Annotated in this window: 64 protein-coding genes (1 of these 64 running past the window's edge); 53 read left to right on the top strand and 11 right to left on the bottom strand. The window is 52.5% G+C overall.

Annotated features, from left to right (window positions below; genetic code table 11):
• The 16 genes from EVJ33_RS06180 to EVJ33_RS06105 form a co-directional block, all read left to right on the top strand.
• Window positions 1-1,929: the 3' portion of an ABC transporter permease gene (locus EVJ33_RS06180; RefSeq protein ID WP_131435433.1), read on the top strand. It extends 642 nt beyond the left edge of the window; only the last 1,929 of its 2,571 coding nucleotides appear in the window; the start codon falls outside the window, past its left edge; the stop codon is at window positions 1,927-1,929.
• Between the two features lie 74 nt (window positions 1,930-2,003).
• Complete coding sequence (locus tag EVJ33_RS06175) at window positions 2,004-2,513, top strand: HEAT repeat domain-containing protein (RefSeq protein WP_131435431.1); 510 nt, start codon at window positions 2,004-2,006, stop codon at window positions 2,511-2,513.
• A gap of 137 nt (window positions 2,514-2,650) precedes the next feature.
• Window positions 2,651-3,103, top strand: a complete 453-nt coding sequence (locus EVJ33_RS06170) for an RNA polymerase sigma factor (RefSeq protein ID WP_201739675.1) — start codon at window positions 2,651-2,653, stop codon at window positions 3,101-3,103.
• Window positions 3,100-3,843, top strand: a complete 744-nt coding sequence (locus tag EVJ33_RS06165; RefSeq protein ID WP_131435429.1) for a hypothetical protein — start codon at window positions 3,100-3,102, stop codon at window positions 3,841-3,843. Before EVJ33_RS06170 ends, EVJ33_RS06165 begins: the two co-directional genes overlap by 4 nt.
• An 89-nt stretch (window positions 3,844-3,932) precedes the next feature.
• A complete protein-coding gene (locus EVJ33_RS06160) occupies window positions 3,933-5,063 on the top strand; it encodes a Fic family protein (protein WP_161566903.1) in 1,131 nt (376 codons plus the stop codon).
• 47 nt (window positions 5,064-5,110) lie between these two features.
• Window positions 5,111-5,761: an SIMPL domain-containing protein gene (locus tag EVJ33_RS06155; protein WP_131435425.1), complete on the top strand. Its 651-nt coding sequence runs from the start codon at window positions 5,111-5,113 to the stop codon at window positions 5,759-5,761.
• Complete coding sequence (locus tag EVJ33_RS06150; RefSeq protein WP_131435423.1) at window positions 5,758-6,180, top strand: hypothetical protein; 423 nt, start codon at window positions 5,758-5,760, stop codon at window positions 6,178-6,180. Before EVJ33_RS06155 ends, EVJ33_RS06150 begins: the two co-directional genes overlap by 4 nt.
• Window positions 6,177-7,085: an SWIM zinc finger family protein gene (locus EVJ33_RS06145; protein ID WP_131435421.1), complete on the top strand. Its 909-nt coding sequence runs from the start codon at window positions 6,177-6,179 to the stop codon at window positions 7,083-7,085. The genes EVJ33_RS06150 and EVJ33_RS06145 overlap by 4 nt, the downstream gene beginning before the upstream one ends.
• A gap of 78 nt (window positions 7,086-7,163) precedes the next feature.
• The gene (locus tag EVJ33_RS06140) at window positions 7,164-7,634 is read left to right on the top strand and encodes a flavodoxin family protein (RefSeq protein ID WP_131435419.1); all 471 of its coding nucleotides are present in this window, start codon (window positions 7,164-7,166) and stop codon (window positions 7,632-7,634) included.
• A 110-nt stretch (window positions 7,635-7,744) separates the two neighbouring features.
• Window positions 7,745-8,146, top strand: a complete 402-nt coding sequence (locus tag EVJ33_RS06135) for a hypothetical protein (protein ID WP_131435417.1) — start codon at window positions 7,745-7,747, stop codon at window positions 8,144-8,146.
• 88 nt (window positions 8,147-8,234) lie between these two features.
• Window positions 8,235-9,347 carry a M14 family metallopeptidase gene (locus EVJ33_RS06130; protein WP_131435415.1) on the top strand — a complete coding sequence of 371 codons (1,113 nt, stop codon included), beginning with the start codon at window positions 8,235-8,237 and terminating at the stop codon, window positions 9,345-9,347.
• Window positions 9,348-9,433: 86 nt separating this feature from the next.
• Complete coding sequence (locus tag EVJ33_RS06125; protein WP_131435413.1) at window positions 9,434-10,234, top strand: alpha/beta fold hydrolase; 801 nt, start codon at window positions 9,434-9,436, stop codon at window positions 10,232-10,234.
• A 405-nt stretch (window positions 10,235-10,639) separates the two neighbouring features.
• Entirely contained in the window at window positions 10,640-11,068 is a 429-nt protein-coding gene (locus tag EVJ33_RS06120) for a CBS domain-containing protein (protein WP_021066516.1), read from the top strand.
• A gap of 69 nt (window positions 11,069-11,137) precedes the next feature.
• Window positions 11,138-11,533 carry a DUF2251 domain-containing protein gene (locus EVJ33_RS06115; RefSeq protein WP_131435412.1) on the top strand — a complete coding sequence of 132 codons (396 nt, stop codon included), beginning with the start codon at window positions 11,138-11,140 and terminating at the stop codon, window positions 11,531-11,533.
• A gap of 276 nt (window positions 11,534-11,809) precedes the next feature.
• Window positions 11,810-12,313: a cupin domain-containing protein gene (locus tag EVJ33_RS06110; RefSeq protein WP_131435410.1), complete on the top strand. Its 504-nt coding sequence runs from the start codon at window positions 11,810-11,812 to the stop codon at window positions 12,311-12,313.
• On the top strand, window positions 12,310-13,200 hold the full coding sequence (locus EVJ33_RS06105; protein ID WP_131435407.1) for an aldo/keto reductase: 891 nt from the start codon (window positions 12,310-12,312) through the stop codon (window positions 13,198-13,200). Before EVJ33_RS06110 ends, EVJ33_RS06105 begins: the two co-directional genes overlap by 4 nt.
• Before the next feature lie 48 nt (window positions 13,201-13,248).
• On the opposite strand, the gene EVJ33_RS06100 is transcribed toward EVJ33_RS06105, so the two are convergent.
• The gene (locus EVJ33_RS06100; RefSeq protein ID WP_131435405.1) at window positions 13,249-14,943 is read right to left on the bottom strand and encodes a M3 family oligoendopeptidase; all 1,695 of its coding nucleotides are present in this window, start codon (window positions 14,941-14,943) and stop codon (window positions 13,249-13,251) included.
• A gap of 206 nt (window positions 14,944-15,149) precedes the next feature.
• On the opposite strand from EVJ33_RS06100, the gene EVJ33_RS06095 reads away from it, so the two are divergent.
• The 3 genes from EVJ33_RS06095 to EVJ33_RS06085 all read left to right on the top strand — a co-directional run bounded on the left by EVJ33_RS06095 (window position 15,150) and on the right by EVJ33_RS06085 (window position 16,874).
• Window positions 15,150-15,650 carry a PTS sugar transporter subunit IIA gene (locus EVJ33_RS06095; RefSeq protein WP_029594982.1) on the top strand — a complete coding sequence of 167 codons (501 nt, stop codon included), beginning with the start codon at window positions 15,150-15,152 and terminating at the stop codon, window positions 15,648-15,650.
• Between the two features lie 86 nt (window positions 15,651-15,736).
• Window positions 15,737-16,336 carry a helix-turn-helix domain-containing protein gene (locus EVJ33_RS06090; protein ID WP_131435403.1) on the top strand — a complete coding sequence of 200 codons (600 nt, stop codon included), beginning with the start codon at window positions 15,737-15,739 and terminating at the stop codon, window positions 16,334-16,336.
• A gap of 49 nt (window positions 16,337-16,385) precedes the next feature.
• The gene (locus EVJ33_RS06085; protein ID WP_131435401.1) at window positions 16,386-16,874 is read left to right on the top strand and encodes an SMI1/KNR4 family protein; all 489 of its coding nucleotides are present in this window, start codon (window positions 16,386-16,388) and stop codon (window positions 16,872-16,874) included.
• 38 nt (window positions 16,875-16,912) lie between these two features.
• On the opposite strand, the gene EVJ33_RS06080 is transcribed toward EVJ33_RS06085, so the two are convergent.
• The 3 genes from EVJ33_RS06080 to EVJ33_RS06070 all read right to left on the bottom strand — a co-directional run bounded on the left by EVJ33_RS06080 (window position 16,913) and on the right by EVJ33_RS06070 (window position 19,475).
• Window positions 16,913-17,338: a hypothetical protein gene (locus EVJ33_RS06080; RefSeq protein ID WP_131435399.1), complete on the bottom strand. Its 426-nt coding sequence runs from the start codon at window positions 17,336-17,338 to the stop codon at window positions 16,913-16,915.
• Between the two features lie 63 nt (window positions 17,339-17,401).
• Window positions 17,402-18,595 carry an ABC transporter permease gene (locus EVJ33_RS06075; RefSeq protein ID WP_131435398.1) on the bottom strand — a complete coding sequence of 398 codons (1,194 nt, stop codon included), beginning with the start codon at window positions 18,593-18,595 and terminating at the stop codon, window positions 17,402-17,404.
• Entirely contained in the window at window positions 18,585-19,475 is an 891-nt protein-coding gene (locus tag EVJ33_RS06070) for an ABC transporter ATP-binding protein (protein WP_131435396.1), read from the bottom strand. The genes EVJ33_RS06075 and EVJ33_RS06070 overlap by 11 nt, the downstream gene beginning before the upstream one ends.
• Window positions 19,476-19,590: 115 nt before the next feature.
• Between EVJ33_RS06070 and EVJ33_RS06065 the strand changes: the two genes are divergently transcribed.
• Both EVJ33_RS06065 and EVJ33_RS06060 read left to right on the top strand, forming a co-directional pair.
• On the top strand, window positions 19,591-20,535 hold the full coding sequence (locus EVJ33_RS06065; RefSeq protein WP_131435394.1) for a VOC family protein: 945 nt from the start codon (window positions 19,591-19,593) through the stop codon (window positions 20,533-20,535).
• Window positions 20,532-21,131, top strand: coding sequence for an alpha/beta hydrolase (locus EVJ33_RS06060; RefSeq protein WP_131435392.1), 600 nt, complete (start codon window positions 20,532-20,534; stop codon window positions 21,129-21,131). Before EVJ33_RS06065 ends, EVJ33_RS06060 begins: the two co-directional genes overlap by 4 nt.
• Here EVJ33_RS06060 and EVJ33_RS06055 read toward each other — a convergent pair.
• Window positions 21,128-21,616: a hypothetical protein gene (locus tag EVJ33_RS06055; protein WP_131435390.1), complete on the bottom strand. Its 489-nt coding sequence runs from the start codon at window positions 21,614-21,616 to the stop codon at window positions 21,128-21,130. The genes EVJ33_RS06060 and EVJ33_RS06055 overlap by 4 nt on opposite strands.
• Before the next feature lie 253 nt (window positions 21,617-21,869).
• On the opposite strand from EVJ33_RS06055, the gene EVJ33_RS06050 reads away from it, so the two are divergent.
• The 6 genes from EVJ33_RS06050 (at window position 21,870) to EVJ33_RS06025 (ending at window position 26,584) form a co-directional block, all read left to right on the top strand.
• On the top strand, window positions 21,870-22,424 hold the full coding sequence (locus tag EVJ33_RS06050; RefSeq protein WP_131435388.1) for a hypothetical protein: 555 nt from the start codon (window positions 21,870-21,872) through the stop codon (window positions 22,422-22,424).
• Between the two features lie 23 nt (window positions 22,425-22,447).
• Window positions 22,448-23,503, top strand: a complete 1,056-nt coding sequence (locus EVJ33_RS06045) for an acyltransferase family protein (RefSeq protein ID WP_131435386.1) — start codon at window positions 22,448-22,450, stop codon at window positions 23,501-23,503.
• A gap of 73 nt (window positions 23,504-23,576) precedes the next feature.
• On the top strand, window positions 23,577-23,912 hold the full coding sequence (locus EVJ33_RS06040; protein ID WP_034778659.1) for an Asp23/Gls24 family envelope stress response protein: 336 nt from the start codon (window positions 23,577-23,579) through the stop codon (window positions 23,910-23,912).
• Window positions 23,913-24,112: 200 nt separating this feature from the next.
• A complete protein-coding gene (gene pgmB, locus EVJ33_RS06035) occupies window positions 24,113-24,778 on the top strand; it encodes a beta-phosphoglucomutase (protein ID WP_131435384.1) in 666 nt (221 codons plus the stop codon).
• A 218-nt stretch (window positions 24,779-24,996) separates the two neighbouring features.
• Window positions 24,997-25,410 carry a Rok-like winged helix domain-containing protein gene (locus EVJ33_RS06030; RefSeq protein ID WP_131435382.1) on the top strand — a complete coding sequence of 138 codons (414 nt, stop codon included), beginning with the start codon at window positions 24,997-24,999 and terminating at the stop codon, window positions 25,408-25,410.
• 121 nt (window positions 25,411-25,531) lie between these two features.
• Window positions 25,532-26,584 (top strand): glycosyltransferase family 4 protein, encoded by a 1,053-nt coding sequence (locus EVJ33_RS06025; protein WP_131435380.1) that lies wholly within the window; start codon window positions 25,532-25,534, stop codon window positions 26,582-26,584.
• A gap of 52 nt (window positions 26,585-26,636) precedes the next feature.
• On the opposite strand, the gene EVJ33_RS06020 is transcribed toward EVJ33_RS06025, so the two are convergent.
• Both EVJ33_RS06020 and EVJ33_RS06015 read right to left on the bottom strand, forming a co-directional pair.
• Window positions 26,637-27,659 (bottom strand): LCP family protein, encoded by a 1,023-nt coding sequence (locus EVJ33_RS06020; protein ID WP_131435378.1) that lies wholly within the window; start codon window positions 27,657-27,659, stop codon window positions 26,637-26,639.
• Window positions 27,660-27,700: 41 nt separating this feature from the next.
• Window positions 27,701-28,342 (bottom strand): YigZ family protein, encoded by a 642-nt coding sequence (locus EVJ33_RS06015; RefSeq protein ID WP_131435376.1) that lies wholly within the window; start codon window positions 28,340-28,342, stop codon window positions 27,701-27,703.
• Between the two features lie 175 nt (window positions 28,343-28,517).
• On the opposite strand from EVJ33_RS06015, the gene EVJ33_RS06010 reads away from it, so the two are divergent.
• The 6 genes from EVJ33_RS06010 to treC all read left to right on the top strand — a co-directional run bounded on the left by EVJ33_RS06010 (window position 28,518) and on the right by treC (window position 35,432).
• Window positions 28,518-29,642 carry a sensor histidine kinase gene (locus EVJ33_RS06010; RefSeq protein ID WP_200881489.1) on the top strand — a complete coding sequence of 375 codons (1,125 nt, stop codon included), beginning with the start codon at window positions 28,518-28,520 and terminating at the stop codon, window positions 29,640-29,642.
• Between the two features lie 25 nt (window positions 29,643-29,667).
• Window positions 29,668-30,360, top strand: a complete 693-nt coding sequence (locus EVJ33_RS06005; RefSeq protein WP_131435375.1) for a response regulator transcription factor — start codon at window positions 29,668-29,670, stop codon at window positions 30,358-30,360.
• Window positions 30,361-30,454: 94 nt separating this feature from the next.
• Window positions 30,455-31,303: a DegV family protein gene (locus EVJ33_RS06000; RefSeq protein ID WP_131435373.1), complete on the top strand. Its 849-nt coding sequence runs from the start codon at window positions 30,455-30,457 to the stop codon at window positions 31,301-31,303.
• 91 nt (window positions 31,304-31,394) lie between these two features.
• Window positions 31,395-32,060 (top strand): trehalose operon repressor, encoded by a 666-nt coding sequence (gene treR, locus EVJ33_RS05995; RefSeq protein ID WP_236634559.1) that lies wholly within the window; start codon window positions 31,395-31,397, stop codon window positions 32,058-32,060.
• Window positions 32,061-32,262: 202 nt separating this feature from the next.
• Window positions 32,263-33,711, top strand: coding sequence for a PTS system trehalose-specific EIIBC component (gene treP / locus EVJ33_RS05990; RefSeq protein WP_131435369.1), 1,449 nt, complete (start codon window positions 32,263-32,265; stop codon window positions 33,709-33,711).
• A gap of 86 nt (window positions 33,712-33,797) precedes the next feature.
• The gene (gene treC, locus EVJ33_RS05985) at window positions 33,798-35,432 is read left to right on the top strand and encodes an alpha,alpha-phosphotrehalase (RefSeq protein ID WP_131435367.1); all 1,635 of its coding nucleotides are present in this window, start codon (window positions 33,798-33,800) and stop codon (window positions 35,430-35,432) included.
• 185 nt (window positions 35,433-35,617) lie between these two features.
• On the opposite strand, the gene EVJ33_RS05980 is transcribed toward treC, so the two are convergent.
• Window positions 35,618-36,361 (bottom strand): hypothetical protein, encoded by a 744-nt coding sequence (locus EVJ33_RS05980; protein ID WP_131435365.1) that lies wholly within the window; start codon window positions 36,359-36,361, stop codon window positions 35,618-35,620.
• Window positions 36,362-36,544: 183 nt separating this feature from the next.
• On the opposite strand from EVJ33_RS05980, the gene EVJ33_RS05975 reads away from it, so the two are divergent.
• From EVJ33_RS05975 to EVJ33_RS05925, 11 genes are all read left to right on the top strand, one after another.
• A complete protein-coding gene (locus EVJ33_RS05975) occupies window positions 36,545-37,702 on the top strand; it encodes a helicase-related protein (protein ID WP_131435363.1) in 1,158 nt (385 codons plus the stop codon).
• A complete protein-coding gene (locus EVJ33_RS05970) occupies window positions 37,699-38,367 on the top strand; it encodes a ComFC family protein (protein WP_131435361.1) in 669 nt (222 codons plus the stop codon). The genes EVJ33_RS05975 and EVJ33_RS05970 overlap by 4 nt, the downstream gene beginning before the upstream one ends.
• A gap of 19 nt (window positions 38,368-38,386) precedes the next feature.
• Entirely contained in the window at window positions 38,387-38,770 is a 384-nt protein-coding gene (locus tag EVJ33_RS05965; RefSeq protein ID WP_236634547.1) for a flagellar protein, read from the top strand.
• Window positions 38,771-38,794: 24 nt separating this feature from the next.
• The gene (locus EVJ33_RS05960) at window positions 38,795-39,046 is read left to right on the top strand and encodes a flagellar biosynthesis anti-sigma factor FlgM (RefSeq protein WP_131435359.1); all 252 of its coding nucleotides are present in this window, start codon (window positions 38,795-38,797) and stop codon (window positions 39,044-39,046) included.
• A 112-nt stretch (window positions 39,047-39,158) separates the two neighbouring features.
• Window positions 39,159-39,515, top strand: coding sequence for a flagellar export chaperone FlgN (flgN, locus tag EVJ33_RS05955; RefSeq protein WP_131435357.1), 357 nt, complete (start codon window positions 39,159-39,161; stop codon window positions 39,513-39,515).
• Between the two features lie 12 nt (window positions 39,516-39,527).
• Window positions 39,528-41,021: a flagellar hook-associated protein FlgK gene (gene flgK, locus EVJ33_RS05950; RefSeq protein WP_131435355.1), complete on the top strand. Its 1,494-nt coding sequence runs from the start codon at window positions 39,528-39,530 to the stop codon at window positions 41,019-41,021.
• A gap of 6 nt (window positions 41,022-41,027) precedes the next feature.
• A complete protein-coding gene (flgL, locus tag EVJ33_RS05945) occupies window positions 41,028-41,957 on the top strand; it encodes a flagellar hook-associated protein FlgL (protein ID WP_131435353.1) in 930 nt (309 codons plus the stop codon).
• 3 nt (window positions 41,958-41,960) lie between these two features.
• Window positions 41,961-42,536 (top strand): DUF6470 family protein, encoded by a 576-nt coding sequence (locus EVJ33_RS05940; protein ID WP_131435351.1) that lies wholly within the window; start codon window positions 41,961-41,963, stop codon window positions 42,534-42,536.
• 15 nt (window positions 42,537-42,551) lie between these two features.
• On the top strand, window positions 42,552-42,989 hold the full coding sequence (gene fliW, locus EVJ33_RS05935; RefSeq protein ID WP_131435349.1) for a flagellar assembly protein FliW: 438 nt from the start codon (window positions 42,552-42,554) through the stop codon (window positions 42,987-42,989).
• Window positions 42,989-43,216: a carbon storage regulator CsrA gene (csrA, locus tag EVJ33_RS05930; RefSeq protein ID WP_021066562.1), complete on the top strand. Its 228-nt coding sequence runs from the start codon at window positions 42,989-42,991 to the stop codon at window positions 43,214-43,216. The genes fliW and csrA overlap by 1 nt, the downstream gene beginning before the upstream one ends.
• A 103-nt stretch (window positions 43,217-43,319) precedes the next feature.
• Window positions 43,320-44,375 (top strand): GGDEF domain-containing protein, encoded by a 1,056-nt coding sequence (locus EVJ33_RS05925; protein WP_131435347.1) that lies wholly within the window; start codon window positions 43,320-43,322, stop codon window positions 44,373-44,375.
• A gap of 31 nt (window positions 44,376-44,406) precedes the next feature.
• Here the strand turns inward: EVJ33_RS05925 and EVJ33_RS05920 are convergent, their stop codons facing one another.
• Window positions 44,407-45,321 carry a YitT family protein gene (locus EVJ33_RS05920; RefSeq protein ID WP_201739667.1) on the bottom strand — a complete coding sequence of 305 codons (915 nt, stop codon included), beginning with the start codon at window positions 45,319-45,321 and terminating at the stop codon, window positions 44,407-44,409.
• A 163-nt stretch (window positions 45,322-45,484) separates the two neighbouring features.
• Here EVJ33_RS05920 and EVJ33_RS05915 point away from each other — a divergent pair, with 163 nt between their 5' ends.
• From EVJ33_RS05915 to EVJ33_RS05905, 3 genes are all read left to right on the top strand, one after another.
• The gene (locus tag EVJ33_RS05915) at window positions 45,485-46,345 is read left to right on the top strand and encodes a YitT family protein (protein ID WP_131435345.1); all 861 of its coding nucleotides are present in this window, start codon (window positions 45,485-45,487) and stop codon (window positions 46,343-46,345) included.
• A gap of 96 nt (window positions 46,346-46,441) precedes the next feature.
• The gene (locus EVJ33_RS05910; RefSeq protein ID WP_131435343.1) at window positions 46,442-47,395 is read left to right on the top strand and encodes a DMT family transporter; all 954 of its coding nucleotides are present in this window, start codon (window positions 46,442-46,444) and stop codon (window positions 47,393-47,395) included.
• A 2-nt stretch (window positions 47,396-47,397) separates the two neighbouring features.
• On the top strand, window positions 47,398-47,691 hold the full coding sequence (locus tag EVJ33_RS05905; protein WP_131435341.1) for a putative quinol monooxygenase: 294 nt from the start codon (window positions 47,398-47,400) through the stop codon (window positions 47,689-47,691).
• 32 nt (window positions 47,692-47,723) lie between these two features.
• Here the strand turns inward: EVJ33_RS05905 and EVJ33_RS05900 are convergent, their stop codons facing one another.
• Window positions 47,724-48,221, bottom strand: coding sequence for a hypothetical protein (locus tag EVJ33_RS05900; RefSeq protein WP_131435339.1), 498 nt, complete (start codon window positions 48,219-48,221; stop codon window positions 47,724-47,726).
• A 156-nt stretch (window positions 48,222-48,377) separates the two neighbouring features.
• Here EVJ33_RS05900 and EVJ33_RS05895 point away from each other — a divergent pair, with 156 nt between their 5' ends.
• The 6 genes from EVJ33_RS05895 (at window position 48,378) to EVJ33_RS05870 (ending at window position 53,955) form a co-directional block, all read left to right on the top strand.
• Entirely contained in the window at window positions 48,378-48,863 is a 486-nt protein-coding gene (locus EVJ33_RS05895) for a hypothetical protein (protein WP_131435337.1), read from the top strand.
• A 58-nt stretch (window positions 48,864-48,921) separates the two neighbouring features.
• The gene (locus EVJ33_RS05890; protein ID WP_131435335.1) at window positions 48,922-49,749 is read left to right on the top strand and encodes a GNAT family N-acetyltransferase; all 828 of its coding nucleotides are present in this window, start codon (window positions 48,922-48,924) and stop codon (window positions 49,747-49,749) included.
• Window positions 49,750-49,759: 10 nt separating this feature from the next.
• Window positions 49,760-50,083 (top strand): hypothetical protein, encoded by a 324-nt coding sequence (locus tag EVJ33_RS05885; protein WP_201739666.1) that lies wholly within the window; start codon window positions 49,760-49,762, stop codon window positions 50,081-50,083.
• 123 nt (window positions 50,084-50,206) lie between these two features.
• Window positions 50,207-51,499, top strand: a complete 1,293-nt coding sequence (locus EVJ33_RS05880; RefSeq protein ID WP_131435331.1) for a methyl-accepting chemotaxis protein — start codon at window positions 50,207-50,209, stop codon at window positions 51,497-51,499.
• 141 nt (window positions 51,500-51,640) lie between these two features.
• Window positions 51,641-53,020, top strand: a complete 1,380-nt coding sequence (locus tag EVJ33_RS05875; protein ID WP_131435329.1) for a coiled-coil domain-containing protein — start codon at window positions 51,641-51,643, stop codon at window positions 53,018-53,020.
• A 167-nt stretch (window positions 53,021-53,187) separates the two neighbouring features.
• Window positions 53,188-53,955 (top strand): flagellin N-terminal helical domain-containing protein, encoded by a 768-nt coding sequence (locus EVJ33_RS05870; RefSeq protein ID WP_131435327.1) that lies wholly within the window; start codon window positions 53,188-53,190, stop codon window positions 53,953-53,955.
• A 440-nt stretch (window positions 53,956-54,395) separates the two neighbouring features.
• Here EVJ33_RS05870 and EVJ33_RS05865 read toward each other — a convergent pair whose 3' ends face one another.
• Complete coding sequence (locus tag EVJ33_RS05865) at window positions 54,396-55,217, bottom strand: endonuclease (protein WP_131435325.1); 822 nt, start codon at window positions 55,215-55,217, stop codon at window positions 54,396-54,398.
• Window positions 55,218-55,349 lie beyond the last annotated feature (132 nt).

Below are 55,349 nucleotides of genomic sequence, written 5' to 3'. Positions count from 1 at the left end.
GTCGGATACATTGACGACAAAGCATTGAACGGTGCGACCGTCGATACGTTCGTCGCCTTGAACGACGTGAACGGCTCGATCTATGAGGATACGAAACAAGTGATGCGCGAACAACAGATTGAAGGCATCGCGTATAACTCATCATTGCTCCGCTATTATGGGGTGACGGATGATGATGGCTTGCGCAAGACGCTGTACGGGTTCGGTGGCATCATCATGGCGGTCATCGTCATCGGCTCGATTTCGCTCATCTATAACGCTTTTGCCATCAGTGTATCCGAGCGCTCGCGTTATCTCGGGATGCTCGCGAGTGTCGGGGCGACGAAACGGCAAAAACGAAACTCGGTCTTCTTTGAAGGATTGATTATCGGAGGAATTAGCATCCCGATTGGTATCATCGCCGGGGTGACCGGGATTGGGGTCACGTTCCTATTCATCAACGCCTTTGCTGAGAAAGCGCTCAATGTGACGGAGAAGTTTGAGGTCGTCGTCACACCGGTCACGCTCCTGTTGACGATTTTGATTTCGAGCGTAACGATTTTCATCTCGTGTTATCTGCCGGCGCGCCGCGCTTCCAAAATTTCTGCGATTGACGCGATTCGTCAAACCCAAGATGTTCGACTGACGTCGAAGAACGTCAAGACGTCAAAGCTCGTTCGACGGATCTTCGGTTTGGAAGCGGAGATCGGGCTGAAAAATACGAAACGCAACCGGAAACGGTATTTGGCGACGGTGTTCTCGCTCGTCATCAGTATCGTGCTGTTTTTAGTCGTCAGCTACTTCACAGACCGGCTCGGACAGTCTCTCGAGATGTCACAAGGCACGTACGCGTTCGACATTCTCGTGAACGGGTCGAATCTCAGTAAAGATGACTTACGTCGCTATGAGACGTTGGATAATGTGACGGGCGGGACGTACTTCGAGAACACGACCGTCCAGACGATGGTCGACGAAGCACGGTTACCGAGCGCAGTCACCGAGAACGAAGACTTGGCATTCAACTTCGGTGATGGGAAATTCATGTATTACGTCTCCCTCTATCAATTGGATGACGCCAGTTTCGATGCGTACTTGAAGCAAATCGGGGCAGACGCTAGCAACTTTGAAGACGGAGAGATGCCCGGTGCCGTCTTGATTGATGAAATTTCATATCAAGACGTCGACAAGAAGAAATTTGTGAACTCGAAGACGATTGAGACCAAAATCGGTGATACGCTCGAACTCCAAAACGAGAACGCAACGGACGGCACGACACCGCTCAAAACAATCAAAATCGGCGCCATGACCGACGTCGCCCCGACTGGTGTGATGACAAGTTCACTCGGGTGGCTCGATGTGATTGTTCGAGAAGGGACGTTTGAAGACGATGCGATTGGTAAATTGATGCAACAATCGAGCCCGTCGATCGCCTTGAACACAAGCAATCCTGATGCAACGCAACAAGTGATTGAGGCGGAACAGAACATGGACCAATACATCTTCAACGTGTCGGAGCAACGTGAACAGCAAGAGCAAATGTTGTTGCTGTTGTCGATTTTCGTCTACGGGTTCATCGTCTTGATCTCGCTCATCTCAGTGGCAAACATCTTCAACACGATCTCGACGAGCGTCTCGCTACGGCGCCGCGAATTCGCGATGCTCCGTTCGGTCGGGATGACACCGAAAGGGTTCAACAAGATGGTGTACTATGAGAGCATCTTCTACGGCGTGAAAGCATTGGCGTATGGAATCCCGGTCAGTATTCTCATCATGTACCTCATTTACCGGGCACAGATCAACACGTTTGAAGCAGCGTTCACGTTGCCGTGGGGCGACATCTTGTTCGTCACGGTCGTAATTTTCCTGATCGTTGGTTCTTCGATGCTGTACGCGATTTCGAAAGTGAAGTCGGATAATATTATCGACCGTTTGAAGCAAGAGAATAACTAATATGCAGGCAAAGGGATTCAGTGTCTACTGAGTCCCTTTTTCTGTAAAATGAGAGAGAAGAAAGAGGTGGGAGCATGGATATCCGAGAAGTATTGAGTGGTGGGGATTTGCGCTCGGTCGGCCACGTCGATGAGGTTGTCACTTTCGTCGGGAACGACCCGGACCGATTCAGCGAATTGATGACCGGCCTAACCGATGACCGTCCCGTCGTCCGGATGCGGAGCGCAGACGCGATGGAGAAAGTGACACGCCGTCATCCAAAGTTGCTTCATGCGCATCAAGCGTCCTTGTTCCAGCAGCTACATATCATCACTCAACAAGAAGTGAGGTGGCACTTGGCGCAAGTGATGCCACGGCTGATGTGGACGGAGGACGAGGCGGCCGACATCGTTCATGTGCTCACCGATAGGATTGCCACGGAGACGAGCAACATCGTCATCGTCAATTCCCTACAGGCAGTGTTCGACTTGAGCGCCGTGCATCCACGATTCCGTGTAGAGCTGAAAGCATTGCTCGAGTCGCAGCTCGAGACAGGGAGTCCGGCCGTGAAGAGCCGCTCAAAAAAACTTTTACAGAAGTTGTGACCGATGGACTTCATTTCCGGTCTATAAAGATGTAAGTACATCGAGAGGGGGATTCGATTGGACGATCAAGCGATTATCGATTTGTATTGGAGACGTTCTGAGCGGGCGATTGAGGCGACGGCCGCTATTGTCATACGATTTCCTATAACATTTTAAACAGCCGAGAGGACGCGGACGAGTGCGTCAATGATACGTACATGAAGGCGTGGCAAGCGATTCCGCCGACACGTCCAGCGCGACTCGCCGCCTATTTGGCGAAGCTTGTTCGTAACGTCTCGCTCCATAAGTATGAGAAGGCGAACGCCAAGAAGCGCGGAGCGGGACAAGTCCCGCTCATCGTCAGTAAGCTCGAGCACTGTCTCGCCTCCTCCGTCGCGACCGATTCAGAAGTCATCGAGTTGTTGAACGACTTTTTGGCCCAGTTGCCGCAAGAGACCCGGCAGATCTTTATGGGGCGTTACTTTCACTTTCAGTCGATTAAAGACATCGCGACGATGCGCCAGGTGAGTGAGAGCAAGGTCAAGATGGTGCTGCTGCGGACCCGGAACGACTTGAAGCAAGCGCTCGAAGCGGAAGGGGTGGCACTATGAACGGAGATCGGCTCACACGTTTGATGGGGGACGTTGATGACCGTTTCGTCGAGGAATCGATGGAAGTCGAGGGAAAGAAACGAAGACATTGGCGTTGGATAGGCGGTCTTGTGGCAGCAGCGGCTGTCACACTCTTTGTCGTGACATGGGACGGTTTTAAAGAATTGATTCCGCTGTCGGACAGCTCGAGCAATATGTCGGTCGCTTATATCGATGAAGAGGACATCGATGTCGGGATGTCGTCGGCAAACCTTGTCGAGATGAGTGAGGACGAGCTGTTCTCGAAATGGGAACCTGCCGTGGTACGGGGCGTCGTGAAGCAGATTGACCACATCGAGCTCGACTTCAACGGACAAGCGGAATATCAGTCGATCGTGACGATTGGCGTGACAGACGTCTATCGAGGTGAGGTTGAGCCTGGGAGTGAGATGAAAGTACTTACCGTTGCCGGTGCCGGTTCTGAAGTGCTTCAGTCGGATGCGGACGTCATCTCTGAACTTCGCCTCGGTATGGAAGGGATTTTTATGACGAGACGGCATGATGCTTCCCACATCTGGTCACAAAACGGGGCCACGCTTCAAGTGATGGACGTGAGTGACTACGGCTTCCCGGACGGTGAGCGGTACATGTTCTTGAACACGGAAGAAGGACTCGTCTTCAGTCGAGATGCCTATCCGTCGCTACGTGGCGCTGAAACACTTGATGATATAGAGGCGTTCATGATGACTAAGTTTAAATAAGTCACATTTCATGTCTATTTGATTTTTAAAAGATGATATATTATTATTAAGTCAATATTATAATAAATATGACTTAAAGGATGAGTGTCATGGCGATACAAGGATTAACCAAATTACCTGTCAAAATAGAAATCACACAAGCCATCAAATTACTTGAACGTCTGGCGCATGTGAATACGCTACTTGGAAAACTCGATGTTGAATTGACACATTCGAAAGCAAGTAAGCAATTAATGCAACTCTTATCGCTTCAAGAATCCGTTGAATCAACGAAAATCGAAGGATCACAAGTGACGTTCACGGATATGATGGAGTCTTCGCTGAAGAAAAGTGACGATTCCGATATTATCGAAATTCAGAACTATATGAGGGCCTTGCAGTTTGGGTATGAATCTGTCGAAAATGGTTATCCGGTGACGACGCGATTGATCAAGCAGTTACATGAGATTTTGATGAAAGGAAGTCGAGGAGAAGTCAGTTCAGCCGGTGAGTTCCGTAAAATTCAAAATTTTATCGGGCCGACGAATCGATTAGAAGATGCTTCTTATATTCCGGTAGAGGCTCATTTGATTAACGAATACATGGAGAACTTAGAAAAATTTATCAATACTGATTCTTACGGACGATTGCTACCGCAGAACCACTTAAAGTCAGACGGATATATCATTAATGAACAAGCGGCTCCACTTCTTAAAACAGGAATTATGCATGCTCAATTTGAATCCATCCATCCATTTTTGGACGGGAACGGGCGTTTAGGGCGGATTCTAATTGTGCTTTATCTCCTGCAGCAAAAAGTGATTACGCACCCAATCTTCTTTGTGAGTGAAGAACTTGAGAAAGAAAAAGCCCGCTACTACGATTTGCTCAACGGCGTTCGTGGAGACCAGTCGGATTGGGGGAAATGGTTACTGTTTTTCGTTGATGCTTCAGAACGAATGGCGACAAAGTTGTTGGATCAATTGAATAAAGCCAATCGCTTGCTGTCAGAAGGTGAACAGCTAATTGAAAACGAAGCGGAACGTAAACTATGGATTACGAGCTTTGAACAACCAATCTTGACGGTGGCGAAAGGTGTCGAAATGACAGGCTATTCACCGAACACGGTTCGAAAAGCACTTCATCAACTTGTGGAAAAAGAACTTTTATACGCTTCGAACACAGAGCGGAGAAATCGTAAATATCGAAATTATGCGTTATTGCGCATTTTCGTGAACTAAAAGCAGTGTGCCGTTTTTGAATCGCCAACAATGAAGGAGGAAATCATATGGACCGCACGATCACCGTCAAAGGTACAGGGAAAGTATCGACCAAGCCCGATTTGATTGTCGTGAGAATGGATTTGTCGTCAAGAGCCGTCCGCTATGAGGAGACGATGAACGGGGCGGCACTCGTCGTCACGCGGCTGCAAAAAGCGATTGAGCAGGCGGGCTTCGCGAAGACGGATTTAAAGACGACCGACTTCTCGATTGACACGGACTATGAGAGCTACCGGGACAAACAAGGCAATTACAAGTCTCGGTTCCGAGGCTACGTCTGTCAGCAGAAGACGAAACTCGAGTTTCCGCTCGATACGAAACAGTTGTCCTCGGTCATCGAACACGTCAGCAATTCGCTAGCTGAACCGAAGCTGTCTATCTCGTTCACCATCAAAAATGCGGATGCGGTTCAAGACGAACTGCTCGCGAGTGCGGCGGCGAACGCGCGCCATCGGGCCGAACTGTTGGCAAAGGGCGCCGGGGCGACGCTCGGCGATTTGCTTCAAATCGACTATACGTGGGGCGAGCTCCATCTTTATTCGCCGACGCGTCTTACGCTTCATGACGAGGTGCTCTTCTCGGAGGCGGCGATGCCGGAACTTGAACCGGACGAGATTGACTTGAGTGACTCGGCGACGTTCGTGTGGGCGATTCGATGAGGCGCGTCATCGGATTGGTGTTGCTGCTTCTGTCTGTCTCTTTGTCGGCTCAAGCCTTATCGTGGGCGTATGCGTTCGTCGTGTTGGACGGACGAGTATATGAAGTGATGGATGTTGCCGTATTGGAGGCTGATTTGGGTGAAGTCGTCGGCGAGGTGAAGACGATGGCCGACGATATGGATGGCAGCTATTACGGGGATGCCTCGAACATGTATCCGATTGGGACGACCTATCGAGAAGTGAACGGGGAAGCGATAGAGGATGTACTCGCGGTCGAGGACGAGTCGGGATGGAAGCGGGCCGAGTATCGGCATGATGCCCCGTTCAGCATGCGTGACCATCTGGATAAGGTGGCGTATGGATTCGTCGGACTCGGCCTCGTGGTTTTCGTCATGTATCGATTTAGGAGGACAAGATGAATCTATTCGAGTTTGAAAGATATGTATCACGGCGAATCGAGGACCGTGGCTACAGTTACTATATGAGCGGGAACCTCGAATTAGTGTCACAAACTCGAAATACGTACTTGTTTGATGTAAATGGCAGTATCGTTTATCGAGTGGAGGTTACATGTGCGAATGAGTGGATGATTCAATCGTCATGCGATTGCCCTTATAATCAAGGCACGTGTAAACATGAAGTCGCAGTTTATTATTGGTTACGCGATCGGCTTACACCGGGGTCACCGTTTGATTTAGCAAAAGAACTCGGTAAGTTGAAAAAGGTCGAGCTCATCGATGTGATTTTGAAGCTGGCGCATGACTCGGATATTCACCATCGATTGGCACACGACTTCGCACCGCCATCAAGCAATCCAGAAACATTCGTTCAAGTATGTGAGCGAGAAATTGTCGGAAAGTTTTCAAATGGCACGATTCATCAACAGGAAATGAAGACCTTGAAACGTTATCTGTTTCGTAAAATAAATGTGATTCAGTCAGATGAAAATCCTATATCACGCTTATTCAATAGTATTTCATTTCTTGATATCGTCACTCCGACAATCATGAGATGTGATACGTTTATCCATCTGTTGTTCGCTGTGCGAGACGAGATCACTGATTTGATGGTGTCAGCCATTGAGGAAATCCCGAAGGCGGAACGAGACATGGTTCTTCAACGTTTCATTTTGATGTGGCATGAACTGCATCTGGCCGTTTACAATGACGTTCATGTTCAATTGTTGAAAGGGATTGTCCCCATCTATGAAGGGGATAAGACGTTTCTCATCGACCAAATCAATCGGTTCAGAAACACGCACGCCGAGGCTAGTGACTTGGAGCACCTGGACGAGTTCACGAAAGTGTTAACAGAAGAAAGTTGATAGGGTGATAATCAAGTATGGAAATAGGGAACAGACTCATGTAGGGGTCACCCAGTCTTGGAGAGAGAAGGGACAGACATGAAAATCCTCATCATCTTTGACTCGATGTACGGATGCACCGAAAAAATCGCATATGCCATCAAGGACGGGTTCAACGACTTGCACCAAGTTGACATCATGCAAATCAGCCATGTCGGGTACGGCGACCTCGCCAATCTCGATTTGTTCATCGTTGGGTCGCCGACGCACGGCGGACGCGAGACCGAGGACGTGAAGACGTTTCTCGATGGCTTATCGGACCATGCACTGCGTGGTACGCGAGCTGTAGCCTTCGATACGAGTATGGCCGAAGAAGATCAAGGCTTTTTCGTCGGGAAAATCGTCAAATGGTTCGGCCACGCCTCGACCCGGATCGAGCAGCTCTTATTGGATAAAGGAGCGGAACCGGTGCTGAAAGAATCATTCATCGTCCTTGATAAAGAAGGACCACTCAAAGACGGAGAGCTCGAGCGGGCGACCGAATGGGGTCGTCACTTGATGGACAAATAATCTGGCGCGTTCCTTACAGGACGTGTCTTTTTTGACGCGGAATTGTCCGAAGCGTTCGTAAAACGGGTAAATATAAAGGTAGCTCTTTTGCGTGGAACGGAGGGAGAACGATGAAAAAATGGGAACGTGACGTCCTCATCGGTTGGATCGTCGTCTTGTTGGTGCTCGTCGCGCACTATCTCATCACGGTGTCGCTCGGCAACACGTATTTCGCTGAGTCGACATTGAATCGGATGCTTTGGCTCAGTAGTTTCCCAGCCTTTTTAATCGCCTTTATTGCGGCCCTCTTCCAGAAAACAAATGCACTCACGTTGGCTGTTCGCCGTTCGGCCATCTGGACGGCCGAACTCGTCGTTGCTTTCTCGCTCGTCGCCTGGTTCTTTCGAGCGTTCGAGACGTTGTTTGTGAGCCCGGGTGCGTATTGGATGTTTGGGGCGGTCCTGCTCGCTCCGCTCGTCTACTTGTTCGAGTTCCGGCGTCAAAACCGCGGGACGAAAGCCGGGGCCCACTAAAGTTAGAAAACGTCTCCGTCATGGAGGCGTTTTTAGTCTGGCCAGGAATGGGAATGGGGTACAGAACACAAGAATGGAGGGAATCACCATGAGTCATTATTTTTCATCATCGTACGAGGAGTCGCGTGAAAAGTTTCTCGCCCTGCTCGACCGCGTCAAACCCTATTATCCGACGGCCCGCGTGATGTCCCACTCGATTGGCGAGGATACGATCGACTTGATCATCGGTGAACCGGCGGGGTCACGCGAGGCGGTGCTTCTCATGACAATCGGCGAGCACGGTATCGAAGGGTACGCCGGTGCCGCCGTGACGCATCAGTTCGTCGAGACGCAGCTCAAAAATCTTCGACACGAGTCGACGGGGATTTGTCTCATCCATGCGGTCAATCCGTGGGGGATGAAGCATTTCCGTCGCGTCAATGAGCATAACGTCGACTTGAACCGGAACTACGTCATCGATCGTGAATCACTCCCGCGTAACGTCAATAAAGAGTATGAAGTCATGCGTCACTTGTTCGTCCCGGACGGCGTCATCGATGACTATCACGAGGCGCGCGAACACATCTACTCGTTCCTCGGTTCTGGTATCAAGCTCGACGGGTTTGACGCGATGACCGAGGCGAAGGGGATGGGGCAATATCAGTTCCCGAAAGGCGTCTATTATGGCGGCGAGTCGGATGAGCCGTCCGCCATCTTTTTGAAAGAGGTGCAACACGATTTGCTTGAGCGCTATGACCGCGTCGTCCATATGGATTGGCACACGGCGCTCGGCCCGACGAACGAAGTGACGATGGTCATCAGTGAACGGGACGGGCGTGACGTCGACGAGTTAAAGCAGGTATATGAGTTGAAGAATATTCAGACGTACGACCCGACCGACGTCCTCGGGGACTCGACGAACCATTTCTATTATGTGCGGGACACGCATCATCCAGAGAAAAAACTCGTCTCGGCGTTGTTCGAATTCGGGACGTTCGGGACGTCGACGAAAGCGACGATTCGTGAGTTTTTGACAATCATCCTTGAGAACCGGCTCTACTTCGAAGGGACGAAAGACCCGGAAGCCAGGAACAGCATTCGAAAAGAGTTCATGGCCATGTTCTATCCGGATGATGAGTCGTGGCGGACGTCCGTGTTACGCGAAGGTGCGGGCGCGATTGAGCACGTGTTGAAAGGCGAATCGCTTTGGCGCCACAGTTGATAGGTTTCTACTTTGGTCAAACGGGAAAAAGTGGGTTGTGGGCAAACACGAACGCCGCTCAACAATCCAACTGGGGGTTTTGACCAATGGGGAACTATATTACAGCACATGATGGAACGAATATTTTTGTAGAAGATGTCGGGACAGGGGACGCCGTCGTCTTCTTGCACGGCTGGCCAGCGAACAACAACATGTTCGAGTATCAAAAGAATGCGTTGCTCGAAGCAGGCTATCGCTACGTGGGGATTGACTACCGCGGCTACGGCAAGTCGGATGCGCCGGCGACGGGTTATGACTATGCGACGATGGCGTCTGACGTGCACATGGTCGTCAACGGGCTCGGCGTCAAAGACTTCACGCTCGTCGGTTTCTCGATGGGCGGGGCAATCGCCATCCGTTACGCGGTCGACTTCCCGGATGACGGGTTGAAGAAGCTCGTCCTTTCAGGCGCCGCGGCACCGGTGTTCACGCAACGTCCGGACTATCCGTACGGGATGACACAAGCCGAGGTCGATGCGTTGATTGAAGACACATTGAACGATCGGCCGAAGATGCTCGAAGGATTCGGTGAGATTTTCTTCGAGAAAGAACATTCGAAGCCGATGCAAAACTGGTTCCATCATCTTTCGCTCGTCGCGTCGAGCCACGGGACAATCGCTTCGGCGAAAGCACTCCGTGATGAGGATCTTCGAGAGGACTTACCGAAAGTCAACGTCGAGACACTCATCATCCATGGCGTACACGACAAGATTTGTCCGTTTGAGTTCGCGCTCGAGATGGAAAAAGGGATCCCGAACTCTCGTATCGAGCGGTTTGAGGAGAGCGGTCACGGTACCGTCCTCGATGAGATGGACAAGTTCAACAAGACGTTGCTTGGATTTATCTAAACATGTGACAAGTCTAGGGATTTCCTAGGCTTGTTTTTTTGTGCCCACCCAAAATACGTTTCTTAGATTTGTGGGGCTAGAATGACTTGTACACGGGTATAGCTAAAATGAAGCATGTTGTTCGAGTTGAGATTGAACGAGTTTGCCGGATGCCGATATATCGGCATAGAGATGTTGTTGTTCGCCACACGGTCAAGGATGGCTATGGAAAAGCCGCTCGGGACCGTGCCTGTTTGTGTGTTCACACGTGATTCGATCAACTCATCTGGAAACGCTTCATAAGAAAAAAGGAATGAGCCTCTTTTTGCTAGAATGAATGATATTGACATGGTCAATTTGTGCTGACTAAACACTAATACATGGTACAATGAAGAGGTGGATTTTTAGATTGAGGAGAGATTGTACATGAATATCGCTTTCTTTTTATATCCGAAAGAAGACGTCAAATATTTAGACCCGGAATCGACAGTGCGGCAAGCGCTCGAGAAGATGAAACATCATCGTTTCACATCGGTGCCGCTCGTCTCTGAAAACGGCTTTTACGCCGGGACGATGACAGAAGGGGATTTACTTTGGGCACTCGCCGAACAGCTTCGCGGGGAAGAAGACTACGAAAAAGTGCTCCGGACACGCCTGAAAGACATTAAGCAACGCGTCCGGTATAAGCCGGTCGCCATCACGGCTCAAATCGAAGAGCTCGTCGATGCGATCACAGATCAAAACTTCGTGCCGGTCGTCGATGACGGGAAGTATTTCATCGGCATCATCCGGCGTCGCGACATCATCGAGTATTACTCGACGAAGTTGCAACAGCTCGAGAATAAAGTGAACTAAACTTGAAAGCCAAGTCGCTATGACTTGGCTTTCATATCGTTCACGTAAAAATAGAAAGGGGAACTGAACATGAATGAAGAAGAAACGTTTGTGATTGAGTCGGTCTCACCAAATGAACGCTACGTCTGTGTATTTGAGGATGATGGGGACACGGGGTACGTTTATTTTTGTCCACTGAATTCTTCAGGGGAGATGGAAGGCGTCGCGGACGCGCTTTGGATTTACGACCAAATCGCACCGCCGATTGAAGCGTGTGAAGAAGTCGGATTTGCCTGGGACGACGATTCATCTAAAGTCGCATTCATCGTGGATGGAGAATGCTGGGGGCTGTTGGACCTGAACACGAAGCGAAAACTCACCGCACCGCGTGAGCATAACGCCATCGTCTCGCTCCCGATTGAACTGTGGGAAGAAGGCATTCCGGTGTCAGAGGGTGAAGTGTTGCAGTTGAGCGTGGAGAGCTGACGTTCATGAAAAGCTTAGTAAAATATTTGGCCGTTATCATCTTGGCCATAGCGCTCTTATATGGCTACAATACGTTTGTTCCGAAAAACCTCACGACATTGATCATCGGCCTCCCGATTTATGTCGGAATCCTTCTTTGGGTCGTGAATCTCTTTGAGAAGAGGCTAGGTATGACTTGAGCATCATCTCCTCATGAATCGGTCGCACAATCTTGTGCGGCCGTTTTTTGTTGCCTCATGTCGGGTACAGTCACAAGAGACAAAGGAGGGGACAACAATGGATGTGTTGACATATCGATTTGAAGACGACGGTTCGATCCCGAACAATCCGGATTTCCCGGTGTTGTTATATCGCGGCGTGTTCGATGAGACGGACGGGATACAGACGACGTTCGAACATAACGACTGGGGGAATAGCTGGGTCAACGGCGTGTTCGATTACCACCACTACCACAGCAACACGCATGAAGTGCTCGGTGTGAAGTCAGGGCGGGCGACCGTTCAGCTTGGCGGTGCGACCGGGGACCTCGTCTTAATTCAGGCGGGGGATGTCTTGATTTTACCGGCCGGGACCGGACATCGCCGACTCGAGGCGAGTGACGACTTTGAAATTGTCGGCGCGTATCCGGAAGGACGCGACTATGACACGTTGACGGGAAAACCGGAAGAACGGCCCGACAGTGTACTGCGCATCGAACGAGTCGATAAACCGGCGACCGATCCTGTCTTTGGGACGACCGGGCCGTTACATGAACAATGGACGAAGGAGGAAACAATATGAACCGCATTCCACACACATTAATTTTGGCAGCATTGAAACAACATGTGGCTGAATTGCCGGACGGGCGTGAGATGAGGGCCCTCGGGCAAGGCACGTGGCGCATGGGAGAAGACGAATCGAAACGGGAAGCCGAAATCGAGGCGCTCCGGACGGGACTCGACTGCGGGTTGCACGTCATCGATACGGCCGAGATGTACGGAGAAGGGAAATCAGAGTCGCTCGTCGGCGAAGCGATCCAAGACCGACGAGAGGACGTGTTCCTCGTCTCGAAAGTGTATCCGCATAACGCCGGGGGCGACAAGCTCGTCCAGGCGTGTGACGCCACGCTCGAACGGCTCGGTACGGATTATCTCGACTTGTATCTCCTCCATTGGCGTGGGAACATCCCGCTCGAGGAGACGGTCGACGGGCTGGAGCAATTGAAGGCGGACGGAAAAATCCGGGCGTGGGGTGTCTCGAATTTTGACGTCGACGACATGAAAGAACTGCTCGCCTTGCCGAACGGAAAGCATTGTGCGGTCAACCAAGTGCTCTATCATCTCGGCAGCCGCGGCGTCGAATATGACTTGTTGCCGTTCTTACAGGAACACGGCATTCCGATGATGGCTTACGCTCCGCTAGCCGAAGGTAGCGACGTGAAAGAGAAAGTGTTCAATGATGAGACGTTGAACCGGATTGCTGAGGCGTACAATGCGACACCGGCCCAAATCTTACTGACGTGGACGGTGCGGAACGGAAACGTCATCGCCATCCCGAAAGCGGGACAGAAAGCACACGTCGAAGAAAATGGCGCGGCGCTTCTCCTCAACCTGACCGAGGACGACTTTAACGCGCTCGACGAAGCATTCCCACCGCCGAGCGAGAAAAAACCATTAGATGTGATTTGATGCAAAACAGGTGAGTCCCATTCGATGGGGCTCACCTGTTTCATTTGTTCAATTCGCGAGCGGATGTTTCAAGAGATAGTCTTCAATCTGTCCGATCGTCTGTTTCAACACGCCGTCCTCGAACGGCGACTTGAGTCCGGCCAGTTCGACGAGCTCGAGGAACGAGCGGCTGCCGCCGGCTTGGCAGAGCGTGAGGTAATCGCTCCACGCCGCTTCACGGTCCTCATGCATGCGCACCCAGAATTGGAAGGCACACACTTGCGCGAGCGTGTAGTCGATATAGTAGAACGGGCTCTGGAAGATGTGTCCTTGTTGGTGCCACCATGCGCCCGACTCAAGATAATCATTCGTCTCGTAGCCACGGTGCGGGAGATACACTTTCTCGAGGTCGCGCCATGCCTGCCGACGCTCTGCGACCGTCATGTTAGGGTTGCGGTAGACGACATGCTGGAACTCATCGACGAGGACGCCGTACGGCAAGAACGTGATGCTTCCTGCCAAATGGTTGAACTTGTACTTGTCGACTTGGTCACCGAAGAACAGCTCCATCCACGGCCAGCAGAAGAACTCCATCGACATCGAGTGGATCTCACATGCCTCGTACGTCGGGAACGCGTATTCCGGTGTCGTCAAATGACGGCTCTCGTATACTTGGAAGGCGTGACCGACCTCGTGCGTGAGCACGTCGATATCGCCGGCCGTCCCGTTGAAGTTGGAGAAGATGAACGGCAGACCTTCTGACGGGAGGTACGTGCAGTAGCCGCCGCCGGCCTTGCCTGGCTTCGCCGTCAAATCGAGAGCGCCGCGTTGTTGCATGAACTGGAAAAACTCGTCCGTCTCGTTCGAGAGTTCCCGGTACATCGTGTTGCCGCCTTCGATGATAAACGTCTCGTCGCCCTGTGGCGTCGCGTTGCCGTCCGGGAAGACGAACGACTCATCATAGTACGTGAGCGTATCGACGTCGATCCGTTTCGCTTGCTTCTCTTTTAACGTCGTCGCGAGTGGGACGATGACGTCACGCACTTGTTTGCGGAAGTTGTCGACGTTCGACTCGTCATAGCCGACACGTTGCATCCGGGCGTACCCGAGCTCGACGAACGAGGGGAAGCCGAGCGCGTGCGCGATGTCGGTCCGGACGCGGACGAGTTCGCCGTAGATGCGGTCGAGTTCATCCCCGTTGTCGGCGAGATATGTATAACGGGCCTCGGACGCCGCTTTTCGTACCGAACGGTCAGGAGATTGTAAATACGGTCCGAACTGGGACAAGTTGAGCGTCTTGCCATCGAATTCGATTTGGGCCGCCGACATGACTTTCTGATAAGCGGTCGCCAATCGGTTCTCTTCCTGCAGTTTCGGGATGAGCGATTCCTCGAAAGTCTTGAGCGCGCGCTCCGCGAGTTCGAACAACTGGCTGCCCCATTCCTGTTCGAGTTGGCTCCGTAAGTCGTGCTCGGTCAAAACGCGATAATATGCTTGGACCTCTTTTTCGTAAACCGGTAACGCATCGTCGAAGAACGTCTGCTCGGCCTCGTAAAACGCATCACGCGTGTCGATCGAGTGGCGAATCGCGACGAGTTGACTTTGCGTCTCAAACGCGTTCCGTTCCTGGTTGATTTGGCGAATCAATTCGTTCGCCTCTTCGAGTGTGCTTGCTTGTTGCAATTCGACTGAATAGTCCGACAATCGGCTGTTCAAAGCGTCCAAGTCGGGCCGTTCATATGACAATTTTGTGAAAGTCGTCATTGTAAGCGCCTCCATCATGTGAAATTTTTATAAAGTGTAAAAAGGGCTTGCAAAAGCGATTGCACACTCGTATTCTTACGATGTGTAAACGAATTCGCACTACCTTATTACAACTATACCGTTTCTAGGGTAGGGATTGAAGAGGAAGCTTTTCGGGTATAAAAGCTAAGACTTTGATTAACAGAACATGTTGGAGGGATTAAGCTATGGGATTCTTTAAAAAACTATTTGGTGGTAAAGAAGAACAACTTAACGCGGTTTCACCGCTTACAGGGAAGGTCATTGACATCACGAACGTTCCTGACCAAGTGTTCTCGCAAAAAATGATGGGTGACGGCATCGCCGTCGAACCAACAGACGGCAAAGTCGTCTCGCCGGTCAACGGTACAATCGCGACAGTCTTCCCGACGAAACACGCGATTGGGATCAATGCAGACAACGGTGCAGAGTACTTGATTCACATCGGTCTCGACACGGTCAATCTTAAAGGTGAAGGCTTCGAAACGCACGTGACAGAAGGACAAGCTGTCAAAGCAGGCGATACGCTCGTCACATTCGACCTCGACTTCATCAAAGCGAACGCGCCGTCGACGATCACACCGGTGATCATCACGAACCACGACAGCTTCGGTGTGAACAAACTCGTTGCTGAAGGTGACACGGTCACAGCCGGTTCTTCTGAAGTCGTCGAGTTGACGAAAAAATAAGTTGAACATTTTACTCGGAGGCATACGCTTCCGAGTATTTTTTTTTGGATTCGGGAACTATACTAAAAAGAGAGGGGGAGAGACACATGGATGGAAAAAACGCACCGTATCGGGGGTATGGGGATCGGATTCGAATTTTACGTGAGCGGGCTGGTATCTCGGTCGAGGCACTCGCCGACCGTATTGGCGTCGCGCCGTACTTTATTCGCCGCACCGAACTGAGTGAAGTCTACCCGACGATGCCTTACATAGAGGTGCTCGCCGAGGCGCTCAAGATTGACGCGAACTATTTGGCCCGCCATATTTGGACGGGCGAGTCGCTCAAAGTACTCATGAAAGGGACAGTCCCGGAGCTCGAGCAGATGAAACTCGCCTACGAAGAGGCGATGCACGGCAAGTCGACCGAGGACATGCAGCGGCAGCTCGAGGCACGCATGCGCATCTTTGACCTGATGCACGAAGAAGAACTTCGTCGCATCTTCGCCGAAGATGAAGAACCGACGTCTCATCATGCGCTCGAGGCGCTCGTCGATGCTGTGCTCGACCTCGGTCGGTCGCACGAACCGACGCATCGGATTGTCCCGTTCGCTCGCTATATCGAGCAACTCGTGCCGGATCAGTTCGTCGACAACTCGTTCCAATACACGGAGTTCGGGATTGTCGATAAATCGTATAAATTGCAGTGAAGGCCGTGGGCGACCACGGTTTTTTGCTATGGATGAAAGGAAGACAATCATGATTGCGATTCAAGCATTGAAGCGACGGTTAGTGAACAACCGGTTGGACGTCCAGTTAGAAGAAGGATATGTGAACCAATTAACGTTCTCTTTCAATCGTCCAGCTACTGTGACGGAGTTGGAGCGGTTGCCGAAAGAAATGCCGGTAGCGGTCCGTTCCTTATTAGCTGAACATAACGGAATAAAACTGTTCGAGGACCCGGAGTACGGCGGAGGGATTGAGCTATTTTCGGTCGATGAGATTCTTGACTACCGACAACTTTGGGACTGTCCTGTTTCTTTTCTACCGATAGGGGTTGGTCGTGACGGAGAATGGATTGTTTGCGAATACATAAGTGAGACGGACAATCGGGTGTGGGTTGGAGAGTTTTTGAGTTTTGATGAAGAAGACGCTAAATTGAACCGCTTGCCGTTCACCTTTTCACAATGGTTGGATTACGTGATCGTGGCACAAGGAGCCGCGTTCTGGGATTGGTTTCGTGGCTAAAAAAGAACGGCCGCCCAAATGGGTGGCCGTTCTGTCGTTCAACGCGACATGCGCGCGTCGTAACGTACTTTCGGTCGTGTCCCGGCAAGTAGGAAGCCGAGCACGATATTGAGAATCGTGAGCACCCACCCGACGTAACCGAACGTATAGGCGAGGCTTGCGAGCATCGTCTGCCAGTCGAGTAAGGACGCGGCGTCACCACGAACGGTGAAGCGGATTGCGGTGAATCCGATGAGCGTCGTCGCTGTGATCAAGATGCCGATCCACGCGCCGCCGAACCGCGACGTCTCCTGCCGTCGGCTGACCGGATACCAAAAAGCGAGCGTCCCGAGGAACGTGCTTCCCGCGTATGCGAGCAAGATTTGCCACAGCGCATCAGCGTCCAAGAAGACGGTATAACAGATGAACGTCGTGAGCGTCGTCATGAAAGTAAAGATTAAAGCCGCGAGTGATCGTGAGCGCATTGTTCGTTTCCTCCTCATTTTGCACATTCTTTAGAGTATACGAAAACGAAAATGCTGTAAACGTTATTGTCGATTCTGTAATATTTGTCGCCATTGTTTAATCGCATTGTTGCCGTAGAATAAGACACCGCCGCGATAAAATTTCGAGCCGACCCACAAAATCACACCGATTGTGGCAATCATGATGCCAATTGACAACGCGACTTCCCATACCGGCACGTCGACGAGCATGACACGAAGGAACATGAGCATCGGTGTGAAGAACGGGACGTACGACAAAATCGTGACGATCGGTGCTTCTGGGTTGTTCAAGCCGAACATGGCGGCGAGGAACCCGGCGACAAGGAGCATGATGACCGGCATCGTCATCTGTTGCGACTCTTCGACCCGGCTAACGAGCGAACCAAGCACGGCAAACATGGCCGCATAGAGCAAATACCCGAGCGTGAAGAACGTCAACAAGTAGACGACGGCCCGGACGTTGCCGGCGTTATCGATGACCGACTGGGCCATCTCGTTGCTACGGGCGCTGAAGTAACCAAAGCCGAGGAAGATTGCGATTTGGAGCAGGGCGAGCGTTCCGATGGCCGAAATTTTGGCGAGCATATGCGTCACAGGATGCGTCGTCGAGATGATCAGCTCCATGACGCGTGACGACTTCTCGGTCGTGACCTCGGTCGAGATCATCGAGCCGTACGTGATGATTGAGACGTAAAGCAACATGAGCATGACATAGACGAACGCGAACGACGAGAACAGCTCGTCCGAGTTTTCACCGCCACGTCCGAGATACGATTCATCGACCGTCACGGGCTCATTCAATGCCGCGAGGACAGTCGGATCGATGTTCGACGTCTCAATCAGTTCGGCGTTCCGGATTTCGCGGAGTGCCGTCTGGAGGACCGTCGTGAAGTCCGGTTCTGGGCGTTCCGATAGGACGCGGGCCGAATCGTTTTCGATGAAGGCGACGATCTCATAATCCCCCTTGTCGAGGCCAGTACGCGCTTCCTCCTCGTTTATGGCCGCCGATTCGATGTCTTCATAACCGAGCGACTGCATGAGTGTCGTCAGTTCATTGTTTTCGGTGACGAGGATGGCTTGCGCCTGATCGGTGTCCTCGAAGTTCGCGAGCAGACGGTCGATGTTCGTGAAACCGAGAATGAACAAGATCGTCAAAATCGTCGAGATGAGGAACGCCTTTGAGCGAAGCTTCGAACGTAACGTAAACGAGTAAAGTGGTCCGAAGTTATGAAACATGTTGGCCGACCTCCTTGATGAAGATGTCGTTTAATGAAACGGGTTGGCGCATGAACGTCTTGACGGCGGCACCATTCGTGACAAGGGCACCAAGGACCGCGTCGCTATCATCGAACGAGTCGAGCCGGACGAAATGGCCGTCTTTATAAGGTTCGACCGCCCGGACGACCGGGATGGCTTGAAGCACATCAGGACGGTCCGTTTCGATGAAGAGCACCGGTTCGGCGTAACGTGCTTTGATTGCCGGCACGTCGCCGCTCACAACCGCGCGTCCACCTTTCAAGATGCCGATATGTTGGCACAATTCCTCGACGTGTTCCATCCGGTGGCTCGAGAAGACGATCGTCGTCCCAGCGTCACGGAGGGCGAGCACTTCACGTTTTAAAATCTCGACGTTGACCGGGTCGAGCCCGCTGAACGGTTCATCAAGGATGAGCAGTTCCGGGTTGTGGAGCAGGGCGGCCACGAGTTGAATCTTCTGTTGGTTCCCTTTGGACAGTTGTTCGACGCGCATCGTCTCATACTGGGGAATCTCGAGCCGTTCGAGCCACGATTTGACGGCCCGTTTCGCCTCGGCCTGGCGCATGCCTTTTAGACTCGCGAGAAAGACGAGCTGGTCCCGGACAGGTGATTTCGGATAAAGGCCCCGTTCTTCCGGCAGATAGCCGACGATGCGGTGATCGACGTTTCGGCCGTCCCATGTAATCGTACCGGCACTCGGTTTTAAGATGTCGAGGATCATGCGGAACGTCGTCGTCTTGCCGGCCCCGTTCGCCCCGAGCAGGCCAAACATCTCACCTTTCGGGACGTGGAAGCTCAAGTCGTCAACAGCCGTGAACTCGCCGAACTGTTTTGAGACGCGATCGATGTGTAACGTCATATATGTACCTCCTTATAGGTGTCTACTACTAGCGTACGCCATATTGAGCAAAAAGTTTCACATTTCTTCGAAAATGATTTATCTTGAAATCAAGATAATAAAAGGAGGACATGACATGACGAAGCAATCAGCGGGCATCCATCACATTTCGTCGATGGTGAAAGACCCACAGCGTACACTAGACTTTTATGGGAATGTCCTTGGACTCCGGTTCGTTAAACAGACGGTCAACTTCGATGACCCTGGCACCTACCACTTTTACTTTGGGGACGAACAAGGGTCACCAGGTACGGTCATCACGTTTTTCCCGATTCCAGGAATCGGCAAAGGCAGCGTCGGTAGCGGACAGGTCGGGGTCACGGCATATCTCGTCCCGGAAGGCAGTCTCTTATTTTGGGAGAAACGATTGAACGAACATGGCATCGGCACGGTCGCGACCGAACGGTTCGGTGAGCCGTCGCTACTATTCGAAGACCCGGACGGACTCGTCGTCGAGCTCGTCGCCCGGACGAGTTCGAAACAGACGAATTGGGTCGTACCGGGCGTGACTTCACGCGAAGCGATTTCTGGTTTCGCCGGGGCGACGTTACTGTCGAAAGACCCGGAGGCGACGGTCCGCCTGTTGACGGAACTGTTTGGCTTTGAGACGGTAGGGGAAGATTCAGAATGGATTCGCCTACAAGCTTCAGCCGACTACGGCAACGTCATCGACGTGAAAAAGACCATCCTGCCGAACGGGGTACCCGGTTCGGGGACGGTCCATCATATCGCGTGGCGCATCAGTGACGGAGAGGACTACACGACGTGGCAAGACGCCATCTTCGGACTCGGTCTGCGACCGACCGAAGTAAAAGAGCGTCATTATTTCCGCTCCGTCTACTTCCATGACGGCGGCCGGATTCTCCATGAACTGGCGACCGATGCGCCCGGCTTTTTGATTGATGAGAGTTTGGAGGGCCTCGGCTCGACACTCAAACTTCCGGCCTGGTTCGAACAGGACCGTGAGGCGATCACTCGCACGTTACCAATCATTACAATCCCGAGAGGAGATATGACATGATTCATCAATTCATTAAAGGCACGACCGAGACGACACTCGTTTTATTGCACGGGACAGGGGGGACGGAGCAGGATTTGATTCCGCTCGCCCGCATCCTTTCTCCTGAGGCGAACATTTTGACGCTCCGAGGGGACGTGCTCGAGAACGGTATGTCCCGCTTCTTCCGCCGTCATGCGGAAGGCGTCCTCGACCTTGAGGACTTGAAGCAGCAGACGGAACGGTTTTTGACGTTCTTGGATGAAGCCGTCAACGAGTACGGCATCGACCGGGACAAGATGATTCCGCTCGGGTATTCGAACGGGGCCAACTTGATTGGCTCGGCGCTCTACCGGAAGCATGCGTTCCACGCATCGCTCTTGTTCCATCCGATGGTCCCGGACCGTTCGCTCACGTTGCCAGATCTCTCAGGCGCGAACGTGTTCATCTCGGCCGGCGAGCGAGACCAGATTTGCCCGAAAACAGAAACAGAAGAGCTCACATCGACGCTACGGAATGCCGGAGCGGACGTTGAACTCTTCTATCATGGAGGCGGACACGAATTGCGTATGGAAGAAGTCGAGGCGGCACAGGTCTGGTTGGCACGATTCCTCGGTTAAGCCATCTTCTTCGGTTTCGATGGTCGCGAGTAGACGACGAGCACACCGCGATCAATCAAATAGGCGGCGAACAGACGTTTCGCCTCTTCAGAACGAACGGTTCGGTCGATTTGGATATACAATCGGCCGAGCTTTTTTTGTGACGTGCGGGTCAATAACCAGATGGAGTCTAGCGTGTACTGCCAGCTGCGGAGTGTATCCGCCCCGATATACATATACCGGTTCGACGTGCGTTCAAGCAGGTAGTTGAGCCACCAGACGTCGCGCGCAAGTTTCATGGCGACGCCGACGAAGAACGAGATGAATACGAATGACAGGGCAGATAGAATCGGATGGATGGCGGTAAATCGCTCCCGGATCGGTTCGAAGGCGACGATGAGCAGTCCGACGGAAAAGGCGCCGGTGAACCACCAAAATCCGAAGTTAGAGAATGAACGTTTTGAGTCATGCACCATATGATGACGGTTACGAATGACGGAAGCCATTCTCTACACCTCCTTTTTGTTAGAATATTCTGATTATTTGATAAGACTACTATACTATACTGTACCCACTCTCGTCTATTTGAATTCGTGCTAAACCTGCTGTCGGATGAAGAATTCTTGACGTTTCGGCTTGCAACGGGTAATTCCGGGGAATGATGACAGTGACGTCATCATTTTTTTGTGGAAACGTAATTTCACCAGGTCAAAAAATCGGCTATGATGGATGAGGCAAAAATTGAAGCGAGGGAATTGGATGAAGAAGATGAAAGTAGGCGAATTGCGGGTCGAGCTCAAGCAATTCGACCAAAACGAGTTGATTGAACTAATCGTCGGGTTGTATAAACAACACGCAGACGTGAAGACGACGTTGAACCGTTATTTCAGCGAAGGCTTCGAAGCTGAAGAGATGCTTCGGCTCATCAAAGAGATTGTCCGACTAGGGGACAAGGGAACGAATCGTTTTTTGATGAACTTTAACATGTTGCGTGAAGGGGCGACCATCGTCAAAGAAGCAGAACGTTTCACGGATCCGGTGCTCACGGAACGGGTGCGCATCTTCTATCTCACTTATTTTGGCGGATATGTCGCGGAAGCTGGACAGCTGCTCGAAACGCAGGCTCCTCGCGAACTCGAGGTGTTCTTTACGCAGTTTGAAAAGATTATGCGGTGTGTTCAGGAAAACCCCGGATTGCTGTTGCCACTCGAAGACGAAGTGGGGGAGATGCTCGAGGAGTTTCCGATTGAACGGAAGAAAGAAACGATTGCCTTTTGGAATCGTCAAAAAGAATTGGCTAAACAACAATATTGATTTATAGAACTTGAGGGAATATCATGCGAAATCATTGGTACGATAATATTAAAGGCGTGCTCGTCTTGCTTGTCGTGTTCGGTCACTTGCTGACCGATGTACGCGGCGCTTATGACGACATCTTGCCGAAATGGGTGTATTTGTTCTTATATACGTTCCATATGCCGTTGTTCATTATGTTGAGCGGTTATTTCTTCCGAGAGAACCGTTATTTGCGGGTCATCCAGCTGTTCGTCGTCTACGTCATCTGGCAGATCATTCTTGGCTCATGGTTCGCCTTCACCGAGGGCATCCCGCTCTTGTCGCTCGAGAATCCTGGTCTCATCCTCTTGAAACCGTATTGGGCGCTCTGGTATTTGATGGCGATCATCATCTGGTACGTCATCACTCCCTATGTGACCCAGTTGAAAGGATACGTGCTGTACGCGCTCTTGTTCGCGCTCTTGTTCGGCTTCCAAGCTGAGTCGACCGGGTTCTTCGCGCTTCGAAAAGTCATCATGTTCTATCCGTTCTTCTTGATCGGGAACTGGATGAGTGAACGGAATACGATGAACTTCTTCGAACTGCCGAAACGGGCCGAACACCGGAACCGGTATCGGATCGGCGGCTTTGCCGTCTTCACGACGCTCACGCTCGGGCTGCTCGCCTCGATGAGTTTCCAGAGCGAAAGTGCGTTCTACCATATCGGCAACTTGTTCAAATTCCGCTTCGCCTACGAGACGGCGGTGCCGGAGGCGATCTGGAGCGGCCCGTTCGCCTTCTTGATCGTCTATACGGTATCCATCCTTATGGCGATCAGTTTCGCACTCATCATTCCTGGTCGCGAGTTGCCCGTATTCACTCGGGCCGGGAAGTACAGCCTCTACATTTATTTGGTGCACGTCTTCCTCGTCGTCGCCTGGAAGGCGTTCGTGCCGGCCGGATTCATGCCGACGTCATGGCTCCAATTGCTCGTCTTGTTCGGCGTCGCCTTCTTGATCGTCCTATTGATCATCAGTCCGCCGGTCGTCAAGCTATTGAAGCCGCTCGTCGAGATTGACGTTCGCCGTGCCCAAGATGTGAAAGATGCAAAACCGTAAACCCTTTTCTAAACGGACGTTTTCCGCTACACTTTATAAAGGGAAGCGAAACTAGAGTTAAGGAAGTGACACCATGCCATACGAAAATGGAATGCATAGCACAGAAGGAGACGTCAACGTCTCACGTCACGTCGTCGAAATGATCGCCGCAGTCGCGGTCAAAGAGACGAAACACGTGTCGTTCACGCAAGAAGATACGAAACTGTCGGAGCGTGCGCTCATGAAGCACGTCAAAGTCGACGAGTCGTCAGAAGGCGTCACGATCAACTTGTCGCTCTACATCGCTTACGGTCAGTCGATCGTCAAGACGGTGACGGCCGTACAGGAACGCATCACGCAAGACATGGACACGATGCTCGCGATGACACCGCTCTCGGTGAACGTGAAAGTTGTCGGGATCCAGTTGTAAGCAGTAGGAGAGGCGCAGGCTTCTCCTACTTTTTTATTTTTTTGCGAAAGCGGTTGCATGATGGTAGCTTTTTCATTTATAATAGAAATCGAACAAGTGCAACCGTTTGCATCAATGACCAATCGTGCAACGGGTACTTGTCAAGTTCCCTTAATGTAGTCTGACGACAGAAACATTAGAAGGAAAGGCGGAAAGCATGTATGTCGACGATTGAAGCAGTCATTTTTGATTTGGACGGTGTCATCACTGACACCGCGGAGTACCATTACCTCGCTTGGAAACAACTTGGAGAAGAGCTCGATATTCCGTTTGACCGCGAGTTCAATGAGACGCTAAAAGGCGTGAGTCGGACGGACTCGCTCGAGCGCATCCTCGCGCTCGGTGGGAGACAAGACGATTTCACACCGGATGAGAAAGCGGAACTCGCACAGAAGAAGAACGAGCATTACGTTGAACTCATTCAACACATCTCTTCAGACGATTTGTTGCCAGGCATCATTTCATTCCTCGATGAAATCAAAGAGGCTGGTCTCAAAATCGGAATGGCATCGGCTTCTAAAAACGCATTCGCGGTCGTAGACGCACTTGGTGTCCGTCATTACTTCGATCACATTGTCGATGCAGCAACTGTCGCTGAATCAAAGCCACATCCCGAAGTGTTTTTGAAGGCTGCCTCTGCCCTTGGCGTGAAACCCGAACATGCCATCGGCGTTGAAGACGCAGCCGCAGGCGTGACTGCAATCAAAGCGGCAAACATGTTTGCTGTCGCCGTCGGGGAAGAATCGATGCTTGGTCATGCAGACCTCATCGTCACTTCGACCGACGAACTCTCGCTCGCACGCATCCTCGAACGCGTCGGCGTGTAAAGACTACGCTCATCTTCCGTGAGATGGCGACTGCCCCGAACAGTCGCCATCTTTTTGTTTTGGGTCAAAAGACTTAAAATAGATAGTAGTGCCTAAAAAAAGATGACAAGTACATTACAAAACCGTTACACTTTTATGTGGGAACAAGTAATAACTGGGAATAATTGATGAAATTGGGTGATGGGGGACATCAATTATGTACAGAGGAGGAGTCGTTCATGGAATCAACGAACGTCAATGAAACTATTTATCGAGAACTGATGGAGATTGAAGAATCATATCGTCAGTTGCAACGCCGCGCGGAATATTTAATATCAGAGCTAAACCGAAATAAACACGTAGAGGACCCTCTCCTCGACCCGGCAAAACGGCTTCGCCCGCGTCGTGTCAATCAACGCTATCCGCTCGAAGTCTACGTCCATCAAGTGACAGACCTGTTGAAGGAGCGGAAGACGATGAGCGTGCGGGACATCCAGATGGAACTCGAATTGCGCTATCGGCATCATATTAGCAACATCTATCAATTGATGGTGAAAATCGAGTCAGTCAATCCTGATATTAAAAAAATTGGCCGAGGCTTGTATACATACGAGGCCACGGATGACATGACGACGCACCCGGCCCACGCCTGAATGTGACCCGACGAGCTTGTCGGGTTTTTTTGGTTGTAACATTTCTGATACGTCTCGCCTCAAGGGAAATATGCTATAATTCGCCAGAGTCTATTTTTTTATGAGAGAGGAACGTTGGCCCATGTTATGGATTGCCATGTTGGTCAGTTTTGTGATGGCCATCTTGATCACGCCGCTCGTTCGCCGATTTGCTTTTCTGATCGGAGCGGTCGATCACCCGAACGCCCGAAAAGTACATTTACGGACGATGCCACGGATTGGCGGCCTCGCCATCTTCATCGCCTTTTTCATTGGTTATGCCTTGTTGCTTCCGACGAGCCGATATAACGATGCCATCTTGATCGGAGCGGTCGTCATCCTCTTGACGGGCCTCATCGATGACCGGTTCCAGCTGACGGCCCGCGTCAAGCTAATGGGACAGATGATCGCAACGGTCGTCGTCTTGAACTCCGGTATGCGTATCGAGTTGATCAACCTTCCGTTCGACCAGCAATTGTATCTTGGGTCGTGGAGTATCCCGGTGACGGTGCTTTGGCTGATTGGAATCACGAACGCGATCAACCTGATCGATGGGCTCGATGGTCTCGCCGCAGGTGTCTCGAGCATCGCACTCGGAACGATCGCCTTGCTCGCTATCATCCAAGGGAACGTCTATTTGACGATGATGGCCTTGTTGCTCCTCGCGAGCACGCTCGGTTTTCTCGTCCATAACTTCTATCCAGCGAAGATTTTCATGGGGGACACCGGTGCGCTCTTCCTCGGCTATATGCTCGCCGTGTTCTCGCTGATTGGGTTCAAGAACGTGACGTTGTTCTCGCTCGTCGTGCCGGTCCTCTTGCTCGGACTGCCGATTTCGGACACGATTTTCGCGATTGTCCGCCGGCTCGTCCAAGGGCGTCCGCCGATGTCGCCTGATAAGTCGCATATGCATCACCAGTTGATTGATATGGGCTTCACGACGCGACAAGCTGTGTTGCTCATGTACGGGATGACGTTCTTCTTCGGCATCGCCTCGATTCTGTTCGCGAAGACGACGATGCTCGGTGCGGTCATCACGTTCGTCATCGTGCTCATCGTCATCGAGCTGATCGTCGAATCGACCGAACTAATCCACCCGAACTACAAGCCAATCATTCATACGTCGCGGCGTCTACTTGGCCGGCCGAAGGCATGATCAGACCATAGAAAAACGACCGGGGACACGAGTCCTCGGTCGTTTTTTGTAGTCAGTACGTCGTCGTCTCGCTGAGACCGTCGTCGGTATCCGTCAACCCGTCGTTCGTCTCTGGTGCGGCATCTTCCGCCGTCACCGGCAAGCCGAGTTCGCTCTTCAGGAGCGAGCGTTTCTCGCTCAAGTCAGCCGGATCAAGTTCATAGTAGTACACACCGCCGAGCGTCAAGTCGCCGCCCGCTAGCGTTTCTTGATTGAATGAGCGGAGTGACTTCGTGTACGGCTGGAGCTGTGACGCCTCGGACAAGGACATATTCGTTCGGATGTTATTGCCGACCGCATTCATAATCCGGTTGAGCTTAGTGAACGAATTGATTGTCGTTGCCTCGTTGATGATGGCTTCGAGCACTTGCTGTTGACGTTTCGCGCGTCCGACATCGCCCTCAGGGTCGTCTTTTCGCATACGCGCGTAAGCGAGCGCTTCCTTGCCATCTAGCGTCTGGACGCCTGGTGCAAGTTCGACGTTACCGGTCGCCCGGCCTGAGATTGGGATGAGCACGTCGACCTCGACGCCGCCGACAGCGTCGACGAGATCTTCGATGCCATCAAAGTTGATTGTCGCGTAGTAGTCGATCGGGATGTCGAACAGCTTCTCGACCGTCGCGATCGTCGTGTCGATGCCACCGTACGCATACGCATGGTTGATCTTGTCCTTGAACTCACTGCCATCCGTGACGATGTCGACGTACGAGTCACGCGGGATGCTGACGAGCGTCACTTGGCGCGACTCCTTGTTGAACGTCGCCACCATAAGCGAGTCGGTCCGTCCTTCTTCGAGCGAGGCGCCGCCATCGACGCCGGCGAGTAGGACGGAGAAGTGATCTTTCGTCAGGTCGACCGTCTCTTCCCGACGGTCTGACTTGTCGCCGCGTGTCAACTCGCTGTTCGTGTTCTCCGCCGTCTCGTTCGCCTTGAAGACGAAGTAGCCGAAGGCCGATCCGCCGACGAGTAGGACGAGGCCGAGTGCGAGCAGGACGATTTTCCACACGGGACGTTTCTTGCGGGAGTCTTGTTCCATGTCGTCTCCTCATTTCATTTGTTTCCTTCAGTATACGTGACCTACCGCACAAAATCACGTTCGATGATGCGTTGGTCCTGGGTCTCGAGTCCTCCTTGGCCATTCGTCAAATCGACGAGCCATGCCATCGCGGCCTCGGTCTCTTCGACCGGCACCGAGATGTGGAACGTGACGGTGTCGGCGTAGACGATGTCGTCTAAGAGGTACGACGATTGGCGGAGCTCGTTCTCGACCTTGCCGATCCAACCGTAATCGACCGTGAGCGTCAACCGTTGCATCGCGATACGTTCGACGATGCCGACCGCGTCGAGCCCTGCGCTCACCGTGCCGCCGTAAGCGCGAATCAGTCCGCCACCACCGAGCTTGATCCCGCCGAAGTAGCGGGTGACGACGACGACCGTGTCTTTCAATTCGCGTTTTCGAAGCACCTCGAGCATCGGTAGCCCGGCCGTCCCGCTCGGTTCACCGTCATCATTCGCTTTTTGGAACTCGTTCCGTGCACCGATGATATAGGCTGAACAGTTGTGATTGGCGCTCCAATGCGCTTTCTTGATGGCTTGGATGAACGTCTGCGCGTCTTCCTCGGACGTGACCCGTTTGAAGTGGGCGATAAATTTTGACTTTTGAATGACGACCTCGTATTCTCCGTCTTGTTTTATAGTATAATTTTGTTCAGCAGACATTTCTGAAAATTCTCCTTTCTATTTTTGAATATTTTTTTTAAAATTCAAGTAGGCGTCAACGCCTGATGCGGCGAATGGGTAGGAGAGCCTCCGTTTTTTTACTGTAAACGAACGTTCCGCAGTCGATAATAAGAATAGATGAAGACTTACTACCGAATTATTAGGGGATGGCATCGTGAATCATATTACCGATCGTACAGCTTTAGAACATATCATAACAAATATGATTGATACGGTGACGGAAAGTAAAGAGGAGATCGTCCGGATTACCGAGAGTTCGGCCAACGAGTATTCGTTGATTCAAAACGAACTGAAAGAGTTGACGCAAAAAATCGAGTTTTATATCGAGGAGTCGGAACGTCTCGACCTGCTCGTGAAAGCGGCGAAGAACAAACTCGTCCAAGTGAGCAAGAAGTTTCATATACATAGCGAGCAAGAGATCCGGGAGGCGTATGAACGCGCCAACCAAATGCAACTCGAGCGCTTTCTCATCCAAAAAGAAGAGATGGCCGGCCAACAGCGTCGTAACGACCTCGAACGCCGCCTGCTCGTCCTCGAGGACACGATCGAACGGGCCGACAAACTTGTCAGCCGCGTCTCCGTCGTGCTGAACTTCCTTCGGGACGACCTGCAACAAGAGTACTCCGACATGATGAAGAAGCAAGAGATGGCGATCAGTGTCTTTGAGGCGGCCGAACGTGAACGGCGCCACCTCGCTCGTGAGATGCACGACGGACCGGCGCAATCGCTTGCTCATATTTTGATTCGAGCCGATTTGATTGAGAAGACGTTCGATAAGCGTGGGAAAGACGAGGCGTTCGCCGAACTCCACGAACTCAAACGCCTCATCCGCGGTGCGCTCGTCGACGTCCGACGACTCATCTATGATCTTCGTCCGATGTCGCTTGACGACCTCGGCTTCTTGCCGACGCTCGAACGTTACCTTCATCAGACAGAGGAATATACGACCATCAAAACACGGCTCAACTACCGGGGGTCTCGGGCCAGATTGCCTGAGAAGTTGGAAATCAACGTATTCCGGCTTGTCCAAGAAGCCGTCCAAAACGCAATCAAACACTCGAAGACGGCGGAAATCATCGTCAACGTCGAGCAAGCGCATGACGCGATACATATTCATGTACGGGATCATGGTGTCGGCTTCGTGCCGAGTACGATTGGCGAAGAGTCATTCGGGATCGTTGGGATGCGGGAACGGATCGAGTTGGTGAACGGGAGCATGACCATTGATTCGGAAGTCGGCAAAGGGACGGTCGTCCGGATGTCGATTCCGATCACGTAAGACAAGAACAAGGGGGAGTATCCAGATGGAACAATTACAAACGCGCATCGCAATCGTGGATGACCATGAGCTGTTTCGAGAGGGTTTGAAACGGATTTTTGACTTAGAGGATGAATTCACGGTCGTCGCCGAAGGGCGGACCGGCACTGAGGCGATTCGAATCGCAGCCGACCACAAGCCGGAGATTTTGATTCTCGACATCAATATGCCGGAACTGAACGGGATCGAGGCGACGAAGCAATTGTCGGTGCTATCACCGGACACGCGTGTCCTCATCCTGTCGATTCACGACGACGAGTCGTATATCACGCATGCGCTCGAAGCGGGCGCCTCTGGCTTCCTGCTCAAAGAAGTGGCATCGACCGAACTCATCTCGGCCGTCCGTTCGGTCGCAAAAGACGGGGCTTACCTGCATCCGAAAGTGACGACGAACGTCTTGAAAGAGTACCGTCGTTTGCTCCAATTCAAAGGCGAACAGGCTGTTCGCAACGTTGAGAATCGGACCGATGACCCGGTGTACCAATTGTTGTCGCGCCGTGAAGTCGAAGTGTTGCATTTGCTCGCCGAAGGTCGTTCGAACCGCGACATCAGCGACATGCTCTTCATCAGCGAGAAGACGGTCAAAAATCACGTCTCTTCGGTGCTCCGCAAAATGGAAGTGAACGACCGGACGCAAGCCGTCGTCGACGCCATTCGCCGTGGATGGGTTGAGATTTGACCTCGATTGAGGCAATGCATCGTTTTTATGCTACAATATGGAATGGAATCCACATTCAATTGGAAAACGAAACGATGTAAAGTGAGGATATAGCATGGGAAACATAGCCATTTTGACCGACAGTACCGCCTATTTGCCGGCCGAATTTTGTGAGCAGCACGACGTCCACGTCGCCCCGCTCAGCGTGATTTTTGACGGAGAGTCGTTCCGCGAAGACGTCGATATCACGACCGAAGCGTTTTATGACCGGATTGAGGCAGGGAACTTGCCGACGACTTCCCAACCGAGCATCGGGGAAACAATCGAATTGATTGAACGTCTTCCGGAAGACGTGACGGACGTCATCGCGATCACACTCTCAAGCGGAATCAGCGGTACGTATCAATCGATGATCGCCCTGAACGGTATGGTCGACATCAACGTCCACGCGTTCGACTCAGAGATTTCGTGCATGCCTCAGTCGTTTCTCGTCGAAGAGGCCATTCACTTGCGTGACGCGGGCGCATCGGCGCAAGAAATTATGGCTCACCTTGAAAAGGTACGCGAGTTGATTCGGGCGTACTTCGTTGTCGATGACCTCGACCACCTCCAACGAGGCGGACGACTTAGCGCGGCGCAGGCGCTGGTCGGATCGTTCCTTCAAATCAAACCGGTGCTTCATTTCCAAGACCGGTTGATCGTCCCGTTCGAAAAGATCCGGACATACAAGAAGGCGGTTCGCCGTATCGAGGAGATGATGGAGCAGTCGATCGAGGGCGATGGTGCAGGTTATTGTATCGGCATCATCCACGCCAACTGCCCGGACCGTCAGGCCGAGGAAATCGCATCGATGAAGCAGAAGTTCCCACAGGCCCATGTCACGGGCGGTCATTTTGGACCGGTCATCGGGACACACCTTGGACCTGGTGCGATCGGTATCACGTGGTATCGTCGCGAGTGGTAAACAAAAGACGGCCATTCGGTCGTCTTTTTCGATAGAGAGGAGTGAGCCTGTGGCCAAATATCGTCAAATCTACGAGCGCCTCGCTGAGCGTATGAAGACCGGTGAGTATGCGGCGGAGTCGAAGCTGCCGTCCGAGACCGAGCTCATGCAAGAGTATGAGGCGAGCCGAGGCACCGTCCGTAAAGCGCTCGACCTGCTCCAAGAGCACGGTTACGTTCGGAAACATCATGGGAAAGGCGTCTTCGTGCTTCAGCGCGATCAAATCGAGTTCCAGTTCAACGGCATCGTCAGCTTCTCCGAAGTATACGCTTCCTTGCTCGGCCGCTCGATTCAGACGTCGGTCGCCTCGTTCGAGGAGATTGAGGCGCCGACTTGGCTCGCCGACCGGATGAACCTTGACCCCGGCACACGGATGTATCGGGTCGAACGGGTCCGGAACTTCGACGGGGAGGATGTGATCTTAGACGTGAACTATTTCGTCAAAGACCTCGTTCCGGGCTTAACGAAAGAGATCGCGGCCCGCTCAATCTATGGGTATGTCGAACATGAGCTCGGTCTCCAGATCAGTTACGCCAAACGGAAGATCGCGGCCGAGGACGTGACCGAGCTTGATCGGTTACGTCTTGACCTTCACGATTACGAGTACGTCATCGTCATCACGAACGATACGTTCCTTTACGAAGGAAGACAGTTCGAATATACAGAGTCCCGCCACCGACTCGACAAGTTCCAGTTCAGCGACGTGGCGCGCCGCTAGCACCCCTTCTTCGGAAGGGGTCTTTTTTCGTTTTGAATCGGGACAAGAGGGAACAAAAATAGTGAACGCCTGTCACAAAATCGCCACGAAAAACTTATATAGATAAGTTGTTGACAGAACTTATCTATATAAGTTAAACTTTGTTTGTACTCATAAGTAACCGTTTTCAACAAACGCTTTCAAACAAAGGAGGCCAACAAATATGAAGGCAGATTATCGTCAAATCGCCGCAGATATCCTTGAAGCCATCGGAGGCAAGGATAACGTCGACAAAGCGGCACACTGTGTCACGCGGCTCCGTCTTTCGTTGAAGGACCAGTCGCTCGTCAATGAAGCAAAAGTGAAAGAAGCCGATCTCGTCAAAGGGGCATTCGAAAACTCGGGTGTGTATCAAGTCGTCATCGGTGCAGGGGACGTCGAACGCGTCTACGCCGAGTTCATCAAACTCGCCGGGCTCGAAGCGGCGACGGTCGCCGAGGTCAAATCGGCCGGCGGCAAAAAGATGAACCCGATGCAAAAACTCGTTAAAGTGTTCTCGGACGTGTTCATGCCAATCATCCCGGCCATCATCGTCGCCGGTCTTTTGATGGGGATTAACAACTTGCTCGCGTCAGAAGGGCTGTTCGTCGAGGGTGCGACGCTGATTGAGGCGTACCCGAATCTGCAAGGACTTTGGGACCTCATCAACATGATGGCGAACACGGCGTTCGTCTTCCTCCCGGCGCTCGTCGGTTGGTCGGCGACGAAACGGTTCGGCGGCAGCGAAGTGCTCGGGATTGTCATGGGTCTCTTGCTCGTCCACCCGGATCTCTTGAACGCCTGGGGTTATGGGCAGGCGGCACTTGAAGGCGACGTCCCGACGTTCAACATTCTCGGTTTGTTCGAAATCGAGAAAGTCGGCTATCAAGGTCAAATCTTGCCGATTTTGGCCGCGGCCTTCATTTTGAGCCATATTGAAATCTTCTTGAAAAAACATGTACCAAACGCGATTCAATTGCTCGTCGTGCCGATCACGACGATCGTCGTCACCGGATTCCTCGCGCTCGCGATCGTCGGACCGGTCACACGTGGAATCGGGAACGTCATCGCGACGAGCCTCGTCAACGTGTTCGAAGTCGTCCCGGTCGTCGGTGCGCTCTTGTTCGGATTGTTCTACGCACCGCTCGTTGTCACGGGGATGCACCACTTGTTCATCGCGATCGACCTTCAGCTCATCGCGGAAACGGGCGGTACGTTCATCTGGCCGATGCTCGCCTTGTCGAACATCGCTCAAGGTTCGGCTGCGCTTGCCATGTTCTTCGTCTATAAGCACAACGCGAAACAAAAGAGTATGGCGTCGACATCAGCCATCTCGGCTTACTTCGGGATTACCGAGCCGGCCATGTTCGGGGTGAACTTGCCGAACAAGTTCCCATTCTACTCGGCAATGATTGGGTCGGCGATTGCGGCCGTCTTCATCACCTTGAACGATGTCCAAGCGATCGGGATCGGGGTCGGGGGACTACCTGGATTCCTCTCCATCTTCACCGATAAGATTTTGCTCTTCATCGTCGGGATGGTCATCGCGATCGTCGTTCCATTCGTCTTGACGTTCGTCTTGTCGAAACGCTATATGAAGAAAGGCGAAATCGAAGAAAACAAAGTCGCTTAATAAGAAGATCACTGACAAGGGGAGGGACGGAGGTTCTTCCCCTTTTCCTGTACAAATGAAAACTCTTACAAAAGGAGATTACACCTATGACACCATCAAACTGGCGCAAATCTGTCGTTTATCAAATTTATCCGAAAAGCTTCTATAGCCCAGAAGGCAATGCCACCGGCTCCATCAAAGGCGTGACGGCCAAACTCGATTATTTGGCCGAGCTCGGCATCGAATACATTTGGATGACGCCGGTGTACAAGTCACCACAAAATGATAACGGCTACGATGTCAGCGACTATTACGCGATCGACCCATCATATGGGACGATGGACGACCTCGATGAGCTCGTCCGTGAGGCCGAGGCGCGCGGCATCGGCCTCATGATGGACATCGTCGTCAACCATTCGTCGACCGAGCATGAGTGGTTCCAAAAATCGCTCGCCGGCGACGAACGCTATCGCGACTACTACATCTGGCGCGACGAACCGACGAACTGGGAGTCGAAGTTCGGGGGCAACGCCTGGAAGTATGACGAGAAGAGCGGCCAATATTATCTCCACTTGTTCGACGTGACTCAGGCCGACCTCAACTGGGAGAACGAGCAGATGCGCGAGGACGTCTATGAGATGATGCGCTTCTGGCGCGACAAGGGCATCAAAGGGTTCCGCCTTGACGTCATCAACTTGATCTCGAAACAGCAAGACTTCCCGGAGGACGACTCGGACGGCCGCAAGTTCTACACGGATGGACCGCGCATCCATGAATACTTGAAAGAGATGAACCGTGAGGTGTTCGACGGCCACGATGTCATCACGGTTGGCGAGATGTCGTCGACGACGCTCGACCACTGCGTCCGTTACTCGAGCCCGGACGAGCGCGAGCTCAGCATGACGTTCAGCTTCCATCACTTGAAAGTCGACTACCCGAACGGCGAGAAGTTCGTCGCCGCCCCGTTCGACTTCGTGCAACTGAAAGACATCATGTCGACGTGGCAGGAAGGGATGCACGGCAAAGGCTGGAACGCCATCTTCTGGTGCAACCACGACCAGCCGCGCGTCGTCAGCCGCTTCGGCAACGACACCGACTACCGCGTCGAGAGCGCGAAGATGCTCGCGACCGTGCTCCATGGCCTCCAAGGGACGCCATACATTTATCAGGGCGAGGAGATTGGGATGACGAACCCGGGCTTCGACTCGCTCGACGAGTATCGTGACATCGAGACGCTCAACGCCTATAACTTGAAGCGTGAACAGGGTGTGTCGCATGAGGACATGATGGCCGCCATCAAACAGAAGTCGCGCGACAACTCGCGGACACCGATGCAGTGGGACGCGACGCCGCACGCCGGCTTCACGAGCGGGACCCCGTGGATCAACGTGGCGCCGAACTATGCGGACGTGAACGCCGAGACGGCGCTCGACAACCCGAACTCGGTGTTCTACCACTACAAGAATTTGATCTCGCTCCGTAAAGAACTCGACGTGTTGACGGACGGGGACTACACGCTCCTCACACCGGACGCACTCGACGTCTGGGCGTACACGCGGAAGACGGCAGACGAGGAAGTGCTCGTCATCGCGAACTTCTACGGACCGGAGACGACGTATGAGATCCCGGCAGGTTTCACACAGGCCGAGGTCGTCAGCCACAATTATGACGTGCCGCAGCTCGACGGGACGACGCTGTCGCTCCGGGCGTACGAGGCGATCATGTTCTACAAACAACATTGAGTGTCAGGAGGCGTTCCATGCGGGCGCCTCCTTTTAGTTGCCGAAAGGAGGGACTCTCAAAATGGGGATAGTTCCAATAGAGGTGCCCCTCGAGCCTGTCGAGGAACATGTGGATAGGATTTACTCTACATCAACGTCTAAGGTGGGTGAGAAAAAAGATTCCTCCGGTCGTTGGAGGAATCTTTTTAGTCGTTCAAACGTTGCTTTATGCGTGCTAAAAGATGAGGGGAGTCGAGGTCGCTATATTGAATCCCTTCCGCATAACGTTCGATGCCATCTACCGTGATTTGCAGCGTGATGGCATGGAAGGGAACACTGTTCTCGTCAGCGACACGTTTCACGTCACGCAGTAAACCCATCACTTCTTCAAAGGTATAGGATTGATCTTCCGCATGGAGGAAGAGGAGACCGTAGCGCGCCCCATAAAACTCGACGTCGACGGGTTGATCGATTTGCAAGTCATTCGTATCAACCCCTAGTTCCACATCGTCGCTCCATGTTGAACGAGGGAGCTCAGCCATGAAATCGATGCGGTCTGAAAAGCTTGGTGCGATGAACTGTTGAACAGCAGCGTTATAAGCGTCACTGATCCGTTGGTGTGTGTTTTCCTTTGACACGACATCGTCTTCATAGCTGTCATCGACGACTTTTCCGCTTCGGGTGATTCGTATCACGAACTCGGTATCGGTGCTTGTACGAGAAGTCATCGTCACATAATATTTTGGGTCGTATAGCGATAAATACATGACATCCGCTACGTGAAGCGACAAGTCCGGATACGTGACGTGAACATACTCCTCTGCTGCTTCGATTGCGCGTTGCTCCGCTTTGTCGCTCCCGTCAAAGACATACCAGCACCACCATCCGAAGCAGAAGACCCCGAGCATACCTAAACCGGTCAAGATGTTGTGGATGGGTTGTTTGAACATGATTTTCTCCTCGTTTCCAATAAATGGTCTATTTTCAGTATAGTCAATCGTTTCAACTTTCACCTCGGTCTACAGCATGATATGAGTGGACATCCCATCGTTATCCGTCTCTGTTCCATCGACGAACATGACATGTAGATGTGATGGTAATATGCTAGCGTCAATAGAAAAAGGACTGATCTTATGGGCCAACTGATCGTGTCACCAAACGGAACTCCTGCCATCCGCTTCGGCGTCTGCCAGCGCTGTCTAAGTGCGGACACGCGTTCATTCACGTGCCACCACGGTGCGTGCCGCTATTGCCGGAATTGCCTCCATCTCGGTCGTGTCTGTCAATGTGACCGTCTTCAGGAAGAAGATGTCACGACACCGGTCGAATCGACGGAACTCGTTATGCCGTTCGAACTGTCGGCCGATCAAAGGCGTGTGAGCCGGCAACTGCTCGATTGGTGGGAAGCACGGACGAGCGGACTCGTTTACGCCGTCTGCGGTGCCGGGAAGACAGAGATGACGTTCCCGGTCATCGCGCGCGTCGTCAATGAAGGGAAGCGTGTCCTCATCGTCTCGCCGCGCCGTGACGTCGCCATCGAATGGACTGACCGGCTCGAGGCCGCCTTCTCTATCCCGGTCACCCGGCGCTACGGGGGCGGGGACAAAGACACGATCGGGATGATCACCGTCGCGACGGCCCCGATCCTCATGAATTTACGACATGTGTTCGATTACGTCCTCGTCGATGAGTCTGACGCGTTCCCGTTCGCCTTCGATCTCGTACTCTGGTGGACGCTCCGCCGGGCCGGCAAAGGCCTATTCTTGTTCGTGACGGCGACGCCGACCGTCTGGCAACGCCGGTTCCCGACCGTTCATCTGTCCCGGCGCTATCACGGCCACGATTTACCGGTGCCGCGACTCGTGCGTGAGACGGGGCAAGCCATCCTGGACTTCTGTCGGCAATACGAGGGGTCCCCACGTTTGCTGTTCGTGCCGACGAAACCGGACCTCGTCCGCTACGGGGAACTGCTCACGGCGAGCGGCTTCGCCTATCAGGCCGTCTCGGCCGACACGGGCGAGCGGACGGACGTGCTCGAGTGGCTCGAGGCGACGAACGGGATTGTGCTCGCGACGTCGATTTGGGAACGAGGCATGACTGTGACCGGGGTGCACGTCGCCGTCCTTGACAGCAGCCATGCCTTGTTCTCGTCCCGCGCCCTCATTCAGATGGCCGGACGGGCTGGACGCAAACCGAGCGCGCCGACCGGGGACGTCGTCTTCTTCTATCAAGAGCGCACGTTCCGACAAGACCAGGCCATTCGGGCGATCGAGGAGGCGAATCGACGATGAACTGTCTCGTCTGCCGAAAACCGTTCGTCATTCCCTGGAGTCCGGCGACACTCCTGAAACGAGACTGGGTTTGCCCGGACTGTGAAGGGAGGTTGACGCCGCTCGTCGCGGGTTGCCCGCGTTGCGGTCATCCGACCGAGGACGAAGCGACATGCGACGATTGCGTCCGTTGGCTTGCCCTCGGTCTCGATTTGACCGTCCACTCGCTATATGCATATGACGAGGCGGGTGCGAACTGGCTCCATCGCTATAAATTCGGCGGTGACGTCGTCCTGGCCAACCAGATGCGCTCGGTACTCCGACAGTTACGAGAACCAGGTGTCGTCTACGTGCCGATCCCTCTCAGCGAGGAGCGGTTGCGGACGCGGCGTTTCAATCAGTCCGAGGTGCTCGCCCGGATGATTGGGCCGACGAAACAAGTGCTCGTGAAAGCTGAGGTTTCAAGTCAGCGTGAATTTGGGAAAGAAGAAAGGCGGCACCGTACGAATCCGTTCGCTGTACAGCAGTTGCCACGCTATGGCAAAATGGTCCTCGTCGACGATGTCTATACGACCGGGACGACGTTACATCAAGCAGCACTCATCTTGCGCCGGGCCGGGGTGGAACAAGTTTCTGCCGTTTGCCTGTTCCGGACGCTAAACAAATCAAAAATGCGTCCGATATAAAGGGCAGAGGTGAATGACTGTGGAAGCAACAACTTGTCAAACGTGCGGTCGGCTGTTCATGAAACAAAGCCGCTCGCCTTACTGCCCATCCTGTGCGGAAGTCGATTTCCAAAACTTTTTGAAAGTCCGGGACTTCATCCGCGAACCCGCTAACAAACAGACGACCATCGGGGCTCTCGTCGAAGCGACGAACGTCTCCGAACTTGATATCACGCGATACATCCATGAAGGACGCCTGATCATCAAGGACAACCCGTCACTGAACATCGCCTGCATCCGTTGCGGCAATCCGACGAACCAAGGAAAGGTATGCGCGGGTTGTCAGACCGACATGCAGCAAGAACTGAAAGGGCTACAAGCCACCGCCACGAAACAAAGCGTTCGCGCTTATCGTTTGGACTAACAACTGAGAAGAGGGGGGACACGTATGCGCATCGATTCTGCAAAGTGGGTACACTTACCGAACACTTATGAGAAGAAAACGCAACCTGAGACGAAGCCCGAGCTGACACGCCAAACGGACCAACTATCGATATCGGCCGAAGCCCGCGCCCGGTTTGAAGAACCGGTGAAACACCCGGAGCGCCTGGAGAAAATCAACGCCTTGAAGGCGGAGATTAACGCCGGGACGTATACACGGGACGCGCGCGAGATCGCCAAACGCTTTCTACAAGGATGAATGAAAGCGAGGTCCGAGGGAGACCTTCGCATAAATATGATGGCACGGAAGCTGACTAAACAAGGGACACCCTTTCTTTAGTCGGCTCTTTTTTTGGACAAAGGAGAGACTTATGCTCACATTACATACACGCTTGCTCGAACTCGCTTACGAAAAAGAACGATTGCTCGTCAACGGCGACATGCCCGCTTTCAGCGCGCTCGTCAAGGAAGAGGCGACGCTCCTCCGACAAATCAAACAAAAAGAAGCGGAACGACTTCAAGGAACGTATCATTTGGACGATGAAGAGAAAGAAGCGTTACGACCGGTCGTCTTCGAGCTGAAACGGCAGAACGAATTGAACGCCGTCTTGCTCGAACAGTCGCTCCGGTATATCGAATGGCATTTAGACATGCTTTTGCCAGAGGCAGATGATTTCACATACGGTCAACAGGCGCTCGAGACGCGCTCGTTCAGCCGAGATGTATAAGGAGGAAGTTTGATGGGCTCAACATTTATGGGATTAGAGACGGCGCGCCGTAGTTTGACGACGCACCAATGGGCGCTCCAGGCGACGGGGAATAACGTCGCCAACGCCTCGAACCCGGGCTACTCGCGCCAACGCTTGTCGCTCGGCATGACCGAACAACTCAGCGTCAACTTCGGGGGAACGAAGGCCGGGCAGTTCGGGACAGGTGTCCGCGGCGAGACGCTCGCGCGGATCCGCGATTTGATGATTGACCAACAATACCGCGACGAGTCGGTGAAGAACGCCTACTATGCGACGAAAGAGGCGGCGTTCGGCCGGATGGAGGACATCGTCAACGAACCGTCAGAGACGGGCCTCGCGAAGTCGCTCGACTTGTTCTGGGCCTCGCTCCAAGACTTGTCGGTCAACCCGGATGACGCCGGCGCGCGCAGCGTCGTGCGCCAACGGGCGATGACGCTCGCGGAGACGTTCAACTACATGTCGTCCTCGCTCCAAAAAGTACAGGCTGACCTAGCCTCAGAAGGTGACGTCGTCGTCAAGAAAGTGAACGACTTGATGACAAAAATCAGTCAAGTCAATCGCCAAATCGGCGACGCAGAGCCGCTCGGCGTGCTTCCGAACGAACTGTATGACGAGCGCGACCGCTATATGGACGAACTCGCCCAATACATGGACTTCACACGCGTCCCGGTCGACTATACGAACGGCGAGTCACGCGGGAACTCACAAAAAGTTGCCGAAGGCCGCATCGACATTATTGTCTCCATCAATGGCGTCGACCATAAGCTCGTCGACGGAATCAATGGCACGGTCGGTTCGTTCGACGGTCTCGACATGACTGACGCGAGCGGGGCGGACGTGGCACTCACGCACGCAACGATGCCGAACGGAAAATGGAAAGCGCTCGTCGAAATGTACGGCACGGACACGGCGGAAACAGGCAGCGTGAACGGTGTGTACGCGACGATGTTGAAAGATTTGGACGAGATGGCCGGCAAGTTCGCTTCAGCGTTCAACACGGCCCACAGCAACAATATGGACGCCAAAGGCAACGCCGGAACAGCGAACTTCTTCGAAGGGACGGCTAGCGCCTCAACAATCAAAGTGAGCGACGCCGTCATGAACAACCTCGACTTGATTGCCGCGTCACAAGACGGCAATATCGGGGATGGCAGCGGGGCACTCGCTTTGGCGAACTTGAAGTCGGCCACGCTCAGCTTTGACGGGTCGGTCCAGACAGACACGTCGATCGGTAAATACTATCAGAACGTCATCGGGAACATGGCCGTAGCCGCCGATCAAAGCGGACGTCTCGCCAAGAGCACGTTCGCGCTCATGGCGAGCTCGGACCAGCGCCGCCAAGCGGTGAGCGCCGTGTCACTCGACGAAGAGATGACGATGATGATTCAATATCAACACGCCTATAACGCGGCGGCCCGCAACATCACGGCCGTCGATGAGATGCTCGACAAAATCATCAACGGCATGGGTGTCGTAGGGAGGTAATGCTTGATGCGAGTCACACAGACGATGCTCACACAGACAAACTTGAAACACTTATCGAGCAGTTATAACAAGCTCGCCCAAGTGCAAGAACAACTTATCAGCGGGAAACGGATCCAGAAGGCGTCCGAGGACCCGGTCGTCGCCATGCAGGGCATGCGCTACCGGACCGAGGTGCGCGAGGTCGACCAGTTCCGCCGCAACGTCAGCGAGGCGACGAGCTGGATGGACTTGACCGACTCGACCTTGAACGAAGTGACAGAAGCTGTCAAACGGATTCGCGAACTGACGACGCAGGCAGCGAACGACACGTACGAGTCATCGCAACGTCAAATCATCCAAAGTGAGGTCAATCAGTTGATTGAACACATTGGCTCGCTCGCAAACGCGAAGTCGGGCGAGAAATATATTTACAACGGCACGAAGACGGATCAGCCACTCGTCGATATGGACGCCTTGAAGGCGTTCCTTGCCGACCCGAACGGGGACGTCAACAGCATTTACCCGGACGGGGCACCGGCAGCAAGCGGGAAAGTCGCCTTTGAAGTATCGAAAGGCATCACCGTCCAAGTGAACATGCAACCGGAGACGGTGTTCGGGAGCGACGTGTTCGCCGGACTCCACGACCTCGTCTCGAAACTGGCCGACCCGAACACGACCGGGGAAGTACTCTCGAACGAGCTCGCTGACCTCGACGTCATCGCCCAAAGCTTGATCACGGAGCGGGCCGAGCTCGGGGCCCGTGCCAACCGATTAGAACTCGTCGACAACCGCCTGCAAGAACATGAGATTATCGCCAAGACGATCATGTCCGATAACGAAGACATCGATATCGAAAAAGTCATCATGGAGCTCAAGTCTCACGAGACGGTGCACCGGGCCGCATTATCGGCCGGCGCCCGTATCATCCAGCCGACGCTCCTCGACTTCCTCCGGTAAGCGATGAATATCGCCCGGCTTGAGATGCGGCAGACACAGGCCGCGATCCAAATCTCGTCGAATCGACCCCACCTCGAGATGAGGCAAGGTCGGGTCGACGTGTCGATGACGCAAGGCAAGGTCGAGATGATCCAACAGACGACAGGCGGCACGCTCGAGGTCGACTCGTCGGTCGCACGCAGTGAAAGTAACTTGAAGGCAGCGCTCGAGCTCGGTCGTCATTTCGGGCAACTCGGAGAACAGGCGGCGCGAGAAGCGACGTCCGGCACAGCCCGCGATGGGGATCGGCTCATGCGTATCGAGAACGGCAACCCGATCGCCGCGATGGCCGCCGAGAAGACGAGCTCTCCGTATCCGGTCGTCGACATGGATTTCATGCCGAAGTCGCTCGACCGCGTGAAGTTGACGTATACGCCGGCGGATGTCAAAATCGAGTGGAACCTGACGCCGGCACAGATTGATGTATCACTCACCCCGACCGATATCTCGTTCACGCCATGGACGACGGACATCTCGCTCCGTCAACAGGCGTCGCTCGAGATGTGGCCGGTCGGTGGCATGTATGATGAGACGCGTTGAAAGTGAGGACAACCCATGTTCATTGAGACAGACTATTTTGGCAAAATTGAAGTAAATGAAGAAGAAACGATTTCATTCGTCAGCGAGATTCCCGGTTTCCCGGACTCGAAGACGTTCGCCCTCATCCCTTATGGCGCCGAGCTGCCGTTCTGGTCGCTCCAGTCGCTCGAGGACCCGGCTTGCGCTTTCGTCGTGACGAACCCGTTCTGGCATAAGCCGGACTATGCGTTCGAATTGACCGACGGCGCGAAAGAGCAACTGGGCATCGATGAGGCCGAGCACGTCTCGGTATATGCCATCGTGACGCTCCGCGAACCGTTCGACGCTTCGACGCTCAACTTGAAGGCGCCGATCGTCATCGAGACGAAAGAACGCCGTGGGAAGCAAGTCATCTTGGACGACGTCTACCCGGCCCGGTTCCCGCTCGGCGGCCAGAAAGAAGAGGTGCGCTGATGCTCGTATTGAAACGAAAACAAGGTGAGGCGATTCATATCGGAGACGATGTGACGCTCACTGTGCTCGCCATCGAAGGCGACCAGGTCAAGCTTGGCATCGATGCCCCGCGCCATATCGATATCCATCGTCATGAGGTGTACGTTCAGATGCAGGCCGAGAACGAGTCTGCCCGGGACAGTGCCAACTTGATGAAACAGATGATGCAAAACAAGTCGGAGGCGTGAGCTTCCGGCTTTTTAGCTGTCCTAAAAATTGGGAAGGGTGACATACATCACTTTTTTACGATAGGATAGGGTGGGAAGAAACGACGGGAGAGGATGAGGTGACATGGGGCAAGTCGTCAATATCTTTTTTATTAATATCAGCATCATCTATTTACTCGTATCGCTCACGTTCTATTTGATGCGGCATCTCTTACCGATTCAACCGGCTTCGCCACTCGCCGTACGTGTCTGGTTCGGAATCTCAAACGGAATCATTGCCATCCTACTCACCATTAATTCATTTATGGTCGAAGCGGCACGAATTGATTTACGGGTCATTCCGCTCGCCCTCGCGGCCGCCTATGCCGGTCCGATTGGAGTCGCCGTTACAATTGTGCTGATGCTGGGCGGTCGCTTCATTCTCGATGGGATGACAGGCCAAGTTATCAGCTCGTTCGGTACGCTGGCTCTGTTCCCCATCTTAGCACTCGTGCTGAGTCGGCTATCGCTTCGGCGAGGTCATTTGTACGCGGTCTACCTTGTCTTCGGGACGGTTCTCGTCCTGTTCCGTATTGCTGGGAACGTACCGATGCATGCGTTCATGACGGTGTTCTTGCCGTATTTTGTACTCACGTTCCTCGGCGGTTGGGTGTGCTATTGGGTCGCGAAACAGATTGAGACGCATCTTCGGATGTTCCGGCTCCATACGCAACGGGCAACGATTGATGAACTGACGGGACTCCCGAACCGCTATATGACGCTCGAACGGTTGAACGAGGTCGAGATGTCGGGTCTCCCTTGGGCGCTGTTCGTCATCGACGTCGATCGATTCAAACAGTTGAATGATACATATGGACATCGGGCCGGTGATGCGGCGCTTCATCACATCGGTCAAACGTTACGGACGAACTGTCCGGTTGGGGGATTCGTCGGACGTTACGGCGGAGAGGAGTTTTTGATGGTGCTCGAGGACGTCGGAGACGTGAGGACGATTGCCGATGGAGTCGTCGCCGTCGTCCGAGACACCCCGTTCTCGTTTGAAGGGACAGAAATCCCGATGACGGTGTCACTCGGGGCCTCGCTCGCCGGGGCCGAACCGGGCACGCTCGTGTTCGAACGAGCCGACGCTGCTCTTTATCAGGCTAAGACGAGCGGGCGTGACCAAGCAAAAATCGGGTAAACAAAAAATCGGTCCCAGGGGGCCGATTTTTTTAGTGGATATTTTTCTTTTTGAACTGACCGCCTCGGACGTCATGGATATTGCCGATGGCGAGAAACGCCTTCTCGTCATAGTCGTCGAGGATGTCTTTCAGTTTTGTCTCTTCTAACCGACTGATGACGGTAAAGACGACTTTCTTGCCATCGCCCGAGTAGGCACCTTCGCCGTGTAGATACGTCACGCCGCGGCCGAGCCGGTCCATGATGGCTTGGCCGACGTCGTCCGGTGCTGACGTGATAATCCACGCCGCCTTCGACTGGTCGAGCCCCTCGAGGACGATATCGATCGTCTTGAACGCGACAAAGTAGGTGATGAGCGAATACATGGCCCGGTCCCAGCTGAAGACGAAACCCGCCGTCCCAAGGATGAAGATGTTGAAGAACATGACGATCTCGCCGACGGAGAACGGCAACCGGTCCGTGAACGACACGGCTAAAATCTCGGTCCCATCGAGCGACCCGCCGGCCCGGATGACAAGCCCGATCCCGGCGCCGAGCAGGAAACCGCCGAAAACGGTCGAGAGAAGCAAGTCGTCGGTGAACGGTTCAATCGTGTGGAGCAAGATTGTGAAGCCGGACATGAGCATGATGGCAATCAAGGTGACGACGGCGAACGTCTTTCCAATCTGGCGATAGCCGAAGTAGATGAATGGCAAGTTGAACAGGACGAGCCAAATGGCAAGTTTCGTCTCCGTCAAATACGACGTGATAATCGAGACACCGACGATGCCGCCGTCGATGATTTGGTTCGGGACGAGGAATGCCTCGAGCCCGATGGCAAAGATGAACGAGCCAATCAAGAGGAGCAGCCCCTTGGCGAGGAGTTCGGTCGGTTTGATCGGATTATGTTCACGTTTCAAGCGGAGCACTTCCTCCGGTGTCGGAGAAGGCATCGGTGGACGCTGCATCGGGGGTCACTCCCTTTTTTCTTTTTAGTATAGCAAACCTCACACAGGATGAAGCAGAAGCGGCAGACAATCTGACACAAGTTTTTATCAATATCGTATATGCTATTTTACTATTATTTTATGCTAGACTAGGAAAGTTGATTTAAAAAGGAGGACGTTACTTATGAAACGTGACAATCGAGCCTGGCTCATGGGCTTTCAAATCATCATGAACATCATCGGCGGGATGATTGCGGCGTATGGCCTCGAGTCGGTACTGATCCCGAACAGCGTATCGGACGGGGGCATTACCGGAATCAGTATCGTCGTCTCCCAACTGACCGGTGTCCCGCTCGGCGTATTCCTCGGCATCCTGAACATCCCGTTCGTCTATCTCGGCTATAAACAGATTGGGAAGAGCTTCGCCATCCTATCGGTCACAGGCATCGCCTCGCTCTCGGTCGGGACCGTGATCATGCACCACGTCCCGACGATCATCGATGGAGACACGCTCCTCGTCACCGTCGTCGGCGGGATCATTCTCGGACTCGGAATGGGGCTGTCGCTCCGGAACGGGGGCGCGCTCGACGGCATCGACATGCTGGCCGTGCTGTTATCACGGAAGTTGCCGTTCGGGACGAGCGACTTGATTCTGTTCTTGAACGCGTTCGTCTTCATCGTCGTCTCGACGGTATTCGGCCTGCAAGGGGCGGTCCTGTCCGCCATCGCCTACTTCATCGCCTCGAAAGTCATCCATATCGTCGAGGAAGGCTTGAGCGGCGCGAAGACGTTCAAAATCATCACGGGTGCGCCCGATGTCATGGTCGAGACGATTCGCGACCGGCTTGGCCGGAGCGCGACGCTGAACCAGATTCAAGGAGCGTACTCGAAAGAGTGCTATTTCGAAATCACGTGCGTCATCAACCGGCTCGAGGAACGGAAGATGAAAGAAATCATCAACCAAGTCGACCCTGAGGCGTTCGTCGTCGTGTACGAGGTGTCGGAGGTCAAAGGTGGGAATTTCCGCAAACGCGATATCCATTGAGACAAATCAAGCAGCCGGCGCTGCTTGATTTTTTTTTGAGGCAGGGAAACACGTCACGGATAGGGAACACATGGGGATTCGGAAAGGAGAGAATTCATGCGTCCACTTTTATTAGGTGTACTCGCCGCCTTATTTTTCGCGAGCACGTTCGTGTTGAACGAATCGATGCAGGTCAACGGGGGCAGTTGGGCGTATAGCGCCTCGCTCCGTTTTCTGTTCATGATCCCGCTCCTCGCTTTCGTCGTCTATGTCCGGGGCGGGATGACTCGGGTACGCCGGGCGCTCGTCGAACAGCCGGGGCCGTGGCTCGTCTGGGGCACGGTCGGCTTTGGTTTGTTTTATGTCCCGATTTGTCTCGCCGCCGAGGTCGCCCCGCCTTGGCTCATTGCCGGTACCTGGCAAGTGACGATTATCGCCGGGGCGCTGTTATCACCACTCTTCCGGCGGGGTGACGGCACACGGGAACGAATCCCGTGGACGGCGCTACGCTTCTCTGGCATCATCTTGTTCGGCGTCGTCTTGATGCAAGTCGAGTTCCTCGCCGACTTCGAGCCACGCTTCTTATGGATCGGGGTGGTGCCGGTTTTGATCGCCGCCTTCGCCTATCCGCTCGGCAACCGGAAGATGATGGCTCACACCGACCTCGACGTGTTCGAACGTATCCTTGGAATGTGTATCGGCTCGCTCCCGGTCTGGCTCTTGTTGTTCGGTTATGGGTTGACGACGGGCGCGCCGTCTGGCTCGCAACTGACGCAGACGCTCCTCGTCGCACTCTTGTCCGGTGTCGTCGCGACGGTGCTCTTCTTCAAGGCGACCGATCTCGTCAAACACGATATGGGGAAATTGGCGACGGTGGAGGCAACGCAGGCGCTCGAGGTGTTGTTCGCGCTCATCGGCGAGTTGATTTTCCTTCAGGCGCATCTGCCGTCCGGACTGTCGCTCGTCGGCATCTCGCTCGTCATGGTCGGGGTCGTGCTGCATAGTCGCAGCCAGTTTAATGTAAAGGAGAGTCTGGTGCCGGCGGCGAATCGATATGACAAGGAGGGATGAACATGTCTTACGGATTGATGGGAAAGCTGACGGCTGTCCCGGGTGAGCGCGAGATGCTTCTTGCCATCTTGCTTGAGGCGGCTACAGCGATGGAACAAGAGCCGACGTGCGAGACATATCGGGTGAACGTCTCGCTCGACGACGAGTCGATCGTCGTGTATGAGGTATGGGAGAGTGTCGAGGCGCATCAACAGTCGCTGTCGCTTGAGACGACGCAGACGTTGATTGGGCGGGCGAAGCCGATTTTGGCCAACATCGAACGCTTGGCCGTGTTCGAGCCGAGGCGCAAAAACTAAAAAAATCCACGTCCGAGGACGTGGATGAAGGGTCAAGCTTTCGTCAAGCTGCCTTTGACCTTCTCATAAAACTCGTCCATCATGCCGGTACGGCTACCGAGCTGGCAGATAAGTTCAAGTGTCTCTTTATAGAACTTTTTGACGAGTCCTTTGTTTTTGATCCCGTCCATCGACGCGAGTGTCTTGTCGAGGTTTTGCAGAATTTCTTCGATTTGGTCGTCCGAGTCCGGTTTCACGACCGTCATGTTGTCCGGGATTTTGACGACTTTGTCTTGCTCCTGGTGACGGAACGACGCGCCGAAGCCGAGGTTCTCGATGAACAGGTGTGGCATCACTTTCTGACCGAAGAACTGTTTATGCCAGTCCGTCGCTTTCATCGTGTCCATGTCCTGCTTGAACGTGGACGCCGTCGAGACGTACTTTTTGAACAAGTCGGTCATGAACTTCTCGATGACCGGGATTTGAAGGGCGAAGACGTTCTTTAAGAGCGCGTCGAGCTGTGCGCGTGACAATTGTTGTTCGTTTGACATGTCGGTTCCTCTTTTCTATAATACGATACTTTTATCGTATGGGATTGCGGAACGTGCGTCAACGCATCGCTAAACATTTTTTCAGAATATTTAATGATTTAAGGACATTTTATGCGATAATCGTCTCATGGCAAGACTAAAGAGGAGTGAATCCACATGAACAAAACAATGAAATGGGCCGTCGCGCTCGGCGTGACGGGTGCCCTCGTCGCAACGGTCGGTGTCGTCTCGTCCCGGGGGCGGACGGACGACACGACGCAGACAATTCGTGACCGTGAGCTCGGTTATGAGATCATTCTCCCGTCGAAGATCGTCGAGGCGATTGAGCGTGGAGACGTCTATATCGAGAAGGCGCAGGATGTCGTCGATATCGGCGACAAGAACAGCTACGGCACGTTCGACCTCTACTATAACGTCGAGGACGGCGACGACCAGTTGTTGTTCCATTTAGACTTGATTGACCGTGAACTATCAGAAGAGGCGTTCGCAGAGGAAGTCGGCTATGGCAACTACCTCGGTGCGAGCGACAAGACGTTCTTCTGGGTCGAACCGACCGAGGCCGTCCCGGGTGCCGAGGCACACACGGACGAGATCGCGGAGCTGCTCGAGACGCTCCCGGAGCTCGAGTTCCGGACGTTGTAAGTCCGCCCGCTACGGCGGGCTTTTTCGATTGTGCTACAATATGACGTGAGGTGATTTCATGAATTGGACAGTAGAAGAAGTGAGACAGGCAGACCAAGTCGCAGCGCTCGAGGCGGCGGTCAATGACTTTGACAAGATTGACGTGAAACTCGGACACGTGTCAATCGGTCAGAACGACTACGCCGTCTATGACAACGATACACTCGTCGGCTATATGGTGCTTTTCCCATACCTCCCGAACGAGTATGAGGTGAACGCGCTCGTCCATCCGGACTATCGGAAACAAGGCGTCTTCGCGACGCTCTTTGAGGCGGCGAAAAGTGACGCGAAGGAGAACGGCTGCGAGGCGTTCACGTTCGTCATCGACCGGAAGTCGAAGGACGGCAAGGCGGTCATCGACCACATCGGTGCGGCGTATCAGTTCTCGGAATACAATTTGGTGCTCAAAAAAGCCGAGTTGTTCTTGAAGCCGGACGAGGTGTCGCTCCGCGAGGCGACCGATGCCGATCGTCCGCTCATCATCGAGACGTTATCTGAAGCGTTCGGGGACCCGCTCGACGTGACGGAGAACATCTACCAGCAGATCGACACGCCGGACCGTGTGACGTATATCGGTGAAGTCGATGGCCGTTCCGTCGGCGTCATCCGCGCGCTCCTGTCAGGCGAAGATGCCGGCAGCATCCACGCGTTCGGTGTCAAGGCGGACGAGCAAGGCAAGGGCTACGGTACGAAGATGTTGAAGCAGATGGTCCAACAACTGTTCCGCATGGGCCGGACGAAACTCGAGCTCGACGTCGAGACGGAGAACAAGGCCGCGCTCGAGATTTACAAGCGGGCCGGGTTCGCTGAAAATGGCGGCTATGAATTCTATTTGTTAGAACTGTGAGGTGAGACAAATGGTTCGAAATTTGAAATGGATGGGTGCCGCCTTCGAGGCGCTCCTCGGCATCCCGGCACTCGGTGGACTGTTCATCATCAGTATGGGTTACACGCCGCTCGGGTTCATGCTCGTGTTCCACATCGTGGTGCTCGTCTTGTCGATCACGCGGCTGAAGCGGATTTCGGTCGGACCGATCGTCGGCATCACGGCGTCGGTGCTCGGGTTCATCCCGTTCCTCGGCATGATGTTGCACTGGGCGGCCGCGCTCGCGCTCGCAATCGACGCGCTCATGACACCGCGCGAACAGGTGCACATGACAAAAGAAGACGATCGATTTTGATATGAACGCTCTCGGAGACGAGGGCGTTTTTTCATTGACCAAAACTTCAACTGAAAACGCTATACAAAAGCGGGCGATTGGACGATATAGAAAGTGATGAATTACACAGAGGAGGAACTCATAGTGAAGCTATTCAAAAACTTTACGACCCAACTGCTCGCTTGGATTTTGGTCACATCCTTTATTACGGGCGGAGCGGTCGGCTTGATCACGCTCTTGCTGCTCACAGAGCTTGAGATGGCGAAAGGACAGGTCATGCTTGTCGGGACGGCCGTGGCCTTGCTCATCTCAGGTTTAGGTGGCGCTGTCATCTACTTGATCGCCCGTCGCCCGCTCAAGGCGATCGAATCGGCGTCGGATAAGGCGGTCGAGGTCGGGAACGGCGATTTGACGGTCGTGTTCGCGAGCGAGACGACGACAGACCGTTCGGAGATGGGGCGTCTGCTCCTGTCGATGGACAACATGGTCGGACATCTGCGGGAACAAGGAACGAACATGCGTTACACGGCGGACCAGCTCACCGGTTCGGCACAAGAAATCGCGGCAGCGGTTCAAGAAGGGAATATCGCCGGCGAGAACATTCGCCAAGCGATGGACGCCTTGAACAAGATGCTTGAGGACAACGTCAACGCGACATACAGCTCGATGGACTTACTCGGTGCCGTCGCTCGGACGATGGAGAACATCCGAAACGAGATGGGCTCGGCACTCGAATCAGCGAGTGAGATGCAACAAGAGGCAGAGAGCGGCAAAGGCCTCGCCTCGTCGTCGGTCGATGCGATGCATGCGATCGCCGGCAAGGTCGAGCAGTCGTCGACGCTCAACAGCAAGTTGACAGAAATGACAGGCGAGATCTCGCGCATCACGGACGTCATCAGCGACATCTCAGCGCAGACGAACTTACTTGCCTTGAACGCATCGATTGAAGCAGCTCGGGCCGGTGAACATGGACGTGGATTCGCGGTCGTCGCGGCCGAGGTCAAGAAGCTCGCCGAACAGACGGCGAACTCGACGCAAGAGATCACCGATTTGATTGTCGACGTCAAGCGTTTGGTTGGCGACACGTCGTCATCGATGGCGAACGTGAAAGCGGAAGTGGAGACGGGTGTCGGTCTCGTCGAGAAGGCGGGTGGTGCGTTCGCATCGATCCACAATTCGGCGAACGAAGTGTACAGCCACGTCCATTCGGTCGATGCGCTCTTGGATGAATCGCGCGGCCAGATCGACTCGGTCGTTACGAACTCGGCCGGCATTGTCGGCATGGTCGAAGAGGCGTCACGCTACGCGACGGAAGTCACGTCAGCGGCGAGCCAACAGGCGGCGAGTCTCGGTGAAGTGAACGGCGCGATGACGGAGCTCGTCCGGGTCGCGGAGAGTTTGCAGAACGAGACGGAGCAAGTGAAGGTAGAAGCGTAAGGAGGAGCGACCCAGAGATGGGTCGCTTTTCTATTTATTAAATATATATTTACCTAATTATGTAAAATTAATCAATATGATATTTTTTTGGTATAGAATAGAATTAGAAATGTAGTACATAAAAATAATGAGGGATATCATTTGAATGAGTCTATCGACATATGGAAAGAAAGAATAGAAAAATACTCCAAAGAAACATCTCAGTTTATAGACAAATGGATTGATCACTTGGATGAAAAGGGTACGAAGCTAAAAGACAAGTGGATTGAACAAAGTCAAACGATTGATAAACAGAATCGTCTGCTAGAGTCTTTGAAAAAGAAAGAAGAATTGAACCAAAAAACAATTCAATCTTTGCAACAAAAATTGAAAGACAAAGACTCTAACAAGAACCAGCAACGAATGAATGACCTCTCGAATTCTTTAAAAGAGAAAAATGAAATAGTAGGAAAATTGCTACGTCACGTTCAGGCACAGCAAAAACAATTAGATGAAAAGAATGTTAAAGTACAAAAGCTTGAAGAGACATTAAATCAATCAAAGAAGATAATTAGTGAAACTCAATATCGCTTGAACCAATCTAAAATAATGTTAAAAGAACTTCAAGAAGAACGACTAAAAGTTCAAAAAGAACACCAACGAACGACTAAATTGCTTCAAACCTATAAAGCGAAGCTTGAAGAAGCTGCAAGTGAAAGCACAGTTCGACACTACGAACATCTCATTAAAACGTTGACCGATCAACTTTTTCAAGTGACAGAACGGACAGAAGAAATCGACCGTGAAATGTATCAAGAGAATAATAAAAATCGTGAATTTGAAGAATTACTAGAACAAGAAAAATTGCGTGCCACCGAGTATCTCAGTGATATTAAGCACATGAAACTTGAATATGAGAAAGTCATTTCGGAGCGTGAACAATTATACGGTCTATTAACAAAGTACAAAGATGAGATGAATACGTACATCTCTCAGTTAGAGAATGAAAGGGAAATCGTGACTAGTCAAAGAGCCGAAATGCATGAACTTGAGAATTGGTTGAATGAAGAGTGGAACGAGCGTGAGCGATTACAGATTGAGTACGAGAATTTAATTGCGCAACGAGCTGAAATATTTTTTGAGCGGGAAACAACGACAAGTGAATTAAAAAAGAAAATGGATTTAGAACAAAGGATGGAGCGAGGATTCGATAAAATATTTCAATATGTAAAACTTTCTCCTACTTTCTACAAGGACTACAGACAATTGAAAGACCCAAGCGAACGAATGAGCTTAGAAGTAGGACTGATTGAGATGGAAATTGCATATCGAATGGGAAAACCGAAGTATCGTCGAAATATTGTTAGAACTAAAGAGCATCACTATTACGAGTGCGAATGGGGTACTAATATTGGATTGCCTGGGCGAATTTACGTCCGAAATGAAGGTTCGGGATGTGTAGTGGAACGAATTAGCCGAATCAAGGACGGTGGAAGCAAGCTTAGTCAAGATCGTGTAATTGACTGGTTAAAAAAACAATAAAAAAATTGAGACATCACTAAACATTGTCCCTATCATTCCGATATAGAGTGTGGAAACGATAAAACGTTCCAACTAATACAAGGTGAGGGGCCGGCCTAAGCCTTGTATGCTCGGACAAATGGATTTGGAAGAGCGGAAAAAACTCAAACCTATGGAGGGAAATTACAATGATTATCAACAACAACTTAAACGCTATGAACGCACACCGTAACATGTCAGCAAACACTACACAAACAGGTAAGGCAATGGAAAAATTGTCTTCAGGTTTACGCATCAACCGTGCTGGCGATGATGCGGCAGGTCTTTCAATCTCTGAAAAAATGCGTGGGCAAATTCGTGGTCTTGAACAAGCATCACGTAACGCGCAGGATGGCATTTCTTACATCCAAACTGCTGAAGGTGCGTTGAACGAAGTTAGTTCGATTTTGACACGTATGAAAGAGCTCTCTGTTCAAAAAGCAAATGAAACTTACAATACTGAAGATGTAGCTAACCTTGATCTTGAGATGAACCAATTAGGCTTAGAAGCTGACAAAATCATTTCAGATACAGATTTCAACGGAACAGCTGTATTCACTGCCGCAATCGATGTAATTGTCAGTGATGATGATACAGACTCATTTGAAATCGGTGTTGCACAGGCTGCTCTTGCATTAACATCTGCATCGACTACTGCAAACATCGAAGGTGCAATCGATGACATTAACACGGCTCGTTCAACTCTCGGTTCACAACAAAACCGCCTCGAGCACAAAATCAACAACTTGAACGTAACTTCGGAAAACCTTCAAGCTGCTGAGTCACGCATCCGTGACGTTGACATGGCGAAAGAGATGATGAACTTCACGAAGAACAACATCCTCAACCAAGCTTCACAAGCAATGTTAGCTCAAGCCAACTCTGCACCGCAGGCAGTGCTTCAACTCCTTCGGTAAGAATTGACGGGCGTCTTATCTGGTAACGGATAAGAGTACCACTGGGTGAATTGCTGGAACTCCTTAGAGCCCTCCTTACGACAACGTGACTGGAAACGGTGAACGTGAGCGTTATGAAAAAAGGAAGGGATTGGACAATCAGCAGCCAAGCATCTGTCAGGAAACTGTGATGAAGGTTCAACGACTAGGATGTACGACCTACCGACTTCACGTCCATGGTTATGAGATCCGTACCTCGACAACGGCGAGGGAAGTGCCCAGCCCCTACTTTACAATAATTTATGACTTTATATTAAAATTGTAAAAGGGTGAAGATATAGTCTGGTCCATATTGAAAGATATGGTTATCTGCAAGCAAACCAACAGCCGCAAGCTGTACTTCAATTGCTCCGTTAATATAGCGATTGACTATTTAAAAGTTATACTAAAAACCGTGGAGCTTATGCTTCACGGTTTTTCACGTCTCGCCACTTATAAACAACTGACCAGTATGTTCGGTTAAGTCTACAGGCAATTTCTCGGTCAGTGACACCTCGAAGCTTCCACTCAATCAATGAAGCAATTTCGTCATTTGAATACGGACGGGCAGGAATGGATACCCTAACTGTGTAGTCAGGATGTGTTGATTTGTAGTGTTCGATTTCGGAGGTGAGACGTGTTTTCCAATCCAGCTTATATGAGAAGGCTGGTAATTCCAAAAGATATGGATGCAAGAGGTCGAGGATTTGAAACGTATCTGTCACTTTGGTCGTTTTCAGATAGTATCCCGTCCCGCTCGGTGTACCTGAGATTCTGACGTTGACAGCGAAGCGTTCACATAAAAATATGGCTAGCTGTTCTAACTGCTGTTTTGAGAATGCTTGTAGATACAAGGCGATATGCGGCGTGAATTGGATCTCTTTTTTTCGATGATTAAATCGTTTGCTGAGTAGAAGTGAACCATCATCAAGATAAAGCGTGAGTAAAAATGCGGGATGATGCACGCCATCGAGTAGTTCGAACGGAATATGCTTTTTATTGTTCGGATAGAAGTGAGGGAACAACTTTGTCATGAGTGGAATTGAACGTGATACAAGGTTGTTACCCCGTAAGTAAAGTAGGTCCGGGAGTTTTCTGTGTTTCCATTGCCGATAACTTAATTGCCCCATACTAAAATGCTCTCGATAACTGTTGTTAATACGGCGATCGTACGGATAACATTTTGTAATCTCTCCATCGCCTAAAATACTCGCTAGTAAGATTGCAATTTGCTCGTCTGACAATCCTCTGTAGACGTCAAGTTGATTTTGACACTTTTTGCTCGTTTGCCTTTTACACTTCTGCCGAAAACAATGATTTCCGGTTCCTCATCCGATGACTGTCGTCATCACTATGTATGATTTCGACGCGATGGA

Origin of the sequence: Exiguobacterium sp. SL-10, assembly GCF_004337025.1 — a bacterium.
In the GTDB taxonomy this organism is placed as follows: Bacteria; Bacillota; Bacilli; order Exiguobacteriales; family Exiguobacteriaceae; genus Exiguobacterium.
The sequence above is the reverse complement of the archived record's forward strand: the minus strand, read 5'-3'. Positions and strand labels throughout refer to the sequence as shown.

Excerpts from the sequence above, each read along its gene's own strand:
- EVJ33_RS06175 (WP_131435431.1), top strand. The coding sequence starts at position 2,004 with ATGGATATCCGAGAAGTATTGAGTGGTGGGGATTTGCGCTCGGTCGGC.
- EVJ33_RS06165 (WP_131435429.1), top strand. The coding sequence starts at position 3,100 with ATGAACGGAGATCGGCTCACACGTTTGATGGGGGACGTTGATGACCGT.
- EVJ33_RS06160 (WP_161566903.1), top strand. The coding sequence starts at position 3,933 with ATGGCGATACAAGGATTAACCAAATTACCTGTCAAAATAGAAATCACA.
- EVJ33_RS06155 (WP_131435425.1), top strand. The coding sequence starts at position 5,111 with ATGGACCGCACGATCACCGTCAAAGGTACAGGGAAAGTATCGACCAAG.
- EVJ33_RS06150 (WP_131435423.1), top strand. The coding sequence starts at position 5,758 with ATGAGGCGCGTCATCGGATTGGTGTTGCTGCTTCTGTCTGTCTCTTTG.
- EVJ33_RS06145 (WP_131435421.1), top strand. The coding sequence starts at position 6,177 with ATGAATCTATTCGAGTTTGAAAGATATGTATCACGGCGAATCGAGGAC.
- EVJ33_RS06140 (WP_131435419.1), top strand. The coding sequence starts at position 7,164 with ATGAAAATCCTCATCATCTTTGACTCGATGTACGGATGCACCGAAAAA.
- EVJ33_RS06135 (WP_131435417.1), top strand. The coding sequence starts at position 7,745 with ATGAAAAAATGGGAACGTGACGTCCTCATCGGTTGGATCGTCGTCTTG.
- EVJ33_RS06130 (WP_131435415.1), top strand. The coding sequence starts at position 8,235 with ATGAGTCATTATTTTTCATCATCGTACGAGGAGTCGCGTGAAAAGTTT.
- EVJ33_RS06125 (WP_131435413.1), top strand. The coding sequence starts at position 9,434 with ATGGGGAACTATATTACAGCACATGATGGAACGAATATTTTTGTAGAA.
- EVJ33_RS06120 (WP_021066516.1), top strand. The coding sequence starts at position 10,640 with ATGAATATCGCTTTCTTTTTATATCCGAAAGAAGACGTCAAATATTTA.
- EVJ33_RS06115 (WP_131435412.1), top strand. The coding sequence starts at position 11,138 with ATGAATGAAGAAGAAACGTTTGTGATTGAGTCGGTCTCACCAAATGAA.
- EVJ33_RS06110 (WP_131435410.1), top strand. The coding sequence starts at position 11,810 with ATGGATGTGTTGACATATCGATTTGAAGACGACGGTTCGATCCCGAAC.
- EVJ33_RS06105 (WP_131435407.1), top strand. The coding sequence starts at position 12,310 with ATGAACCGCATTCCACACACATTAATTTTGGCAGCATTGAAACAACAT.
- EVJ33_RS06100 (WP_131435405.1), bottom strand. The coding sequence starts at position 14,943 with ATGACGACTTTCACAAAATTGTCATATGAACGGCCCGACTTGGACGCT.
- EVJ33_RS06095 (WP_029594982.1), top strand. The coding sequence starts at position 15,150 with ATGGGATTCTTTAAAAAACTATTTGGTGGTAAAGAAGAACAACTTAAC.
- EVJ33_RS06090 (WP_131435403.1), top strand. The coding sequence starts at position 15,737 with ATGGATGGAAAAAACGCACCGTATCGGGGGTATGGGGATCGGATTCGA.
- EVJ33_RS06085 (WP_131435401.1), top strand. The coding sequence starts at position 16,386 with ATGATTGCGATTCAAGCATTGAAGCGACGGTTAGTGAACAACCGGTTG.
- EVJ33_RS06080 (WP_131435399.1), bottom strand. The coding sequence starts at position 17,338 with ATGCGCTCACGATCACTCGCGGCTTTAATCTTTACTTTCATGACGACG.
- EVJ33_RS06075 (WP_131435398.1), bottom strand. The coding sequence starts at position 18,595 with ATGTTTCATAACTTCGGACCACTTTACTCGTTTACGTTACGTTCGAAG.
- EVJ33_RS06070 (WP_131435396.1), bottom strand. The coding sequence starts at position 19,475 with ATGACGTTACACATCGATCGCGTCTCAAAACAGTTCGGCGAGTTCACG.
- EVJ33_RS06065 (WP_131435394.1), top strand. The coding sequence starts at position 19,591 with ATGACGAAGCAATCAGCGGGCATCCATCACATTTCGTCGATGGTGAAA.
- EVJ33_RS06060 (WP_131435392.1), top strand. The coding sequence starts at position 20,532 with ATGATTCATCAATTCATTAAAGGCACGACCGAGACGACACTCGTTTTA.
- EVJ33_RS06055 (WP_131435390.1), bottom strand. The coding sequence starts at position 21,616 with ATGGCTTCCGTCATTCGTAACCGTCATCATATGGTGCATGACTCAAAA.
- EVJ33_RS06050 (WP_131435388.1), top strand. The coding sequence starts at position 21,870 with ATGAAGAAGATGAAAGTAGGCGAATTGCGGGTCGAGCTCAAGCAATTC.
- EVJ33_RS06045 (WP_131435386.1), top strand. The coding sequence starts at position 22,448 with ATGCGAAATCATTGGTACGATAATATTAAAGGCGTGCTCGTCTTGCTT.
- EVJ33_RS06040 (WP_034778659.1), top strand. The coding sequence starts at position 23,577 with ATGCCATACGAAAATGGAATGCATAGCACAGAAGGAGACGTCAACGTC.
- pgmB (WP_131435384.1), top strand. The coding sequence starts at position 24,113 with ATGTCGACGATTGAAGCAGTCATTTTTGATTTGGACGGTGTCATCACT.
- EVJ33_RS06030 (WP_131435382.1), top strand. The coding sequence starts at position 24,997 with ATGGAATCAACGAACGTCAATGAAACTATTTATCGAGAACTGATGGAG.
- EVJ33_RS06025 (WP_131435380.1), top strand. The coding sequence starts at position 25,532 with ATGTTATGGATTGCCATGTTGGTCAGTTTTGTGATGGCCATCTTGATC.
- EVJ33_RS06020 (WP_131435378.1), bottom strand. The coding sequence starts at position 27,659 with ATGGAACAAGACTCCCGCAAGAAACGTCCCGTGTGGAAAATCGTCCTG.
- EVJ33_RS06015 (WP_131435376.1), bottom strand. The coding sequence starts at position 28,342 with ATGTCTGCTGAACAAAATTATACTATAAAACAAGACGGAGAATACGAG.
- EVJ33_RS06005 (WP_131435375.1), top strand. The coding sequence starts at position 29,668 with ATGGAACAATTACAAACGCGCATCGCAATCGTGGATGACCATGAGCTG.
- EVJ33_RS06000 (WP_131435373.1), top strand. The coding sequence starts at position 30,455 with ATGGGAAACATAGCCATTTTGACCGACAGTACCGCCTATTTGCCGGCC.
- treR (WP_236634559.1), top strand. The coding sequence starts at position 31,395 with ATGAAGACCGGTGAGTATGCGGCGGAGTCGAAGCTGCCGTCCGAGACC.
- treP (WP_131435369.1), top strand. The coding sequence starts at position 32,263 with ATGAAGGCAGATTATCGTCAAATCGCCGCAGATATCCTTGAAGCCATC.
- treC (WP_131435367.1), top strand. The coding sequence starts at position 33,798 with ATGACACCATCAAACTGGCGCAAATCTGTCGTTTATCAAATTTATCCG.
- EVJ33_RS05980 (WP_131435365.1), bottom strand. The coding sequence starts at position 36,361 with ATGTTCAAACAACCCATCCACAACATCTTGACCGGTTTAGGTATGCTC.
- EVJ33_RS05975 (WP_131435363.1), top strand. The coding sequence starts at position 36,545 with ATGGGCCAACTGATCGTGTCACCAAACGGAACTCCTGCCATCCGCTTC.
- EVJ33_RS05970 (WP_131435361.1), top strand. The coding sequence starts at position 37,699 with ATGAACTGTCTCGTCTGCCGAAAACCGTTCGTCATTCCCTGGAGTCCG.
- EVJ33_RS05960 (WP_131435359.1), top strand. The coding sequence starts at position 38,795 with ATGCGCATCGATTCTGCAAAGTGGGTACACTTACCGAACACTTATGAG.
- flgN (WP_131435357.1), top strand. The coding sequence starts at position 39,159 with ATGCTCACATTACATACACGCTTGCTCGAACTCGCTTACGAAAAAGAA.
- flgK (WP_131435355.1), top strand. The coding sequence starts at position 39,528 with ATGGGCTCAACATTTATGGGATTAGAGACGGCGCGCCGTAGTTTGACG.
- flgL (WP_131435353.1), top strand. The coding sequence starts at position 41,028 with ATGCGAGTCACACAGACGATGCTCACACAGACAAACTTGAAACACTTA.
- EVJ33_RS05940 (WP_131435351.1), top strand. The coding sequence starts at position 41,961 with ATGAATATCGCCCGGCTTGAGATGCGGCAGACACAGGCCGCGATCCAA.
- fliW (WP_131435349.1), top strand. The coding sequence starts at position 42,552 with ATGTTCATTGAGACAGACTATTTTGGCAAAATTGAAGTAAATGAAGAA.
- csrA (WP_021066562.1), top strand. The coding sequence starts at position 42,989 with ATGCTCGTATTGAAACGAAAACAAGGTGAGGCGATTCATATCGGAGAC.
- EVJ33_RS05925 (WP_131435347.1), top strand. The coding sequence starts at position 43,320 with ATGGGGCAAGTCGTCAATATCTTTTTTATTAATATCAGCATCATCTAT.
- EVJ33_RS05920 (WP_201739667.1), bottom strand. The coding sequence starts at position 45,321 with ATGCAGCGTCCACCGATGCCTTCTCCGACACCGGAGGAAGTGCTCCGC.
- EVJ33_RS05915 (WP_131435345.1), top strand. The coding sequence starts at position 45,485 with ATGAAACGTGACAATCGAGCCTGGCTCATGGGCTTTCAAATCATCATG.
- EVJ33_RS05910 (WP_131435343.1), top strand. The coding sequence starts at position 46,442 with ATGCGTCCACTTTTATTAGGTGTACTCGCCGCCTTATTTTTCGCGAGC.
- EVJ33_RS05905 (WP_131435341.1), top strand. The coding sequence starts at position 47,398 with ATGTCTTACGGATTGATGGGAAAGCTGACGGCTGTCCCGGGTGAGCGC.
- EVJ33_RS05900 (WP_131435339.1), bottom strand. The coding sequence starts at position 48,221 with ATGTCAAACGAACAACAATTGTCACGCGCACAGCTCGACGCGCTCTTA.
- EVJ33_RS05895 (WP_131435337.1), top strand. The coding sequence starts at position 48,378 with ATGAACAAAACAATGAAATGGGCCGTCGCGCTCGGCGTGACGGGTGCC.
- EVJ33_RS05890 (WP_131435335.1), top strand. The coding sequence starts at position 48,922 with ATGAATTGGACAGTAGAAGAAGTGAGACAGGCAGACCAAGTCGCAGCG.
- EVJ33_RS05885 (WP_201739666.1), top strand. The coding sequence starts at position 49,760 with ATGGTTCGAAATTTGAAATGGATGGGTGCCGCCTTCGAGGCGCTCCTC.
- EVJ33_RS05870 (WP_131435327.1), top strand. The coding sequence starts at position 53,188 with ATGATTATCAACAACAACTTAAACGCTATGAACGCACACCGTAACATG.